Below are 56,134 nucleotides of genomic sequence, written 5' to 3' on the forward strand. Positions count from 1 at the left end.
GATATGACCGTGCTCGCGGGCGTGGTCAAACAGAACCCCGGCAAGCTCAAATCGACCGGTGAGCTCGGCCCGTCGCAATGGATCGCGTGGGCGACTCGCCCCGACGATACGCGTCTGAACAAGGCGATCAGCGACGAAATCATCGCAATGAAGAAATCAGGCGAACTCACACGCCTGCAAAAGGCCAATCTCGGGGTGAGCTTCGATACGCCGACGTCCGACTTCATTCCCAAGCAGTAAGCGCGAGCAGGCCGAATCAAATGACAGATCCAGTTCAGACTCTCACCGTCAAGGCGGGACATGGCCGTACCTTCGAAGTGAAGGCCGGCCAACGATTGACGATCATAGATGTGGAAGGCCAGCAGGCCGCCGATTTCGTCGCGGTCGTCGCCTCGAACCATACCGAGAAGCTGTCGCCGACCCACACGCGTCGTCAGCTTCGCACGCTGTTTTTCAATGTCGGCGACGCGCTGTATTCGTCGTTGGGACGGCCTCTGCTGCGGGTCGTCGAGGACACGGTCGGTGTTCACGATGCCAATGTGCCCGCGTGCGACGACACGCGTTTCACGGTCGATTTCAACGTGATCGGGCATCGCAACTGTCTCGACAACATGCACGCGGGTCTCGCGCTGTACGGTCTGTCGCCGTTCGACGTGCCCGAGCCGTTCAATCTGTTTCAGAACGGCCCGGTTACCGCCGACTGCCGGATGCAGGTCACCGATCCGACCAGCAAGCCGGGCGACCACATCACCTTCGATGTACTCGAAGACCTGGTGTGCGCGGTGTCGTCGTGTCCGCAGGACATTATCCCCGGCAATGGCCTTAAGGTCACCGACATTGCCATTTCCATCCTGCCCGCGGCGCCCGTCGCCGCCTGAACGGACTCAACCATGCTGCTTCTCAAAGAACCGCCCGCACGCCCCGCGCTGCCGCCGCAAACCATCGCCGTGCCCGCCGGCGAAAGCCGCGCCATCGAAGTCAAGGCCGGCCAGATTCTGCGCATCGAGGCGAAAGAACCCGGTGCGGTTGCATCGATGTTCGGCTTCAGCCGCATCAACGACGACGTCTACATGTCGGTCCATCACACGCGTGTCTTCAGCAATTCGTACGTGTTGCAGGCGGGCATGCGAATCGTCAGCAACCGTCGTCGCGCGATGATGGTGCTCGGCAAGGATTCGAGCGGCAAGCACGACTTGTTGCTGCCCGCATCCACGAGCGCGTATCTCGCCGAACAAGGCTACGTCGGACAGACCGGTTGCGTCGAATCGGTCGGCGCGGTGATCGGCACGCTCGGCCTCAAGCCGCCGAAGATGCCTGATCCGGTCAACCTGTTCATGCACGTCGCACTGCATCGAGACGGCCGCATCGAACCGCTGCCGAACACCACGCGCGCGGGAGATTTCATCGCATGTCGGGTCGTCACGGATATGACGTTCATCGTGTCGGCGTGTTGCACCGGAATTGCGGGGAACGACACGCCTGGTGCGCTCGAACTCTCGAGCGCAGAAGAACTCGACGAACTCTGATTCCGGGAAAACGCCGCAATGGGCTTCGACCCGCAAGTGATCCATAGCCTGCCGACGTTGATCGACGGCTGGTTGCTGACCGTGGAACTGACGCTCCTTGGCGCGACTGGCAGCGTCGTATTCGGCCATCTCGCACTGGCGATGCAACTGACGCGTATCGCGCCACTACGCTGGGTCGCGCGCCTCTACATCAGCTTCATGCGGGGCACGCCGGCGCTCGTGCAACTGTTCATGCTGTTCTTCGCGCTACCGCTGATCGGACTGGGCGGTCGACCGATGCTGGCCGCCGCGCTGACGCTCGGCCTGAACAGTGGGGCGTACACGGCCGAAATCCTGCGCGGCAATCTCCGGGTCGTCACGGCCGGTCAGTATGAAGCGGCGATTGCGCTCGGCATGGCGCCGTGGCGCATCGCGTTGCGGATTACGTTGCCGCAGATGCTGAAAGCGAGCTTGCCTGCGTTCGTCAACGAATTCACGATCCTGCTGAAGACCACGCCATTGGCGTCGGTCGTGGCTGTCACCGAACTCACGTATGCGGGACAAATGGTGATCGCGCGCACCTACACGTCGACGCAGGTGATGTTGTTCGTCAGCGTCGGCTATCTGGCGGTCGCGCTTCCCGTCATCTACGCCGCGCGACGCATCCAGCGTAAGCCGCGCGTACCGCGCGCCGCAGGCATCGCAACCGGAGTCGCACGATGAGGTTCGACCTCGGCGTTCTGTCAGGTTATTGGCCCGAACTCGTGCAGGGACTCGGCGGCACGATCTGGCTCTGTGCGGCCGGCGCGGCGATGTCGGGCGTACTCGGTGTGTTGCTGACGATCGGTCAGCGTCGCGGCGCGCCGTGGCTCGTCGCGCTGATTCGCAGCTATACGGCGTTGACGCTTGGTTTGCCCTTGCTCGTATTACTTTACGTGACGTTCTTCGTCTTGCCGGATTTTGGCGTGCTGTTGCCTGCGCCGCTCGTCGGCACCATAACGCTCGCGATCTATTACGGCCCGTACGTCGCGGAAGTGATTCAGGCCGCCATCGCCGCCGTGCCCGCGGGCACCGTCGAAGCCGGTGTCGCCATCGGCATGTCGCCGGCGAAAATCGCGCAACGCATCATCACGCCGCAGGCGCTGCCGCTGTTACTGCCCACGTTGACCGGCCTGTTGATCGGTCTGGTCAAGGATTCCGCGTTGCTGTCCGTGATCTCGGTTCATGAGTTCATGTTCGCCGCGAAAGCCGTCGTGTCCGACACCTACGCACCACTCGAAGTCTATTTCATCGTCGCGATGGTCTACTGGGCCGCGACATCCGTCATCCATCTCTCGACCCGTCATTGGGAACGCCGCCTCGGGCGCCCCCAACGGGTCGCCTTGCCCCGGTGATCAGCATGAACCTATCCGGCAACACGACGCGCGTGGCGTTGAAGGCGAGCGGCATCGTCAAGTCGTTTGGTCCGAATCGCATCCTGGACGGCGTCGACCTGACAGTCGCGCGCGGCGAAACGATCTGCGTACTCGGCCCGTCCGGTTCCGGCAAATCGACCTTGCTGCGCTGCCTGAACTGGCTTTCTCCGCCCGACGAAGGCGCGGTCTGGATCGGCGACGAGCGGATCGGTTTGCGTGAAAACGCGAACGGCTCGACCGGACCACGTCCTGACCGCGAGATCCGCGCGCAGCGCAGCCGGATCGGCATGGTGTTTCAGAGCTTCAATCTGTGGCCGCACATGACGGTGCTCGAAAACGTGGCGGAAGGCCTGCTGTCGGTCAAGCGGATGAGCCGCCTTGCCGCCAGCGACCTCGCGGTCGAAGCGCTGCGGCAAGTAGGGTTGAGTGGCAAGCGCACAGCGATGCCCGCGGACCTGTCGGGCGGACAGCAGCAACGCGTGGGCATCGCGCGCACTCTGGCGATGGCGCCGGAAGTGATCCTTTTCGACGAGCCGACCAGCGCGCTCGACCCGGAACTTGTCGGCGAAGTACTCGCGGTGATGCGCGGTCTCGCCGCGAATGACACGACGATGATCGTCGTCACGCATGAGATCGGCTTCGCGCGCGATGTCGCCGACCGCGTGATCTTTATGGACGGCGGACGCATCGTCGAACAGGGGCCGCCGGCCGAGGTGCTCGACGCACCGTCGTCGCCCCGTCTCCAGCAATTTCTCTACCGCTTCAACTCGGAATCTAAAAGCTCATGAGCTACACGAATCAACCCACATCGACCGTTCCCGCCGGCCACGGCAAAGCCGTTCGACTCAAAGCAGGCCAGGCCGTGCGCGTCATCAATACGCATGGCACCCAGGTGGTGGATTGCTGGGCCTGGAATGCGTACGACCTGAACGAATACATGTGCATGGAAACCACGCGCGTGTGGAACCAGCGGCTGAACCCGATCGTCGGCGACAGCTTCGTGACGAATCAACGTCATCCGGTGCTGACCGTAGTCGAGGATACGACGCCTGGCGTTCACGACACCTTCATGGCGGCCTGCGATCGCAAACGCTATGAACTGCTCGGCGTGCGCGGCTATCACCGCAACTGTTGCGACAACATGTTCGAAGGTATGTTCGAACTCGGCGTCACGCCGCCGCGCCAGAACCTCGCGTCCTTCAACATCTTCATGAATATTCGCGTGCAGCCCGACGGCATCACGCTCCATACCTTGCCCACCGTGACGAAGCCCGGCGAGTACATCACGTTGCGCGCGGAAATGGATTGTTTCGTCGCGTTTTCCGCCTGTCCGCAAGACATCGTGAAAATTCAGGGGCAAGGCGACAACACGCCAAAGCCCGTAGAAATTGCGGTGCTCGACAACTTCGAGTCGGATTTGCAAGGCACGCAATCGTGGGTGCCGGCCGCCTGAGCGTCCCAGTCCCTTAACCGATCACTTCGCGTACAGACACATGGCACTTCCCACTTTCGATCCCGACGCACCCGCCTTCACACGCACGGGCATCAACCTCGCGGACCCGCGACTCGGCGCGCAGGCTGTATTCACCAGTGACGATTTCTTTGCACCGATGGCACGCATGCTTGACCCGGAACCGGCCGTCTTCATTCCTGGCAAATACGACGAAAACGGCAAATGGATGGACGGTTGGGAATCGCGCCGCAAGCGTGAGACTGGCCACGATTTCTGCATCGTCAAACTGGGGGTGGCGGGCGAATTGATGGGCGTCGATATCGACACGAGTCATTTCACCGGCAACTTTCCGCCGGCTGCGTCGATCGACGCATGCCGTTGCGACGACGATATTCCGCCCGCCGAGGCACAATGGACTGAAGTGCTGCCCGCGACCGCGCTCAACGGCAACGCACATCATTATCACGCGATCGATTCGGCCACTCGCGGAATCTATACGCACGTGCGCCTCAATATCTATCCTGACGGCGGCGTAGCCCGTTTTCGCGTGTATGGCCGGCCGCGCCGGGAACTCGCGCCACGCGCGGAACTTGATCTCGCGTCCGCGATGAACGGTGCGCGAATCGTCGCCGCGAACAACCAACATTACGGTTCAGCGTCGAACCTGCTGCTGCCGATGCGCGCGGCCAACATGGGCGAAGGCTGGGAAACCCGGCGACGCCGCGAACCAGGCTGCGACTGGTGCATCATCGAATTGGCGACACCCGGTGAAATCAGTCAGGTCAGCGTTGACACCGCGCATTTCAAGGGAAATTTTGCGGACCGATGCTCGCTACAAGGCGCGTTCGTCAGCGCGGGAACGGACGAGTCCCTGATTACGCAATCGATGTTCTGGCCGGTATTGCTCGACGAGCAGAAGCTGGAGATGGACAGGGTACATACCTTTGCGCCAACCCGAAACATGTCTGTTACACATGTGCGTTTCAACATATTGCCGGATGGTGGCGTCTCGCGGCTGAGTCTGATGGGGCGCACCTCGACTTGATCGCGGGCAAGGCTTCGCCTGCATTAATCCGCAGTCTGCTCACGCCGGTTGCCCGACTCGCTCGTAAGCAGCCGCCCGTTGGCCGGCCGCGGGCGATTCCAGGCTCGCGCACAGCCGCGTTGCAGGGATCATCTGGCGATTTTGCTAAGGTAGTGCTGGGCGGCGCGCAGGACGTGCCGCTCTGCGAGCATGGCGGCCAGTGCCGCATCGCCCGACTGGACGGCGCGCAGAATGGCTGCGTGCTCTGCCCAGGTTATGCGGATTTCCTCGTCGTTGGTGTTGACGAACAGCATGCGTGTGCGATCGCGCAGCGAGCGCATCAGGTCGGTAAGCATGGAGTTTGCACCGGCCGAGTAGAGCAGATCGTGAAACCGCGCATTGAGGTCGAGCAGCCCGGCGGTTTCGCCCTTGCTCACCCGCGCATTGCCCTCGGCGAGCACTTCCTCGATTTCCGCGACCAGTTGCTGCGTGCAGTGCTCGGCAGCGAGACGGGCGTTCAAGCCTTCCAGGGTGGCGCGGATCTGCACCATCTCGCGTGCGGACGACGGTTCGAGCGAAGCGACCACCGCGCCATGACGCGGCCGCACTTCAACGAGTCCTTCCGCCGCCAGCGCCCGCAGCGCTTCGCGCACCGGCACGCGCGACACATTCAGATCTTCGGCAATGCGTCCTTCAACCAGACGGTCGCCTGGTGCGTAAGCGCCTGTCATGATGGATTCGCGGATGCGAACGAGGACAAGTTCAGACAGTTGCTTGTGCCGAATCGGGGCGGATCGCTCCTGCTTGCCTGTGGAGGCCGGCGAATCGGGGTGGGTGCTCATTAAGTCTCCATACGCTGGACGTCGCCGGCGGCGCCGGCATATCGAATATTCTAACTCAGTGACGGAGCGTTGTAGACAGTACACGGCATACCACATTCGGCTGATTCGAAGGCCGCCGCCCTGATGCCGCGATCGTTTGCGAACCGCATGCATACGGAATCGCGTGCGGTCAACCGCGCGGCACGCTGGCTAAAAAGGCAAGAATTTCGCTGCCCAGATAGGTTTCCCCAGAGTTGAAGTGCGCCACGATCGACGTGTGATTGTGGCCGCGCAGTTGCACGAACCTGGGCGGCACGCCGCGATGGCGCAGCACGTCGACGAACATCTGCGCGCCGTATTCATCCAGATACGGGTTCTCGTATTCCGCCACGGCGATCATCAGCGGTACAGACGAGCGCGTGACGTGGGTGAGCGGCGAGCGTGCGGCATACAGCGACTCGTCCGCGCCGAAATAGGTGCGCACCGGTTGCGCGTTGGGATTGCCAGGCCGCACATCGGCGACGACACGGGCGCTGATGAGTACCAGTCCCGCGACATCGGTTTCGCCGACCCGGCCGGCTAGTGCTGGATCGAACAGATACGCTGCGGCATGCGCGCCGCCTGCCGAATGACCGATGACGAAGATCCGGCGCGGATCGAATCTCGTGTGCGAAGCCAGTCCGCGGACAAAGACAAGTGCGTCCGCAACGTCTTGCGCGCCACCCGGGTAAGGTGCCTCGTCGGCCAGCCGGTATTCGATATTGAACGCGACGACGCCCTGGTTGGCGAACCAGTGGCACACGTTGTCGTAGATTTCGCCATTCACGCTCTTGTTGCCGCGGACGAAGGCTCCGCCGTGTACAAACACCACGGCGTCGCGCAACGCGCCGTCGCCATGTTCGTGAACGGATGCGGGCGGCAAAAAGATGTCGAGCGTATGCCGCGCGTGCGGACCGTAACGCACGTCGCGCTCGACGGCCGCGAGCTTGGGCGCCGCGGCCGCTATCGGCGTATAGGCGTCCACCACCATTTTGCGATTTCTCACGATATCCTCGCCCCAACGAGGACCGAGCGCATGCATGGCGCGGCGGTCTGTTTCGGCAAGCGCGCTGAACGGTTCCATGGCGGGATCGGGCTTCACCATGACACGCTCACGTCGCCTTTGACGAACGTCTGGCAGGCCATGCGATAGCCCGCCGCGAGTTCCTCCGCACTGAGGTGGCGTTTCTCCTTGGCCTTCACGGTGTCCGTATTTTCCATTCCCTGCTCGACCTTGCATTTGCAGGTGCCGCAGAGTCCACCGCCACATTTGAAGGGAATGCCGCCCTGCTCGCGCAACGACACGCGCAGCAGGTTGCTATCGGGCGGCGCTTGCACGGTTTTGCCGCCGTTCGTGATGAAAGTGACCTGAATCATGAGATAAACCTGTTCAAGAAGCGCCGGCCGGCTTGTCGAGCGGCACGATCTCCGCATCGGCGTGACTCGCACCTGCGAGATGGGACAGTGATTGAAAAGCCGCTTCGAGCGTGTCGAAGTGGTCGAAGAACTTGGTCGGCACGAAATTGACATTGGCGGGTGTGGCTTCATCGAAGATCCTCACGCGCGTTTCGCGCTGCAACTCGGCAATTGTGAAGGTGGCGACGTGTCGACTGTCGTAGCGGTACACGTACGACTGCAAGGGTTGCAGGCCGTCGGTGACTTCGCTGCGGTATTGTCCCGGCTTGCTGGTCAGAATGATGTACATGGCGCGATGGCTGAAGTCATGCAGGTAGTGTGTCGTCAGGGGGCGTGTCGTTCTGTGCCAGTTCGATGTCGTGATCAATCCATAGCTGGCAGGCGAGGCGATAGCCTCGTGCGAGACGCTCGCCGAGCTGCTTGCGCTCCTTCCAGTTCGGTTCGGGCAGATGCTCGGCCCCGCTGATAACCACGCATGCGCATTGCGCGCATTTCCCCATGCCGCACCCATAACGCAGGTGCGGATATGGAAACTGCCGGATGCCGGCGCGCACCACGAGATTGGTGTTGTCCTTGACCGAGTCACGGTACGACTCGCCGTTTCTGTGAAAGACCACGTTTGGCATTGCTTTCTCCTGGCTCTAGCCGCGATTAAGTAAGGCGGCACGCCGAGTGACATTAAGAATGTACATCGTATACAATAGCGGCGATCGGCGTTCTCAATTTTTGCTCTGCATCACGTCGATCCACCCAACAGTCCTTTTGGGCGGCGCGGTAAAGGCAACTCACCAATGCCCAAGCTCTATTTGCAGTATACCGTATACTTTAATTTGATCGTCAAGTTGTCAATTTGTCGGGCGCACGCATCTGGCGACCCGTCCGGCGTTTTTTCACCCTTCAAGGAGTGGCATCCGATGATTCATCTGACCGACCAGCAGATCGACGAACTGATCGGCTTTGACGACGCAATTCCCGCGCTCGACATTGCCTTTCGCACCTTCGCGCGCGGCGACGCCGCCGTGCAGCGGCGCGTGCGCACCGAGGCCGGCGGCGTGAAGCTGTCGACGCTCGGCGCAGTCGTTCCGGAGTTGGGCGTAGCCGGCGCCAAGGTGTACTCGACCATCGCTGGGCGATTCAACTTTTCGATCATCCTTTTTTCAACCGACGACGGCCGGCCGCTCGCCACGCTCGAAGCAAACGCAATCACCCGCTTGCGCACCGCGGCGACGACGGTGCTCGCGCTGCGGGCGCTGGCCAAACCCGGCGCACGCACCGTCGCCCTGTTCGGCACCGGCGTACAGGGACGTGCCCACGCGCACGCGCTTGCGGCGTTCACGTCGCTCAGAGAGTTTCGAATCGTTGGACTGGAAGGAACGGCTGAGCTTGCCGACGACCTCAATCGCACGTATGCGGAGCGCGGCGTCCAGGCGTGTCCGGCGTGCGCCGGGGACGCGGTTGAAGGCGCGGACGTCGTCGTGACGGCGACCCGTGCGACTGGTGCACTGTTCGACGGCAATCTGCTGTCTCCGGGCGCCACGATCGCCGCGATCGGATCGAGCCTGCCGTACACGCGCGAACTCGACGATACGACGGTGTCGCGTGCATCGCGAATCGTGGTGGAGTTGCGCGAACAGGCGCGAGAGGAAGCGGGCGATCTGATACAGACTGCGCCGGGCACGTTCGCCTGGGACGACGTGGTCGAACTGGGCGCGGTGCTCGAAGACCCCGCCACGGCACGCCGCGACGACAGCGACATCGTGTTGTACAAGGCTGTTGGGATCGGCTTGCAGGATGTCGCGCTGGCCGCCCGCGCCTATGCGCGCGCGACCGGCCACGCTGCCGCGCCGGGCGTCGCACCGACTTTGGCGTGACTGCCATGAAGGTCTCCCGTGAGCCGGCCGTGTGGGTGTTGCGCGCTTGCCGCTGATTGAACGCGTTGCGAGAGAGAAGGGCACGCACGGGAAGCGCGCCGGTCCAACCGGGTGAATGGCCGCCGGCGCGTTTGGTCGAACGCCGGCGGCGCGTCAGAGATAGCGCCAGCAGTTGGGCACGCCGCCCGCGCTGCCAGGTCTCAGCCTTGCACCTGTCGCCGCATGAGCATGTGACCGACAAGCGGGACTAAGATGGCGATCGCCACGCTGACCAGAAATCCCGCATCGATGCCAAACGGTGAGCCGGACATGCCGCCACCAATCTGCTGTAACGCGCTATCGACATGGCGGTCGGCTTGCAGTATGTCGCCCGCAATCCAGCCGAGCAGCGCCGCACCAACATAGGTCAGCGCAGGCAGACGTTTCAGAACCGCGATCATCGCGTTACTGCCAAAGGCAATGACCGGCGCGCCCACTGCGAGACCCATGAACACGTAAAACAGCCGAGAGGCTTCCGGCAGCGTTTGCGCGATGGCCGCCGTGGCAACCGCATTGTCCAGACTCATGGCGAAGTCGGCGCAGACGATCGTAAGGACCGCGCGCCACAATGCCGAGGCGGCGTGCGTGGTTTCCTCGTCGTTCTGATGCTGGAGCATTTGCACGCCGATCCACACCAGCAGCGCAGCGGCGATCACGTGCATGTATGGCACGGCGAACACCGCGCCAATCACGCCGATCAGCAGTAACCGGAGCACGATGCCGAGGACCGTGCCGAGCATGATGCCGATACGTCGCTGACGCGGCGCGAGGGAGCGGCAGGCCATCGCGATGGCGATCGCGTTGTCTCCGCCCAACAGCACATTGAAGAACACGATCTGCAGTACGGCCCAGCCGTCATGAGCGAGCGGGGCCGGCAAGCCTGGAAACGTCATTGGAAATGTGTTCCTTCAACTGATTGCAATTGCGACGACGGTAGCCGCGATCAGCCCGCAAATGACCGGCAGGAACAGCGCGCGCACCGCTTCGAGTACGGGAACACGGGCGAAGCCAGTCACCGCGATCAGCGAGGACCACGCGATCAGCGTGCCACCGCCCGTCCACACCGCGCCCATCTGTCCGATCGCGGCAAGCGTGGCCGCGGGCATGTGCGCCATCGGTGCAAGTGCGCCGGAGAGCGAACCCGTGAGCGGCAGCCCCGCGAAACCGGAGCCGTCAATACCGGTCACCATGCCCGTCAGCAGCACGCCGAATGACACGAAGACCGGGCTTTGCGGAATGAACTGGCTACACGCCTGGACCAGTTCGAACAGCAGCGAAGGCACATGCTGGCCCGGCGCAATGCCGAGAATCGTGCCCGCCGTGCTGCTGTCGCCGACGAAGAAGAAGCCGGCAATCGGCAACACCGCGCCCATCGCCTTGAATGCGAACACGAGGCCGTCGATGATGTGTTCCGCCGTGCGATCGAGAAAGCCGCGGCGACCGCTCGACAGCGTCGTCAACATCATGAGGATCGCGGCCACCCCGCCGATCAGCGCGGCTGCGTCGCCGCCACGGATCGTGTCAGCGCCGATGATCTGCGGGCGCGTCATGACAATCACGACGGCAAGAAACGCGAGCGGCGTAACGACCGAGAAGGTCTTGGACCACATTTCATGGCGCGACATCGCGGCGCCGCCGATCATGCCCGGCATGGTCAGCGCTGCGCCGCCGCCCGCCGAGGCGAGCGCCGGCTGCGGTTCGTTCAGGTGTCCACCGCTCGTGCTGCGGGCCAGTTCAGCCTTGGCGAAGCTGCCCTGGTGCAACTGCGGCGCGGGTTCCGCCGTGCCAGATTCGCCTTGCGCTTCCCACGAGATCAGATTTGCCGCGCCGGGTTTGCGCACGCTGCGCCGCACGGTCATGAACCAGGTCATGCCGAGCGCGACCGCGCCTGCCACGATCGAAAGCAGAAAGGCCGTGTTGGCGACAGTCAGCATGTCGGCGCCGGCAGCCTTCGCACTGATTCCGGGCGCGACCTTGATCACGTAATCCGACGAGAGCGCCATGCCCTGGCCGGCGATCGCGATGGCGGCCGCAGCGCCCAGCGGCGAGAGGCCAGCGTAGATCGCAGCGGGAATCAGAATGGCGCCTACCAGCGGCACCGCCGGCGTCGGCCAGAAGAACAGCGAGATCAGGTACGTGATCAACGCGAGGATGAAAAACGCCACGTGTCCATTGACCATGATCCGTTTGAACGGCCGGACCATGCGCACGTCGGCGCCGATTTCGCGCAGGCCGTTGAGCAGCGCCGTCATCAGCGCGATCACGAGGAAAATGTTGAAGAGTTCGTGCGCGGCGGTGAGGCTGCCCATGAAAATGGCCTGCAGGCCAGTCAACAGTTTGCCCGACGAGGCGACGGCCACCGCAAAGGTAGCGAGAATCGCGGGTACGACCACATTGGCCCGGAAGATCATTGTCGCGATGATGGCAACCACGCCTATCAAATAACAGTAATGGGCCGGTGTAAGTGACGAGAGGAGGTGCATGGGGGGAACCTCTGTTTGTAAGAGAGATAAGAGCGGTTGATCGGTATGCTATGTGCAGCTTGATGCGTGTCAAAAATGCGGGCTTTTTTTCTTTCTGTGGAATTGGCTGTCAGTCCGCCTCAGTTGCAAATTATTACGGATGACTAACAAAATACGACGTCGCCCGCCGCGAGTTGGTCTCTGTTTTGCTTTGCCGACGCTGATCCGTAGCGCGACGCGGTCCGCCAGGCCCGTCGGACCATCGACGCTCAGGCCTGCGCGTCTGACTCGGCCTGCTGGAACGTGAATCCGTCGGCGTAAAAATAACGGGCGCTCACGCCAAGTTCGGCGAACGCGCGTTTGGCCGAGGCGATCATGTCTGGCGAACCGCACGCGTAGACCGCATGCTCGGACAGGTCGGGAAACTGCGTGGCGACTGCCTGCTGCACATATCCTCGCGCGCCGGTCCATGTCTCATCCGCTCGCGACAGCACCGGCGTGTAGTCGAAGTCGTCGTGCTGTGCGGCGAGCGCCACGAGCGTATCGTGCAGATACAGATCTTGCGGCGTGCGTCCGCCCCAGAACAGCGCGATGGGCGGACGGTCCGGATCGGCGAGCAGTTCGCCGAGCATCGCGTAGAGCGGGGCGATGCCTGTGCCGGTCGCGATCATCACGATCGGGCGGTAGTCCTCTGCGTGATAGCCAAAGCCGCCGAGCGGCAACTCCACGTCGAGGGTGTCGCCGACCGCGAGCGTTGCCAGGCGCTCGCCCGTGAAATAGCCGCCTTCGATCCTGCGAATGTGAAAGGCAACGGTCGCCCCGTTTGGAGACGAGGCCATCGAAAAGCTGCGCACGCCGACTTCGCCGAGATGCACGTGCATGTATTGTCCTGGCCTGAACGCGATGCGCTCCTGTCCATCGATGGCAAGCGTGAGCGTGACCACATGGGTGGCGGCGTCCTCCAATGCAACCACCGACGCGCGATGCCGGGCGGCCGGCACCGGCGATGCAAGCGGACGGTCCGTACTGACGACAAGCGAAGACGTGGCGCGGGCCTGGCAAGCGAGCGCATAGCCTTCAGCCGCCTCCTGTTCGGAGAGTCCCGGCGGCATCTCGTCGTAGCGCACCGAGCCGCTCAGCAGCTTGACGCGGCAGGTGCCGCACGCGCCGAAACAGCATTCGGAGGGCAGCATCACACCGGCGCGAACGGCCGCGTCGAGCACGGTCTCGCCATCCGCGGCATCGAACGTGCATGCTTCCTCGATCCAGGTAACCTGATGATTCACGGCGCTACCTCTGCGTCAGTTACAGCTTGATATCGCTTTGAACGAGAACCTCGCGGCCCGAGTCGCGCAGCAGGTCGCGCAGCGCGGCAAGGCCGGCGAGCCCCGCGGCGGTGTCCTGCTCGCCGTTGCCGCCGCTCAGACCGATGCCGCCCACCACCTGCTTGTCGACAACGATCGGGAAACCGCCGACGAACACCGCGAATTTGCCCTCAAAGCTCCATTGAATGCCGAAGGCTTCGTTGCCGGGCAGCGCAGGGCCGTTCGGCGCAGTGTTGAACAGGTGCGTCGAGCGCTTGTGGCCCGCCGCGGTAAATGCCTTATTCCAGGCGATTTGCGGACCGGTGACGCGGCCGCCGTCCATGCGTTCCATGGCGAGCGGAAAACCGCCTTCGTCCGTGATGCAGATGGTTTCGAGCACGCCGATTTCCTGCGAGCGGGCAATGGCCGCGGCAATCATGTGACGGGCTTCAGCCAGTTCGAGTTTGAAGAAAGGTTTCATGAGAGACGAATACGAATAGGTGGACCGGGTGGCGTCAGACGCCGCGATAGACGGTTTTGGTCTGCAGATAGAACTCGAGGCCGTCGCGTCCCGACTCGCGGAACGTAGCCGTGCTCGAACGTTTGAGTCCGCCGAAAGGCGCATTGACGAGGTTGCCGGTGGTGGTGCGGTTGATCTTCACCGTGCCGGCCTCGATGTCGCCGGCGAAGCGGTCCATCAGCGCGGCGTCACGCGTGACGAGCGCGGCCGAGAGGCCATATTCGGTGTCGTTGGCTACGGCGATTGCGTCGGCGTAGTCGGCTACGTCGATCACCGCGATAACCGGGCCGAAGATCTCCTCACGGGCGATACGTGCATTGCGCGGCACGTCGATGAACACCGTCGGCTGGACAAAGTAGCCGTGCGCAAGTTCGCCGTCGATCAACTGCTCGCCGCCGGCGGCAAGCGTCGCTTCGCGCTTGCCGGCTTTGATGTACTCGAGCACCGTGTGCAACTGACTGGCGGTGGCCAGCGGACCGATCTGGGCGTCCGCTTCCATGCCATTGCCGATTTTTAGCGCGGCAGTCTTCTCGACGAGTTGCGCGACGAACGCCGCCTTGGCTTGGGGTGTGACGAGTACGCGGCTCGTGCCGGTGCATGCCTGGCCGGTCAGTGAAAAGCCGCCTTTGATCGTCAGATCGACCGCGAGCGGCACGTCGCTTTCTTCCAGCACGATCAGCGGATTCTTGCCGCCCAACTCCATCTGCGTACGCGTGGATAGCGACGCGGCGCGATGGATCTGCTCGCCCGCGGCGGTCGAACCGGTGAACGAAATGGCGCGGATTTGCGGCGCCTCGATGATCGCGGGACCGACCTCGCCGGCCTTGCCGGTGACGAAGTTCAACACGCCGCGCGGCAGGCCGGCTTCAATCAATGCTTCGGTCAGGCGCAATCCGGCAAGCGGCGCATCGGACGACGGCTTGAACACCACCGTGTTGCCGCACACCAGCGCGGGCGCGATTTTGCGCGCGGGGATCGAGACGGGGAAATTCCACGGACTGATCACCGTGACGACGCCGAGTGGTTCGCGTAGCGTGTAGACGCTCATCTTCGGATCGTCGTTCGGAAAGGTTTCGCCGCCGAACGATTGCGCTTCGATCGCGTAATAGCGCAGCGTCTGCGCGGAGCGCATGAATTCGTCGCGTGCAAGCGTGCGCGGCTTGCCTTCCTCGCGGGTGAGTTCGTCGCCGAAACGCTCGGCGTGCTGTTCGAGGTAATCGGCCGCTTTCAGCAGATACTTCGCGCGTGTTGCCACCGACAGCTTTTTCCAGCCCGCGAACGCAGCCGATGCCGCCTTGACGGCCGCCATCGCGTCCGCAGCGTTCGACGCCTGGAACCGGCCGACGAGGTCGCGCGTATCGGCGGGATTAAGGTTGTCGAAGGTGAGACCGGACAGGCTGGCGCACCATTCGCCGTCAATATGGTTGAAATAGGTGGGAGCGTTCATCATGATTGTTGCGTCCTGCAAATGGGGAAACCAGCTCATCTGAAGCGGCGAGACCATCATTGCGGCCCGGCGAACGGACTCCTCCGCGGGTTGCCGGCGGCCCGCAGCCCATGAGAATCGGCCTGACGCGACATGCGTCGGGCCGATCGAACCGTCAGGCCGCGAGACCCAGTTCCGGCAGCGAGATTTCCTTTTCCACGTAGTCGTGATAGAGCGCGGTCGTGTAAAGCAGCCGCATCTGCGCGCCCACTTCGCAAATCTTCAGGCAGCGCTGCTGCAGCTCCGGGGTCGTCGCGTGTTCGAGGACGATCTGGTAGCCGCGCTCGCCGTGAATTTCGTCGGACACGATGTGCAGGTCGAAGAACTCCACCTCCTCGTCCGTGAACTTGTACTTCTCGCGCAGCGTCGGCGTCTGCTTGCGATAGATGGACGGCACCTGCGATTCGAGACCCACCACCAACGCGGCGACCGCAACGATCGGGTCTTCTCGCATCGCCACCGAGTAGCACCAGCCTTGCAGGCCGCGCGTGGTGGGCGACATGTTGTCCGGATCGGTGACGCGTTCGCGCGTCGTGCCGCATGCTTTCGCGAAACGGATCAGCAGATCCGTGTGACGGTCGCCGCCGATCTCTTCCTCGTACATGTTGGCGAGCAGGAAGTCTTTCGCCTCGGTCATGTGTTCCGGCATGCGGGCATACAGGTAGCCCAGGTAATCCGCGAATGGGCCGACGTAGTGGTAGTGGTTCTCCGCCCAGCGCGCGAGGTGCGCGCGGCTCAGCTTGCCACTTGCCCACGCGATGCTGAACGGTGCCTGATTCGCACTCTTGCCCTTGATCGCTTGTTCCAGTGCGACGCGGAACGCGTCGCGGCTCATCAGTTCAGCCATAAAAAACTCCTTGTTCGTGAAGAGGAGGTGTTGATCCAAGTGGATCCGTCGTGCATTTCAGTACACTGTATACTGTCCGCTTCGCGGTGCCAACACTTTCTGATCGTTTTGCGGCTAGAACGCGTGACGCAGGCCGATGCCGGCCGCAGCCTGATTTTGCGTGCTCGACGCCGAGACGAACTGCGTGACCTGGGCGACCAGGCCGGCGGTCATCGCGTGCTGATAAGTGGCGAATGCGTAGACCTGCGTGCTCTTGGACAACGCGTATTGCGCGATCGCGTTGTACTGAAGGTAGCGGGGATCGCTGTCGTTCGCCTCGACGGTGCCGTCCGTGTAGGTCACGCCAAGGCCGGCGGAAAGCGCGGGCGTAAAGGAGTACAGCCCGTTCACCTCGTAGTTCATGAAGTGCACGTTCTGCCCTTCGAAGCCCTGCTTGTAGCTCGTGCTGGTGATGTTGGCACTGGCCTTGAGTGCGCCGAATTTGTACGATGCGCCGCCGCCGGCCGTCAGGAACGAGTGCGCAGCAAGCGCGTAGGCACCCACGGCGGAGTTCGTGTCCTTCCAGAACGTGCCTGGCGACAGATTGCCCGGCTGTCGCGCGTAGGTGGCGCCGAAGCCGACATACAGCGGTCCTTGCGCGTAGCTGCCGCCCACGCTCCACATGCTGTTTTCGCCGAAACTGCCGGCCACGCCGCCGAAGCTGTACATCGCGCTGCCCGTGAAACCGCCGTAGCTGTTCTGGTAACGCACGGCGTTATTGACGCGCACGCCGCGGTTGGTCAGATCCATGTCGCCGGGATGTTCCATGTACACAGACCAGTCGGCGGCGGTGAGTTGCGCCACGTAATCGACCATCGACTCGTACTGGCGGCCCATAGTCAACTGGCCCCAGCGGTCGTTGGCAAGACCCACGTACGCTTGACGCCCGAACAGCAAGCCACCTTGGCCGAGCGAGCCGTCGGTCACGTCAAAACCGTTTTCCAGCCGGAAGATGGCCGTGGTGCCGCCGCCGAGGTCTTCGGAGCCGAGAAAGCCGACCCGGCTGCCGCGCGTCGTGCCGCTGGAGGCGCCCCATGTGCTGCCGCCGCCCTGGTTGTTGACGTAGCCGAGCGAAGTATCGATCAGGCCGTACAGAGTGACGCTGCCTTGCGCGTAGGCCGCACCGGCCGAACCGAGGCAGCCGATCGCGGCGGCTGTAGACAGGAATTTCTTCATCGTAAACCTTGTGTAATGGCCGGCGGCGGGCGCGGCGCGGGGGATGGAAACAACTAAACGCTGAATTCGGTAGGAAGTATGCGGTATACAAAAAAGACGCAATTGTTTTTTGGTACGAGACAGGAGCGTGTGGAGCTCTCGCGGCCAGGCAACGAATTTAAGAGTGAATTGTTCTTCCAGAAGGCACGCGGAAAGGACTTGACGTCACGATCGGAAAACGCTGGCCGAGGGAAGTATCGGTGTGTCGCACCCGGAAGCAGCGGTCGTCACCGTCATGGGATTGCTGCCCGGCAGGTGAACATGTTCGTTCATCCGGCGACGCAGGAAGAGGTGCCAGGTGCGCGGCTCCATGGGAGCTCTATCGGGCACGGCAAGGCGGATGAAGCATGGCTTGCTGCCCTTCATGAACGGACGTCACCGCATGGCCACCCGAGCAGACCGTCGGTTTCATGTTCGAGCGTCTCGACGCCGGCGACTTCGACATGCTGTGTCCCGACGACGATGTGCCGCGTTCGATCGACGAACTGCGCATTCCAAGGGCGGCAGGCGATATCGTAGAGAATCGCTCCGCGTTAGCGCGCTGGCATCCGGACTACGCCAGGGCATTCGAAGCCTTCATCAAGCAGCTGCGTCGACTCAAAGCTGCGTCGACTCAACGGGCGGCGCAGCGCACAACCGGCTGTTCATGGCCTGCGGGCAGTAGCTGTACGCGCTATACGTCGATGCAACCGCAGCGGTCTCAACCTGAGCGCGTCGGCGGGTTGCGCCCGCGCCCGGTCGGCCGCGGCGCCACCGCATACAGGCCGGTCACGATGCGAACTCATACGACCTCAAGACGTGCGCTGGCGCTCGCTGAACGGAACGCCACCTCTTGATTTGGAATCTGGTGAAGACTCGACGATCTGCACGACAACCTGTTCGGCGGCGACACCGAAGCTGTCAACCACAGCTTTGGTAATCCCCGTCATCAGCGCTTTCTTTTGCTCGGCCGAGCGGCCCGCAACTGCGTAAACAACGACTTCCGGCATAACGTACTCCAATGGGGTGGTAAGGAACTGCAGTTGGAATCCTGGCGGCACTGCACGTCTTGATCTTCGCCTCGGGATCGGCCCGGGCCGCGCTACGGGCGGAAGTCTACCTGCGTAAGCTCTTCGCACACCTGCCATAGTCGGCCGGCAATCGACGCGTCCTTTGCCGGCCTGGCGACGTTCGCTTCTCCAATCCTGCTTCCCCGTGCCTCCAGAAAGCCTTGCGGGCCATAGTAGCCACCGTCGCTGACGTCAGGCGAAGTGGCGGCGTAAAGGGTCGGCAGGGCGCCGGCATGATCCGTATTCAGCAGGCTACCGATGACATGACCAAGAAGCTCGCGAGCAACTGCTGAAATCGCGGAGCGATCCCCAGCCCGAAACAGATTCGTGTTGGCGACGCCAGGGTGAGCGGCAACCGACATGACACGCGAATTCGCAGCGCGCAAACGCCGGTCGAGCTCGAACGCAAACATCAGATCCGCGAGCTTCGATTGCCGATAGGACTGCATTGGCGAATAGGTCTTTCTGGATTGGAGGTCGTCAAAATCGATGCGTCCGTGTTTGTGCGCGATGGAAGCGATCGTGACGATGCGCGGTCGATCAGGCGAATCGGCCGCCGCCAGTCTGAGAGCGGGCATCAGGAGCGCGGTCAACGCGAAATGGCCGAGTACGTTGGTGCCGAACTGGAGCTCGAAGCCGTCGGCAGTCTCAAGCCGTTTTGGCGGCGCCATGACGCCAGCGTTGTTGACCAGAATGTGAATGTGGCGTTGGCTGGCCAGCTCCTTACGTGCGAACTGGCGTACGGACTCGAGGGATGCGAGATCGAGAATCGCGAGTTCGGCGCGAGCGTCGGGCACGGCAGCGTTCAGCCTGGCTAAGGCGTCTTTACCGCGCTGTTCATCGCGGCACGCGAGTATGACTTGCGCACCTTTGCGCATCAACACCAATGCGGCATGGTAGCCAATGCCGCTGTTCGCTCCGGTGATGAGCACTCGCTTGCCGGTCTGCGGCGGAATATCGGTGATGGTCCACTGGTTGTTCATAGTGCTTCGGCTCGGCATAGTGATAGTCGCCTTCGAGACTACCATTAGCGAGTCGCGGGCGTCGCTATCGGCCAGGTCGCGTACTGCATGCGGAGGATGCCGGTTCGCGCTCCGGGAGGGGTGGTGCGTTCCGAAGTCACGGCGCGTGCTGGTGAGGCGCTTCTGTACGTGATCGCCGGTCAGCTATCACGAACGCCGATGACCTGGACGGAGATGAATAGTCGAAGGCCATCGCGTCACTCCGCTGCCAGCCGTCCTGCACCGTGCACGACACTCCGTGGATCGGGCCGGGCGCGCGAACGCGCCGGCGGTCAACCCGTTCGGCCAGCCGGCAACCCGGTGCTCGACTGTGCGCCTGACCCGCAGCCGCACCCCGCTCCATGCTGGTGCGTGTAAACCGCGCGTTCGTTGATTTGACGTTCGGCGCTCCCGGCCGACGACATAAAGGCCAGCGCAGGCATGGCCAGCATCCGCTGCGCAATAGCGCTACACGTGGGGCAAGTACAGATCGCGTCGCGTTCGGCGACGGCACGCATGACGGAGAACGCGCCACAGGTTTCACAACGATAGGGATAAATCGGCATGGCCTTTCTTTCCTCTTTCCTCGAAATAAGAAGTTCTGCAACAGACTGGCGCATGCCAGTTACGCGGGCCGTAACCGTTCGGGAATCGATGGTGTTCACGGCACGATCGTCCGCGCCAGGCCGGCCATGCCCGCGCGCGGCGACGCTGACGCAACCGGGTGCGCAAGCGTCGCGAGCCGGGGAAGCCGCCCGATACGACGGGGCGGACAGGAACACCGACTCGAGATTAGTGGGTGACCCGATGTCATTTCCTCAACGCTTGGGCAAGTACTTTTTGTCGACCTTACAGATATAGGTGTATTTCGGATTCACCATCTGCGTACAGCGCGCTTCCGCGATCTGGCCGAGCAGCATGTAGGCTTCGGCACCCGGAATGCCGTAGCCCTCCTCCAGCCAATAGACCATTTCCTCGAACGCGATACGCAGCGCGTCGTCGAGCGGCCGCGCGCAGCCGACCGTACAGATGTGCGTCGGTGTCTCGATGCGCGGCCAGGTCATGCGGCTCGGTGCGCGCACGAGATCGACCTTGAGCTTCAGGTGGCCACGAATTTCGATTGCGCCCATGCCGTTACACTCGGCATCGCCCTGCAACGCGTGCACGTCGCCGAAATACAGATACGCGCCTTCATGGAACACCGGAAACATGATGCGATTGCCGTTCGTGACTTCCTGGATGTCCAGGTTGCCACCGTGGGTGCCGTTGTCGACGGTGAGCGTGCCGCCCGCCACCGGGGCCACACCGATCACGCCGATCATGGGCTTGGCTTCCAGCTTGAGCGAGTCGCTCCAGTGAACAATGCCATTTTCGACGACGACGTTGCGATTCTGGATGCCGAATTCTTTCTTGCGGACCCAATCGGGAAAAATGCCGATACCCGGCCACAGGGCGGTATAACCAAGACCGTGCACGCCAACTTCGAGGACGTCGATCACGACCATGTCGCCGGGCTTCGCGCCGCGCAGGCGCACGGGCCCGGTGGCTGGATTGACGAACGGAAGCTTCACTTTCGACTCGTCCAGCTTTTCGTCGAGCTGCGTGATCAGGTGGCCGCCAATGTTCAATTCGGTTTCGACCTCGAAGGTTTCGCCAGGCGAGACTTCGGCGATGAAACCGTCGGTAGCCGACAGTGCGTACTTCAGGTCATCCTTGCGGATGATCTGGTGATGGCTGGATAGCGTGCTCATAGGATGCTGCGTACTCCTTCAGGGGTTGCTGAATGCCGGCCGCCGGCAACGTCGCCGCGGATGGCTTAACTCAATCAAACTTGTGCCAGGGCATGAGGAATCGCTCGAGCCGACCGACGAGAAACGATAGGAAGAGCGCGAGTGCGATGGTTACCACCACGCCGGCAAACACTTTGGGGATGATGTAGAGGCTGCCCGCCTTGAAGATGGCATGGCCGAGCCCGTCGTCTGAAGACATGAATTCGCCGACGATGGCACCAATCAACGCAAAGCCGACCGTCAGCCTGAGGCCCGCGAAGATGTCGCGCAGCGAGGCGGGGATCACCAGCTTGCGGAAAGTCTGCCGCTTGGTCGCGCCGAGCGTGCGCATCTGATTGATCTGGTCGTCATCGACGCTGGTCGCCCCCTTGTACGCGGTGACCAGCGCGACCACCACGACGGATAGCGTCGACATGGCGAGCTTCGAGCCGAGTCCGGTACCGAACCAGATGATGACGATGGGCGCGAGTGCGACGATCGGAATCGAGCCCAGCGCAACGATGAACGGCTGCATGACCTTCGAGACGAAGCGCGAATACCAGAGCGACAAGCCGAGCACGGTGCCGATGACATTGCCGAACAGAAAGCCGAGCAGCGTTTCCATGCCAGTCACGCCGGCGTCGTGCACGAGACTGCCGTCCTGCTGCATCTTGACCAGGTAGCCCCAGATCTGGCTGGGCGAACCGAACAGGAAGGCGAGCGCCTGACTCGAGGTCGCAACTTGCCACAGGGCGAGCAGGGCAGCGAGTAGGGCGATCTGACAGGCGGCCACGACGAGCTTGCCGCGGCAGCGGCGCACCAGCCTGCGCCATTTGACGGATGCCGGCGCATACGGGGGGGCCGGGGAGCGGTGTTCTTGCACGCGGGTTCCTTCTCAACGGTCGCCCATGCGCACGTCGAGCTGGGACCAGATCTCGCGCACGTGGGCGGTGAAGCCCGCAGCATCGCGGGCGGCCATCATGTCGTTGCGGTCGCAATCCAGGTTGATTTCGTGGATCGCCTTAATGCGGGACGGACGATGGGTGAGGACGATCACACGGTCCGACAATGAGACCGCCTCCTCGACGTCGTGTGTGATCAGCAGGACGGACCGACCTTGGCCCCTGACCAGCCGGGCCATGTCGCTCTCCAGCACCAGTTTCGTCTGGAAGTCGAGCGCGGCGAACGGCTCGTCGAGCAGCATCACCTCGGGGTCGGTCACCAGCGTGCGCGCGAGCGCAACGCGCGCACGCATGCCGCCCGATAGAGCCGAAGGGTAGTAGTTGTAGTACGGTCCGAGTCCGACCTTGCCGAGCATCGCATGCGCTTTTTTCTCGCGATGCGCGCGCGGCATTCCGGTCAGTTCGAGGCCAAGTGTGACGTTGGCCAACACGTTGCGCCACGGCATCAGCATGTCCTTCTGCAACATGTAGCCGATGCCCTTGGGGACGTCTTCCAGCGCCTGGCCGTGCCACAGCACCGCGCCACGCGTCGGTTGTGTAAGACCGCTCATCAGGTTCAGCAGCGTGGTCTTGCCGCAACCGGAGGGGCCCACCAGGCTGACAATTTCCCCGGCGCGCAGGCTGAAGGAAATATCACCGATGACCTGATTCAACTCGCCGTCGTCTTCGCCATATGCTTTACCGACCCCGCGCGCAACCAGCGGCGCAGGCGGGCGGGACGGCCCGCCCGCCTGCGCTGGAGGCGCTTCCGCACCCGCTACCTTCATTTGGACCCCGCCACCGTGACGCCTGCACCTGCCACGGCGGTTTTAACCGCTTTGCTGGAAAAGGTGTTGTCGATCACGTCGTTGTAGGACAGCGTCCCTTGTACATTGCCCAGGTACTTCTGCATCGATATCAGCTTGTCCCACTGCTGCCGATCGACCGGCAGCGTCTGCGCCGGGATCTTGTACTGCAACTCCATGTCGATTGCCTTGTTCACTACCTCGGGCGGCAGGTCCGGGAACTCCGCGCGGGCAACTTCCTTCGCGTAGTCGGGCTTGGCATACGTAAGACGCGCGGCTTCTTCGAGTGCGTTCACGAGAGACTGCACGATCTCGGGATGGGCTTTGGCATACTCGGGCAGAACCATGATGCCCGTATTGCAGAACGGACCCATGTAGCTCGAGAAGTCGAATACCACTTTCGCCCCTTGCGCCATCGCCGCCGCCACCATTGGCTGCTGCGCGAACGCGATGTCGGCGCGGCCCGCGAGCATGGCGCCGATCTCCGTGCCGGGGGTGACTTCGACGATCTTCGCGTCCGTACCGACTTTCAGGTGATTGTCCTGCAGCAGTTTCTTCGTGACGCTGTACTCGGTATTCGGATCCGGCGACGTGACCAGGGTCAGGCCTTTGAAAGCCTTGGGATCGGTGATAGGCGCCACGGTCTTCGATACGCCAAAGTAATGTGCTCGCTGCACCAGCGTCCCGACGACCATGCCCGGTCCGCCGCGCTCGCGAGACATCTCCACCATGGTCGGATCGCCCACGGCGAACTGCGCGGTCTTGCCGAGTACCGCGGCAAAAGCCTGCGTGTCCCCACCGGCTGCGGTGAGGTGCACCGTCAGCCCGTACTTCTCGAACAGCTTCGCGTGCTGTGCAACGTAAAGGTCGATGTAACCAAGGTTATGCACGGCTTCGGAAAATTCGATGGGTTGCAGCGGTGCCGCGTAAGCGGGGTGAGCGAACCCAATAGCGCAGGCGCTGAGCGTAGCGAGCAGAACACGCCCGAGCGGGGGCACAGCACCGGTAGCAGAGCCCAGACCATCTGTTGAAAACGCACGTCTTTTCATTGCTTCGACTCCGACAATAATGAGAGCGCAAAACAAAAAAGGTCCGGCATCAGACGCGCTGATGTCGGACCTTTTTGGCCGGTGTCATCCAGGACGCCTTTGTCCAGGACAACGGAAGTGTTGTTTGACGCTCGCCGTGCACAGCGAACCTCGGCGAAGCTTTAAGCAACGGCTATGCCAATCGGCGCGATGCCGTGCGTATGGAGTTCGTCGATCCTTGCGAACCTCCGACGGAAGTGGGATTGCTCACATTTCACGCGAAGCAAACAAGGCCACGCGAACGACCTGCGCAAGCGCCGGGGGTGCACCACTTCGCGCGTACATTCGCGTTACAGCACGCCAATGGTGCGACGATGCACGGGAAACCGGCATTCGATAATGTCGCGAGGCTCACGGCGATACTTTCGGCTGGCGCTGTCAAATTAGCGGAGAGTTCGGCGAGCCGTCACGCGAGACCGAACAACTCGCGATGAAGTGGACTGCTCGCCGAATGAAGCGTAAGACGCACTACTGCAACCCGCCGATCAGCCGCGCGAGAAATGCATCGCACGCGTCGAGCTGCGCGAGCGCGACGTATTCGTCCCGCTTGTGCGCGACGTCGAGGAGACGCTCGGTGCGCGGCTGTGCGCGCTCCATATCTATCGCGCCCGCAAGCGCACCATCAACCGGGCAGCTTCGCTGTATGAGGTTGCCAGTCGGCTTGCAGCAGCTGGGCGCGCGCGTAGACTTTCTCCATCTCCGCACGCAGCGGCGCGACGGATTCATCCGCGAGGTCGAACTCCGCGCCCAGCGCATGGTAAGCGGCGTTGATCTCCCGCAGCAGCGCGCCTTCATCGACACACGTGAGTCGTCCGTTGCGCATGACTGCCTCGCCCGCAACAAACACGCTGTCGATAGCGGCGCCGCGCTCGGCATACACCAGTTGCCGCACCGGATCGGTGAGCGGCGTGAAGCTGATCGCGTCAGTCCGGTAAGCGACCAGGTCGGCGCTATAACCCGGCTTGATTACACCGAGCTTGCTGCCTAGTCCGAGCGCCGTCGCGCCGCCAATTGTCCCCGCATGCAGCGCTTCAGCCGCGGACAACCAGCGCGAATAATCGTCGCCGCGTATCTTCGACACCGCTGCGGCGCTGCCAAGCACGTTGAGCATATTGGTGGTGACCGTCGACGCGCAGCCGTCGGAGCCGAGACTCACGTTGACACCCGCATCGAGCAGCGCTCGCACTGGTTGAATGCCCGAGCCGAGCATGAGATTGCTCCATGGATTGTGCTGAACGCTCGCACCCGATTGAGCCAGACTGGCGATCTCAGCATCCGACAACCAGACCGCGTGGATCAGCGACGTGCCTGGCCGCAGAAATTCCAGTTCGGCAAGGCGCATCACCATGGACTTGCCGTAGAAGGCTTGCGCCGTTGCCACCTGCAAGCGCGTTTCCTGAACGTGGATGATGACCGGCAGATCATGCGTGTCGGCGAATTCGCGGCAACGCGCGAGAAATTCTGGCGTGCAGCGCTGCGGTGCGGAAGGGGCGATCAGCATGCCCACCCGATCATGCTGGGGATGGCGATGCGCCAACTCGCTTTCCAGCAGCGCGAAGAACGCATCGGGAGAGGGCCGCGGCTGCGCACGTAGTTGCGCAAGCAGCGCGGGCGGGAAAATGCTGTCGACCTCCGGGAAGTTATCAACGATCGCGCGATCCATCATCGAGAACCCCACGAGCGCGCGAATCCCCGCGTCCTCGTATGCCTGGAAGATGGCGTCGACGGCGGCGGGGTCAATGGCCTGACCGAGGCTCACGTCGTCGACCAGTGTGGTTGCGCCGCTGCGCAGCGATTCGAGCGCGCCGATCAACGTTCGCAAATAGATTTGGCGCGGCGTCAGCTTCACGGGGCGCGGCGCGCGCACGTAGTGCATCCACAACTCGAGCGGCAGGTTTTCGAGCCGTCCCTTGTGAAAATGCTCGTGCGAATGTTGATGGCCGTTGATGAGCCCCGGCACCAGCAGGCAGTCGTCGAGCGGTATGCATTCGCCGTCGGTCGCGCTGCCGCCCGGCACGATAGCGGCGATGCGCTCGCCTTCGATCACGACGTCGACGCGTCGCGGCTCATAACGCTGTTCGGTGCCGTGTAGTGCCCTGACGTTGGAGAGTATCTTGCGCACGGTTTCTGAGTGATCAAAGGAAGGGGTTGACTGCGACGGCTAGCGAAACTGCCGCGACAAGCCGGCGAGCCGCTCCATCAGCAGCATGGAAATCAAGGTGGCGATGATCAGCACACCCGAGGCCGCGGCCGCCCGCACGTCGAGGCTGTCCTCGATGATATGCCACAGGTGGATGGGCAACACTTCAGATCGCGCGTCCGACAGGAACAGCGACAGCGCGACGTTATCGAACGAGTTCATGAACGCAATGAACGCCCCCGACGCAATGCCTGGCACCAACGCCGGCAGTACGACGCGGCGGAACGTGAACCAGCCGCCAGCGCCGAGGCATGTCGAGCTGTCGAGCAGCGCGGGATCGAGCTGCGCATAACTGGCCGACGTCGTGTAAAGCACATACGGTGCGCACAGCACGATATGTCCGGCGAGCAGACTGTAGAACGAGAGCCCCGCGCTTTCGAGGTTGAACAGGATCAGGATACCCAACCCCAGCGCCAGCGACGGAATGGTCAGCGGCGCCATGAAAAACGAATCGAGCAGTCGCGCAGAGAACGTGCGGCGGCGCGCGAGCGTCACCGCGGCGGCGACCGCCAGCACGGTCGCGCAGGCGGTCGCGGCGGCAGCGAGCCTCAGGCTCAACAGCAGGTCGTCGATGATCTCCGGCGAATCGAAGATCAGCGCCTGATACCAGCGCAATGACAGTCCCGGCGGGGGAAACTTCAGCGAGTAGCCCGACGTGAGCGACGTCACCAGTACGATCAGCGTGGGCCCGATCAGCATCAACAGCCCGATGCCGCCCATCAGGCCCATCACCGCATTGAAAGACAGGCGACCCGGCTGAGTGCGGCGCGCCGGCATGACGCCGGGCGCGGCAAGCGTGGAATTAGCCATGGACAAACCCTCTGGTCTTGCGGCCGAAATAGTTGAGCAAGGTCACCATGAGCAGCACGCTCACCAGCAGAATCACGGCAAGCGTCGCCGCAAACGGATAGTTCTGCGTCTGGATGGCCTGTTCGTAGATGTAGAACGGCATGTACATCAGCTGGCCGCCGCCCACCAGGGTTTGAACCACGAACGCACTGACCGCGCCGGTAAACACCAGCAAGGTTCCACTGAGCAGACCCGGCATCGCAAGCGGCACGGTGATCTTCCACCAGGTGCGCCAGCTGCTGCCGCCCAGCGCATGCGACGCCTCGGGCAGGCGCGTGTCGAGCGAAGTGAGCGAGGTGACGAGCGGCAACACCATCAACGGCAATTCGATCTGCGCAAGCGAGAGGATCACCGCCAGCGGCGTGTACAGGAGCTTGACCGGTTGGCCCGTATATCCGAGCGCCACCAGCAGCGCGTTGACCAGTCCTTCATTGCCGAGAATGACGACCCACGCAAACGTGCGCACCACCGAACTGGTCAGAAGCGGCAGCAGGATCAGCACGATCAGCACACGCCGCCAGCGCGGCGGGCTCACCACGTACAGATGCGCGACCGGATAGCCGAGCACGATCGTCACCAGCGTGGTCGCGACCCCAAGCCAGAGTGTTTGCCAGAGGATGCCGCGGTTATAGCTGTCGCCAAAGAAGACCATGTATTGGCGAAAGCCGAAATGCGTCATGGCGGTGTCGTTGTGCAGGCTGATCAGCGCGACGAGCAACAGCGGCACGCCCACAAACGCAATGAAGAACAGGCCCAGTGGCAGCACGAGCAGCCAGTCGCGCGGCATCCGGTGATTCGCGTTCATGATGCGTCAGGCCTTGACCAGACGGTTGAACCGGTCGATATATTCAGCGCGGCGCGGATTGATGCGTGCCCAGTCGACCTGCACGAACGACGTCATCTCATTGGCGTTATGAGCGACAGCGGCGAGCGCCGCACCAAACGGCACCTTCGTGTTGGTCGGCGCGACGTAGTAGGGCGCGCTCGTCATCTGCTGCTGCACTTCGACGCTCAACGCGGTGTTGATATACGCCGCGGCGAGATCCGCCGCCTGGGTGTTCTTCACGATATTCATCGTGCTGCGCACCATGCCCCAGTTGCTTTCGGGGCGCGCGAGCGCCACCGGCACGCCCTTGGCCTTCAGCGATTCCACATTGTTGATGTAGTGGCAGGCAATATCCACCTGACCTTGCTGGAACAGCGTGCCGAGTGCGCCCGGATTGGCGGCAACCGCGCCGACGTTCGGCATCAGCCGCTTGATGTAATCGAAGGCCGGGTCCATATGATCCTCGTCGCCGCCCAGCATCTGGGCGAGCGCCACCATCCATACCGTGCCCAAGGTGGAGTCGAGACTCACGAGGCCGACGCGGCCCTTGAATTCCGGCTTGAGCAGATCATTCCAGGATTTCGGCGCGGTCTTCACGCGCTCCGTGTTGTACGCGATGCCATAGACCTGCGCGGACACATAGACGCCCAGACCCTTCGGGTCGACGAAGCGCGCGGGCAGATTCGCCAGGTTCGGCACCCGGGCTGCCGGAATGGGTTCGAACACGCCCTGCGCGACGCCCTGCAGGTAGGGTCCCTCGTCCATCATGACCACGTCGAACGGCGGGTTGTTGCGCGCGGCCACCAGCTTGGTCAGCGTATCGACCGCTTGCGATGCGGTCAGCACGGCGCTCACGCCCGCAGCCTTGCGAAACGCGGGCAACAGGATCTTGCGTTGCGACTCTTCCCATGCACCGGGAAACGTGGTGGCGGCGAGGGATTGGGACGCCGCCATGGCAAGCGGGCTGCCTGGCGACAGGCCGACAGCCCCCGCTGCGCCCATCAGTTGCAGGAGCTTGCGACGTTGGTGATCGATCAGCGACATAGAACCTCTGGATGGATAGTTAAACAGGATGATCCGGCGATAACGAAGCGGGCGGCAGGTTGGACCAGGACGATCGTGACCGTGCGCTAAACACCTGCGGTATGGGGTTGCGCCGCCTTGAACGTGCGCACTCGCGCACCCGGCTTGAAATCGAGCGCGACGCGCATGCCAGGGCGCAACTCGGCGCCCTCTGCGCGCGGCACGGAAATCTTCACGGTCTGTCCGGCATCGGTCTGCAGATCGACCACCAGCGTGGGACCGATAGGCATCGCCAATTGCACCGTTGCCAGCAGCTGACGCGCGCTGGCGCCGGGCTGCGGCAACTGCCACGCCCATTGCTCGGGGCGAACCGCCAGTAGCGCCGCGCCGGCGTCGCGCCACGGGCCGGGCTGGGCAACGGTCAGCACGGCGCCGTCGTCGAAGGTTGCCAGGCACTGGTTGCCGTGCACGCGCAAGGTGACCGGCAGCAGATTCGCCGTGCCGACGAAGGTGGCGACGAAGGGGGTTGCGGGCCGATCGTAGATCGCGACCGCCGGGTCGTATTGTTCGAGCCGCCCGCGATTGAGCACCGCGACCCGGTCGGCCATGCTCATGGCCTCTTCCTGATCGTGCGTCACCATCACGGTCGTGATGTTCAGTTCGCGCTGCAGACGGCGGATTTCGATCTGCATATCGAGCCGCAGGTTTTTGTCCAGCGCCGCAAAAGGTTCGTCGAGCAGCAGGATGCGCGGCTCGACGGCAAGCGTACGCGCCAGCGCGACGCGTTGCTGTTGACCGCCCGACAACTCGCGCGGATAGCGTTTCGCCAATGCTTCCATGCGCACCATCTCCAGCATCTGCATGGCCTTCTGAGCAGCATCCCGACGCGCGACGCCATTGGCTTCGAGACCGTAGGCGACGTTGGCGGCGACCGTCATGTGCGGAAACAGCGCGTAGTTCTGGAAGACAATGCCCACGCCGCGCTGGCGTGGCGCGAGGCCGTCCACGCGTTGCCCGCCGATATGCACTTCGCCCTCGGACTGCACCTGCAGACCGGCAAGGATGCGCAACAGGGTGCTCTTGCCGCAGCCCGATGGGCCGAGCAACGCAACCAGTTCGCCTGCGGCAATTTCAAGCGTCACGTCTTCGATCACCGGCACGGCGGCGAAACGATGCCGGATGCCACGCATCTGCACGGCGGCGCCGGCTTGCGAGGTGCGTGCTGGCGAAGCTGCAAGATGGGCGCCCGCTGCGCCTTGCTTCGGCTGTGAAACGACAGTGTGCGGGGTGCTCATGCGCTGGCCCTTTTCCATAGTTGCGTGGCGGCGTGCTTTCCAGCCGCGATGACGGCATCGGCGTCGCAACGCGTGGGGGCGCCGCCGTCCACCACGATCTCCCCGTCCACGACGACCATCTCGACATCACGCCCAAGTCCCGTGTGCACCAGCGTGCCCAACGGATTGGGGTGCGGAGTCAGATGCGCGCGCTGGAAATCGAATACGGCGAGGTCGGCGAGCCAGCCTGACTTGAGGCAGCCGAGTTCGTCGCCAAGCCCCATGGCGTGCGCGCCGTTGTGCGTCGCCATGGTGAGCGCATCGGCGGGTTGCCAGTCCGCGGCGACTTCGCCCAACTGGATGCGCGCGATGGCCAGCGCCCAGCGCATGACCTCGGTCATATCCGCGTGCATGTTGTCGGTGCCCAATGCAATGCGCGCGCCGGCCGCGCGCAGACGCGGCGTGGGCGCCATCGTGCCGCCCGTCGCGTTGCCCTTGGGGATGTGCGCCACCGTGATGCCGGCCCGTCCGACGCGTGCGATGTCGTCGTCGTCCAGATACAGACAGTGCGCAGCCACGAGCCTTTCATTGAGCAGCCCGACCTCGTCTAGCAACTGCGCGGGGCTCTTGCCCGAACGCTTCTTCACGACGTCGACTTCGGTGCCGCTTTGCGCAAGGTGAGTCGTCACGCCGAGGTCATGCGTACGTGCCGCCTCGGCGATCAGCCGCAGAAAGTCGTCGGAGCAGGTGTCGGGCGCATGAACGGCGAGTTGGACGCCTGTGCGCCCGTTGCGCTTGCGATGCCAGCGCCCGGCCAGCGCCAGTGCGTCGTTGAGCGTGCGCTCGCCGGTCGCGGCATGGTATTCCCAGCGTCCGTCCGCGACGCCGGAGAAATCGACGTCGTGCAGGCGGCCGCATGAATACACCCGCAGGCCGAGGTCGGCCATGGCATCCATGGTCAGATCGGCGTGGACGTAGCTGTCGTTGATCAGCGTCGAGCCGAACAGCATCGCTTCGAGTGCGCCGAGACGCGCCAGCGCGATCGCTTCGTCTGGGCGCACGTCATGGCCGTGGGGAATCCCTGGCGTGTAGGCGGGCGCGAAGCCCAGGTCTTCGGCGACGCCGCGCACCATTGTCAGAATGGCGTGGGTATGGACGTTCACGTAGCCGGGCACGATGACGCGTCCGGCAAGCCGGCGCGTGGTCCGCGTGCGTGTCCGCACCGGCAGATCCTGCGCGTAGCCGACAAAGGCGAGCCGGTTGCCGCGAATGCCGATGGCCGCGTCGTGCAACAGCGGTTGAGCCGGGTCCATCGTCACGACGGTGGCGCCCAGTAGCAACAGGTCAAGGTCAAGCTCGATAGGTGGGGCAGTCATCAGCCAGGTGGTCCGGTTCAGTTCAGGTGTGCAGGTGCTGCAGGAAACGCCGCGTGCGCTCTTCGCGCGGACGGCCGAAGACGTCGCCGGGCGTGCCTTGTTCGACGATGGCGCCGGCGTCCATGAAGACCACCCGATGCGCGACGTTGCGCGCGAAGCTCATTTCGTGCGTCACGACCATCATCGTCATACGGGCCGCGACGAGATCGCGCATCACGTCGAGCACTTCGTTGACGAGTTCCGGGTCGAGCGCCGAGGTCGGCTCGTCGAACAGGATCACCTGCGGCTCCATCGCGAGTGCGCGGGCAATCGCCACGCGTTGCTGCTGGCCGCCCGAGAGTTGCGCGGGCCGCTTGTCGGCATGCTGCGCGAGGTGGACTTTTTCCAGGGCAACTTGCGCGCGAGCGCGGGCCGCGTCACGCGAGAGTCCCAGCACGCGCTGCGGGCCGGCGGCGACGTTATCCAGTGCACTCAGATGCGCGAACAGGTTGAAGCGCTGAAACACGAAGCCGAAGCGGCTGCGCTGCCGCGCCAGTTCGGCTTCGGGCAGCGCGCGGCCTTGCTCCGACAAGCCGATACGCTGGCCGCCAAGGCGGATCGTGCCGCCGTCCGGTCTTTCCAGGAAGTTGAGACAGCGCAGGAGCGTGGTCTTGCCCGAACCCGACGGCCCGATCAGCACCACGGTTTCGCCGTGCCCGACCTCCAGTGAGACGCAGGGCAGGATGACCTTGTCGCCGAAGCGCTTGTGCAGCCCTTCTATGGACAGCAGCGTTGCAGCCCCGCCTTCATGCGCGCGCGCGGTGGCGTCCATAGCGGACGCCGCGGGCCGGTCAGAGACGGTAACGATGGAAGACATGCGGGAACCCGAGCTCATGAAGTCAGTATTGCGGCAGTCGCCGCTCGAGGTAGCGCGACAGCCACGCCAGCGCCGAGATCAATGCGTAGTAGTAGAGGGCGATCAGCAGGAAAATCTCGAACGGCGAAAAATACGTTGCGATGATTTCCTGACCGGCGTGCGTGAGCTCATACACGGAGATCGCGGACAGCAGCGCCGAACCCTTGATCAGCGAGATCAGTTCGTTGGTGAGCGGCGGCAGGATGCGCCGCCACGCTTGCGGAAAGAGCACGTGCAGAACGATCTGGCCGTGACGCATTCCGATCGATTGCGCGGCTTCAGTCTGGCCGCGATCGATCGACTGCATGCTGGCGCGCACGATCTCGCAGATGAAGCCGCCCGCGTTCAGACTGAGCGCGATGACGCCGGCCCAGTACTCGTCGAAGTTGATGCCGATGACGGGCAGCGCGAAATAGACGAGAAAGATCTGCACGAGCAGCGGTGTGCCGCGCACGAAATCTACATACGCCAGTACGGCGATGCGAACCGCCCTGAAGCGGCTGAGCGCACCGAAACCCAGCGCGAAGCCGAGCACGATGCCAATCGCGATGGCCGCGAGGCAAACCTTCAGCGTGGCGAGCAGGCCGACCGCGAGGATCGGCAACGCCATGACGATAATGCTCCAGTCCATGGACGCCGCGCTCTCAGGACAGCACCGGAATCGCATCCGGCAAGTTCATGTCGAAACCAAACCATTTCTGCTGCAGCGTACGCAACGTGCCGTCTGTTCTGAACTTGCGCAATTGCTGGTCAATAAAGCCGATCAGCGCGGTGTCATCCGTACGTGCTGCGATGCCCGCCCAGTTATCCGCGCCGATGCCCTTGACGATCGCGTATCTGCCCGGCGCATTCTTCAGAACGAGCGAAAGCGTCGGCAATGTGTTGAGCACGCCGTCCACTTTGCCTTCTGCCAGCGCGATATAGGCGGCTGGATGGTCGTCGAAGGTTTTCACTCCCTTGAAACCCGCCCCGCCCGCTGCTTTCAATTGCGCATCGAGCTTCGGTTCGAGTATCTGACCCGGCGAGCCGAGCTTGAGTCCGAGCACCTTGCCGTTCATGCTGTTGAGGCTCGCGACGCTCTTCAGATCCGCCGCGCGAATCAGCAGCGCCTGCGAGGCCTCGACGTAAGGCACGGAGAAGTCCACGTGTTTCTCGCGTTCGGCCGTGTAGCTCAGACTGCTCATCACCAGATCGAACTTCTTCGTGTAGAGCGACGGAATCACGCCCGACCAGACCGTGTCGATGAACTGCGCCTTGACGCCGAGATTGCGGCAAAACGCGTTGGCGAGATCCACGTCGTAGCCGATCATCGCGCCGCTCGCGTCGCGATACGTCAGCGGCGGATAGGTCGCTTCGCAGCCGATGCGCAGCACGCCGGCCTTCTTGATGTCGTCAAGCGTGAGCCCGGTGGCCATCGCAAAGCGGGGCAGGCCAATCGACACCATGGTTGCAGCCGCGCCAGCACGCCGGAGGAATTGGCGACGCGAAAATCGTTCGAACATCAGGCTCTCCAGAGAAAATCACAGTACGCAGGTTATAAAGACAGCGTGTAAAGCGGCGCGGAAGGTGCCGAATGCGCTGCACGTTCCGCGCGAGCCCGCCAAGCCATTCCTGCTTGCGATAGACGGCTGGCAAGGCAAAGCGAGGTAGCTCCCGGTGCGCGTCAATGCGTGGGTTCAACGGCCGAAGCGGTTGCGCCAGTTGCGGGCGCAAGAATTTCCTCGTCGTCGAACTGGGCCAGCGCCTGTTCGGACAGTGCGATCCGGGTCACCCGGAAGCGGCCGAAATGCGCACTGACGTCGGGCAGGCCCGCGAGCATCGTCGAAGTGACCGGCTCGAGAACCGTGTTGGAAGACGAGGTCAACATGCCAATCAGAGTGCGTTGCGTCATGATTTTCCATATCAAGGGGAGCTTCTGGCGGACCACGCCGGAAAAGGCTGCCTGCGGGATTCTCCTGATGCAAACTTTGTGCCAACATAAATCTGCGTATTTGTACGCAATACAAACGAGATTGTATACAATGTTGGATGCGCGTTCGATAGCGGAGGCGCCTGCTTCCTGAGCACCTTCTCTGGAACGAACCTCAATGAATCGTGGCGGAAAATACGATAAGTATGCGGGCAGGAAGATGGTGCGAGCGCGCACCAAAATTGAATCATTGGCACCAAATGAGGGTTGTTGCGGGGGCCAAAATGCTCCGCAAAAAGAGGTCTCAAAGTTGTCAGACCCGACAAGCACCATTGAATGGTTGCATACAAAAAATTGCGACTTCCTCCGGTGTAAAATGGTTTCGATGCGCACGCTCAATCGAATTTTTGTGTACAAAAACGCGCGTGATTGGTCTATCATCGATTCATTTCCCCAGTTGCGAGAAACCCTTTGAGCCGAGCCTCCTCCATGCCTGCCAGTAAGGTTGCCGCGCCCAGGGCGCCGTTTACGAACGAGGAAATCTACGGCCGCATCCAGAAGGCGGTGCTTGAACATCGCCTTGCACCCGGGACAAAATTGATTGAGGAGCGGCTCGCGGAAGTCTCGGGCGTGAGCCGGACCAAGATTCGCGAAGTGCTCAACAAGCTTGCCCATGAGGGGCTGGTCGAGCTGGTGCCGAATCGCGGAGCCTTTATCGCCAGCCCGAGCGTCCAGCAGGCACGAGACGTATTTGTCACGCGGCGCATGATCGAGCCGGAAATGGCCAGACTGTTGAGCCGTACCGCAACGTCGGCGCAAGTGCGTGCGTTACGCAAGCACGTGCGGCAGGAAGGCGACGCGCGCAAGCAGAATGACCGGCCCGCCATCATCCGGCTGTCAGGCGAGTTTCATGTGCTTATCGCGGAGATGATCGGCAACGAAATCCTCTTGCGGATGATGCGAGAACTCGCGCCGTTGACGTGCCTCGTCATCACGCTTTACGACAAGCCCAACGCGCCGGCGTGCCCGCATCACGAGCACAGCGATCTGATCGATGCAATCGAAGCGCATGACGAAGCAAAGGCTGCGGCGAGCATGCTGGAACACCTGCAACATATCGAAGCGACACTGAACTTCGACGTGGTGAAAGACGCGTCGCCGGATATTGAAGCGATCTTCTCCTGAGATAGCCCGGCCTCACTCTGTTGTTTTTGCCTGGCGCAGTGCATCTGCCACCGCCGTATTGCGCTGTGCGATAGCCATTTGCAGCGCGGTGCCGCCGCGCGCATCCAGATGGTTCGTGTTGGCGCCGTGCGCCGCCTGGCGCCCATTCGACGTGAATAGCCTACGGCCGGGTGTTCGGTTTGGCTGCGCTTAGCTTGTCGAAGTCTTGAGCGGAAATGCCGCGTCCTTTGTAGAGGAACGCCGTCAAGTCCCAGATCGTCTGCTCGTCTTGCGTTTTGCCGAACGCGGGCATCGCGGTCATTTTCACGCCGTTTTTGATCACCCAAAACATCATCTGAGGATTGTTGCGGCGTGTTGCGCTTAGCAATTCCGGCGCCATCGGAAGGATGCCCTGGCCAATTGGGCTCAGCGTTTGCCCCGGTGCGCCGTGACACGCCGCGCAGGTGCTCCGATAGAGACGGGCGCCGGCTTCGACGTTGGCGACGGTCATCAGGTCGGTCGGCACATGGATACCGGCCGCATGGCGGTGCAGAGACTGAATGTAGGTCTTGTGCAGCGCCCAGGCGACAAATGGGTTGTGTCCGGATGCCGCCGACACATCGTACAGGCCCGAATACATAACGCCGAATCCGGCCGCCGCGGCCGCGACAATGACTGCAACGAAAGCGCTGAGCGTGGGATGACGGACAAGAAAAGAGGAGCCTTTAGCTATGCTCATGTTTGATCACCTGTTGGAAGCGATATAACTGTCGGTTTGAATCTTGAAGGAGATGCACGCAAACAAGGTGGCCATCAATTCTCGAACAACGGATATGCCGTGAAACAAGCAGCAGTTTCAGGCCGGGCAGTTCGCCTGCACGTGCAGGGACTGGCATGCGACGGGCGTCCAGGACGACGTTCGCACGCCTGTTCGAGGTGTCCCTGTTCCGGATTCAGTCGGGCGAGTACTCGCACAACCGCCGGTGGAAAGCGCGACGAGAACGATCGCAAGGCAAAGCGGGCATTCATGAGAATCCAGATATTCGGCGAGAGTCGTCGTCTGCGACAAGGAGGCCCGGCGATACCGGATGCCTCTTTAAGCGGGACGTAAACGTTCGTGCGATCAAGGTGCACACGCGCGCTCCGTCCGCGATTGCGATCGACTCGGGCGACTGAACCTGAACGCGCCTTGCTGGCGTTGAGACAGTGCGGTCATTATGGGATCCGGTAAATGACGGCACTCTTGCTCGCTGATTACAGATTCGTCATTGACCGGTAACGAGCAGACCTTCGGCAGCGCTCGTTATTGGACAAAACGCGCCGTGGCCCGGTATTGCATGACGTTGGCGCACGTCAAGGCCGCTGTTACCCGTCCTGTGATTGCGTCGAACCGTATCAATACGCCCGATGGAGCTGAAAGGATTCTTGCAGCGGGCTCGGCCGATCTCGTATCCATGGCGCGACCACTGCTAGCCGATCCAGACTTCGCACAGAAGTCGCGCCTTGGTCGGCCGGGAGAGATTAATACCTGTATCGCTTGCAACCAGGCGTGCCTCGACGGGATCTTCACTGATCGTTCCGCTACTTGTCTTGTCAATCCGCGAGCCGGACGCGAGATCGAGTTTGTCCCGAGTCCGATTACGAGAAGGAAGAAGCTTGCCGTTATCGGCGGCGGTCCAGCCGGAATGGCGTTTGCAATCAATGCGAGCGGGCGGGGGCACTATGTTTCACTATTCGAATCGGCGGCGTCGCTTGGCGGACAGCTGAACCTCGCACGTGCGGTTCCGGGAAGGAGCGAATTCAACGAGATGCTCAGATATTTTCGTACGCGTCTGGCAACGTTTGGTGTCGACGTTCGCCTTGGCGCGGATGTGATGCCATCCGACTTCAGAGGCGGAGGGTTTGACGAGATTGTGGTTGCAACTGGCGTGCGACCGCGCACACCGGACATTGAAGGTGCGGACCATCCGAAGGTGCTGTCTTACATCGATGTGCTCGGTGGTAGCAGTTCGGTCGGCAATAGCGTAGCGATCATTGGCGCAGGTGGAGTCGGGTTCGATGTCGCTGAGTTTCTCGTCGGCAATGCACACGGGTCCTCACAGACCCGGACGAGCCTGAGAAGATTCTGCGTAAGATTCGCCTTCGTACCAGACCTTCTTGTTCGTCATGCCTGTCTCCTCTTCAGATTCGGCGTTCGCAAGTCGCCCTGTTTCTCTAGTCTGCCGGCCATTCTCGGCATTGATCTTGGCGGCACCGTCGAAGCGGTGGGTTCCGGAGTGACGGATTTCGTGCCCGGCGACGAGGTGTACGGCATGGCCGGCGGCGTCGGCGGACTGCAGGGCACGCTCGCGGAATATGCGGCAGTCGACGCAGACCTTCTGGCGGCAAAACCGGCGAACCTTTCGATGCGGGAGGCGGCTGCGCTCCCATCCGTGGTCATCACCGCGTGGGAGGGTCTGGTTGATCGTATGGCCGTTGGTGCAGGAGATACTGTTCTGGTCCAGGGTGGTGCCGGCGGCGTCGGCCATGTTGCGATCCAGTTCGCGCGCGCTTTCGGTGCAGAGGTTTTCGCGACCGGATCGGCGCATAGCCGCGCGGTCATCGAGCGCTTGGGCGCGACCTTCATCGAGCGGACTGAACCTGTTCTCGATTACGTGAAGCGCCTCACGGGCGGGCGCGGTTTCCATCACGTCTACGATACCGTCGGAGGCGCCGCGCTCGATGCGTCTTTCCAGGCGGTCCGACGCTTCGGTCATGTGGTCAGTTGTCTGGGGTGGGGCACTTATGCGCTGGCCCCGCTGTCCTTCAAGGAAGCGACCTATTCCGGCGTGTTCATCCTGCCGCCGTTGCTGTCCGGCGAGGGACGCAAGCATCATCGCGAGATTCTCGATCAGGCGCGGCGATTGATCGAATCTGGACGGCTGCTACCCGTTCTGGACGAGCGGCGCTTCACACTCGACAACCTGTGCGATGCTTACCGTACCATCAGGGCAGGCGCGGCAAGGGGCAAGCTGGTGGTGGACATCGCGAGCTGAACCCGCTAGCGGGCGCCCCGGTGAGAATTCGCTTCTGATTGGCGCCCGCAACGCATCTGAAGACACGTTGCAGATGGCGTCATCATTCATTCAACGAGCGGCGCTGCAAGAAGCGTCTGGACACCCGCACCGAATTTGGTCGGTTCGAATTCGATGATCTGATAGCTCGCGACCTGTTCACGATAGAAGGGATCCCCGGTGAGCACGTCGTCGAGTTCCTTTCGACTCGCGGCTTTGGCAAGAATGACGCCGCCCGTTCGTGGTATCTGCGGACCGGAAGCCAGAAAACGGCCCGTTGCATAGTGGTGGTCGAGAAAAAGCCGATGCGCTTCGAGGTGAACCTCAATGGCAGAAAGAGGTTGTATGTACTGCAGGAGAACAATGAACATGAGCGCCCCAACGAAATTTCGAAGACACGTAATTGAATCCGGCCTGCGTGAGCCCGCGACTCCGCCGCCGAACGGCGATCCAGAAAACGAAGTCGCAGTGCACGCGCTCACTCGGGAAAGTCGGTGCTCAGGCTAAGCGATTCCCAACCGTCGATTTCCTTCGTCAACGTTGCGATCTTCTCGCGCACGAATTTCACCGCGTCGGTACCGAGCAGAAGATGTACGGGCGGATGCTCCGATTCCACGACCTTGATCATCGCGAGGGCGGCTCGCGCGGGGTCGCCCGGCTGCTTTCCCGAGCGCGCGGCGCGGGATGCCGAGATCGGTTCGAGGAGCGACGCATAGTCGGAGATCGTGCGGCTTGCGCGCGTCATCGAACGTCCTGCCCAATCGGTGCGGAATGCACCGGGCTCGATGGCCGTGACCTTGATGCCGAATTGCCTGACCTCGGAGGCGAGTGCCTCGTTGATGCCTTCCAGTGCGAACTTGCTGGCGTTGTAGACGCCCACGCCCGGAAACGTCATCAGGCCGCCCATCGAGGTCACATTCAGAATATGGCCTGCGCGACGGCTGCGCATGAACGGAAGTACCGCTTGCAACACGCTGACCGCGCCGAACAGGTTTACATCGAATTGGGCGCGCATGGCCTCCGGCGTGGCTTCTTCGACGCTTCCTTCGTATCCATACCCGGCATTGTTGACGAGGACGTCGATGGCGCCGACTTCTTCTTCGATTCGCGCGACCACGCGACGCACCGCCTCGTGGTCGCGGACGTCGAGGAGGTAGCCGAACGACTTGCCGGGCGACAAGGCATCGAATTGCGTACGCTGACCCTCATTGCGCAACGTGCCGACGACACGCTCGCCGCGAGACACGAGCGTCTCGGCCAAAGTGCGACCGAAACCCGAGCTGACGCCAGTGATGAACCACGTTTTCATTATTGAACTCTCCTTGATCCCAATGGACGATTGCAGGATGGCGACGCCGCCTGGCGGCCATGTGCGTCACAGTATCGGCCGCATGCCGTTACAAAAAAAAGAGGCATAATGCAAATGGTCCATGCAATGAATTTGCATAATGAACGGTTCCGATCTTTCTCACTTGTCCTTGTTTGTGCTCGTCGCCCAGGAGCAGAGTTTCACCGCCGCTGCGCAAGCGCTGGGCATGTCCAATTCCGCGGCCAGCTACGTCATCCGCCAGCTGGAAAAGCAGGTCGGCACAAAGCTCTTCAATCGGACGACGCGCAGCGTCAGCCTCACGGAAGCCGGTCACGCATTTCTCATTCGTGTCCAGCCGTTGCTGGAGCAACTGAATCTTGCCTTTAGCGAAATTGGCCGCGCATCGAGCGACACGGCGGGCACACTGCGGCTGAACGTGCCGCCCTCGGCGATTTCACTGGTGATCAGCCCGATCCTGCGGGATTTCCTCGCCGCATACCCCGATATCAATATCGACGTCATAGCTGAAAACAGTCTCGTCGATATTGCCAGCAAAGGCTACGACGCGGGCATTCGATACGACAATGTGCTCACGCAGGATATGGTGGCGATACCGCTTGTCACTAACATGCGGTTCTGCATTGTGGCGTCGCCCGCGTATCTCGAAGGAAGAGCCATTCCCGCGCATCCGAGGGAGTTGCTCGGACACGAGTGCACCAATTACCGGAGTGCCGACACGAACGCGCTTTATCGCTGGGAATTCGAGAAGGGCGACGAGAGGATTCGCATCGCGGTGGCAGGACGCATCGCGACCAACGACAACGACCTGCTGTTGCAGTCCGCGCTCGACGGGTTTGGCTTTAGCTACCTTCAACATCGCACGGCGGCACCGCATATTCAGGCCGGCCGGCTGGTGAGCGCGCTCGACGACTGGGTTCCGAGGACCGCGCTCTACCTCTATTACTACAATCCTGGCGGCATGCCACGCAAGCTGCGTGCTTTTATCGACTTCGCACGTGCGCATCTGAAATGACGCACGGGCCATTCATTGTGCGGTTCGAAAAGCGCTCTTCATAAAACGAAGTCGCGCTGTGACACCGTCACCAAGCGCGGCTTCGACGAGGGGGAGAAAGAATCGGTGGGACGTTTGATTGCACGATGCGTCAAGGCCCTGTGTAGTCGTTGCCGGCGTCGAGCGCTTCTTGTCGGTGGCCGAAGATGAAGACGAAGGCGCCCTCTTCGATGAAGTGCTGTGCCGCGACGCGGCCGCGCGTGAAACACCGGTAATTGCGCGATACCGATTCCGTTAATCGTCGCATCCGTCATTGCCTCGCCGTTATTGAATGCCGCCACTGCATGGACGCGCGCACGCAGTGAACGCCCAATCCGTTCATTCAGAACGCCGTCGGCGCGCCCGGGATGGCATCTCACCGCGCGCGTATCGCACGACGCTACAGTGATCTTTACTCACAATACGCTGCATTAATATCCATTGAGCGTCCCCTGTACGTCTCCGATAATGGGATCGTGCCTGAGCCGTGAGCCATAGGCGGCAGCCTAGAGGCGCCGGCACTGGCGGCGAATCCGGCAAACTCGGGTTCTGACCCAAAAAATCTGGAGACAACGTGGAGAAGACGATCGAAGTCGGCGCGACCGGCCGCGTCGCAGTCGTGACCGGCGGCGCGATGGGCATTGGCGCGGAAGCGGCGGAGCGACTGGGCAAACGCGGTTATCACGTCGTGCTGGCCGACCTCAACAAAGAAAGCGCCGATGACACGGCCGCACGCCTGTCCGCGCAGGAACTGTCGGTATCCGCGGTGCAGATGGACGTGGGCAAGCCGGAATCGATCGCGGCCGCGTTCTCGACGATCGCGAAGGAACACGGCCGTTGCGACGTGCTCGTCAACGGCGCGGGCATCGCCAAGCTGGTGCCGTTCATCGACTATCCGCTCGATACCTTTCTCACCACGATGAATGTCAATGTCACCGGCACGCTGCTGTGCGCGCAATACGCCGCGCGCATGATGATGGAGCGCCGCTGGGGACGCATCGTCAATATCGCGTCGGTGGCGGGCATGCGCGCGGTCGGCCGGGGCCGCACTGCTTACGGCACGTCGAAAGGCGCGGTGATCGCGCTGACGCGTCAGATGGCCGTCGAACTGTGCGATTACGGCATCACCGCCAACGCGGTCGCGCCGGGTCCCGTCGATACGCCGATGACCAAGGTCCTGCACAGCGACAAATTCCGCGAGGAATATTCGCGCGCCATTCCGATGAGGCGCTACGGTACGACATCGGAAATCGCCGCCGCGATCTGCTATCTCGCCTCCGACGAAGCGGCCTACACGAACGGCGTGGTGCTACCGGTCGATGGCGGCTTCCTGTCGTGGGGCGCGGGCGCAGTCTGACACGCGCCGACACCCGAGTAGAGATGCAATGAAAAAGCCGTCCGGAACCACGAAATTCCAGACGGCGTTCTGCTCAGCGACGGTCCGCCGCGCCGAGCATAAGAATGCGCTGAGCCATACGCAGATTCGCGTAGTCGATCATCTTTCCATCGACGGCCACGGCGCCGCGTCCTTCGCTTTCCGCCTGCCGCATCGCCTCGACGACGCGGGTCGCGAAAGCAAGGTCTTGCGCCGAAGGCGTGAACGCATCGCGTGTTGCTTCAATCTGCGAGGGGTGAATCACTTGCTTGCCGTCGAAACCGAGAGCCGCCGCCTTTTCCGCCCATGCGCGCGTGAGCGTCGCATCGCGGTATGCACCGCACGGTCCATCGATCGCGCGCAGACCGAACGCGCGCGCCGCGACCAGTACACGCATCATCGGATAGGCGAACAGATCGAGCGGCGTTTCGAAGTAACGGCCTTCAGCCCCGGGCACGGTCTGGCGATAGCCGTCCGGCGAGCCGCCGATTTCCGCGCTGCGTGCGCCGATCGATCCGGCGAAATCGCCGACGCCCAGATGCAGAGCCGTGATGCGCGCGCTGCTCTGCGCGAGACGATCGACCATGACGAGGCCGAGCGCGGTTTCGATCAGCAGATCCAGCGTGAGGGGCGCGCGGCGCGCGGTGCCTTCTGCGGCGTCGATCATGCGCGTGATGTCTTCGATATGCGTGGGACGCTCGGCCTTCGGCACGATGAGCGAATCGAGCCGCGCAAGCGGGCTGAGCGTCCTGATCTCGTCCTCGACGGTGCGGCTGCCATAAGCATTCACGCGCACCAGTACAGTCTTGTTGCCCCAGTCCAGCTCTTGCAGCGCGCTGACCGCGCCGTGCAGCGCGTCGGCTTTTTCGGATTCGGGTACGGCGTCCTCAAGATCGAGGAACACCGCGTCTGCGGTGGAGCGGGCCGCCGATTCGACGTGGCGCCGGCGGTTGGCCGGCACCGCGAGTACGGTGCGCGTCAGGCGATAGTCGTCGGCCCGGCTCATGCAGCGCTCCGCTTCTTCAGGCTCAGTTCGTCGAGCACGCGTTGCGTGTGCTCGCCAACGGCGGGAATCGGCATCATCACCGGCTCGACGCCCGGAATGGTGATGGCCGGCACGAACATGGTCAGCGGACCGGTCGGCGAATCGACTTCACGCGTGCGCTGGCGGGCATGGACTTGCGGATGATCAACGAACTCTTCGACCGAATTCATGCGCGCGTTGGCGATCGCGGCGCTGTCGAGGCGCGCGAGTACGTCGTCGCTGGTCCAGTCGGCGAAGCGCGCTTCGATGAGCGCTTCGAGCGCGTCGCGATGGGCGAGACGCTGCGGATTGCTGCTGAAGCGCGGATCGACGGCGATACTCCTGTCACCGAGCACGACATGGCAGAACGACACCCATTCGCGCTCGTTCTGGATGCCGAAGAAGATGCTGCGGCCGTCGCCGGTTCGGAACGGTCCGTACGGCGCGATGGTCGCGTGGCGCATGCCGTTGCGCTTGAGTGGCTTGCCGCTGCCGCTCACGTAGTACGCGGGGTAGCTCATCCATTCGGTCATCGAATCGAACAGCGAGACCTCGAATGCGGTGCCGCGGCCGGTGCGCTCGCGGCTGTACAGCGCCATAAGGATGCCGTTCAGCGCGTACATGCCGGTGGCAATGTCGGCAATCGCGAGGCCGCATTTGGCCGGCTCGGCTTCGCTGCCGTTGATGTCGAGAAAGCCAGATTCGCACTGCACGAGCAGGTCGTAGGCCTTCTTCTTGCTGTACGGTCCGCCGCTGCCGTAGCCGGAAATATCGACGGCAATCAGGCGCGGGAAGCGCTCGACGAGCGCCTTGGCGTCCAGGCCGAGCCTGGCGGCGGCGCCGGGCGCGAGGTTCTGCAGGAATACGTCGGTGGTCTCGAGTAGCGCGAAGAGCGCTTCCGCGCCTTCGGGACTTTTGATGTCGAGCGTGACGCTTTCCTTTGAACGGTTGGTCCAGACGAACTGGCTCGACATGCCGTTCATGACGGTGTCGTAGTCGCGGCAGAAATCGCCCTTGTCGGGACGTTCGATCTTGATGATGCGTGCGCCCCAGTCGGCCAGATGACGGGACGCGAGTGGCGCGGCGATGGCTTGTTCGAGCGATACGACGGTGATGCCCGAAAGCGGAAGCGACATGCTTTGTCTCCTGATTGTGCGGGTCACGATAACGGCGTGTTGAGCTGCTTCGCGAAAAATCGTAGCGCCGACCGCGCGTCAGGAGGAAATACTGTTTGGAACTATGGGATATAGGCGTGACTAATAGAGTCTCCGTTCACGTGATGAATGCGGCCTCACGCCGGCGACGAGCCGAGCGTCGGTGCCATCTCGGCGACGAGTTCGCGCATGCAGTCCTGCACCGCTCGGGACGCCGCGGTCTGCGGCACGGCGTTGAGACGGCACAGTGCGACCGAGCGCTCCAGCGTCGGGCTGACGATGTAGCGCGCCAGTGTGTCCTTCGATTTGCCGCGGCCGGGAAAGCCGGAGAGGATCGTGGCCGCTTCGCCGCGGCGCGCGATTTCGAGCATGGTCGGCAGCGAGTCGATATCGGCGACGACGTTGAGGCTCAGTCCCGCGCTTTCGAACGCGCGCTCGACCAGCAGACGCAGGCCGTGCGACTTGCCGGGCAGCACCAGTGGCACGTCGGAGAGCATTTCCAGAGGTACGGTTTTCCCGCGTGGTTTGCCGACCCACGCCGCGCCGTGCACGGCGAGGCGCTCGTTGAAGAGTGGAATGACCGTGACGCCGCGCGTTTCCGTTTCGCGGAACAGCACGGCGATGTCGAGCCGTCCGTTGGCGAGCAGTTCGTTGAGATAGCCGCTCATGCTCTCGAAGATCTGCAACTGTATGCCGGGATATCGCGAGCGTATGCGCTCGAACAAGGGTACCGCGAGCATCGAGGACACGCTCGTCGGCAAACCGATCGCGACCTGCCCGGAGAGCGTGTGCTCGCCGCGTTTGACGTCCGCGCGCATCTGCGCGAACTGCTTGATGATGGATTGGGCGTGCCGGTAGAAGGTGGTGCCCGCTTCGGTCGGCGCGACGCCGGAGTAACTGCGCAGAAGCAGCGGCACGCCGAGATTGCCTTCCATTTCGGAAATCTGCTGCGACAGCGAAGGCTGCGAGATGGACAGCGCGAGCGCCGCTTTGGACAGGCTGCCCGCATCGACGCAGGCCACGAAATAGCGCATCTGGCGGATGTCCATGCGTTTTATCTCCTATATGTGCGACTATGAGCAGAACCGCAGGCCATAGGAAGGGATTATACCCAATATTGCCAATTCGTATTTGTAGCGGCGCTGGCGATGTCCATATACTTTTTTTCACCTAAGCGGAATTGACCGATAACCGCTACATCGAACAGGAGACAGGCATGCCTACGGAGGCTAAAACCATTTTCATCGCCGGCGAGTGGAGCGGCGCGCAATCGCAGGCATCGCTGGAAGTTCGCTCGCCGATCGACGGCGAAGTATTCGCAGCGATCTCGCGGGGCGGCAAGGCCGAAGTCGAGCGTGCCGTTGCTGCCGCGCGCGCCGCGCTGAGCGGTCCGTGGAGCACGATGGCCGGCTTCGAGCGCGGCCGCATCATGAGCAAGCTATCCGCGCTGATCCTCGACAACGTCGAGGAACTCGCGCAACTCGAGGCACGCGACACCGGGAAGCCGATCACGCAGGCGCGCACGGACATCAAGGCGACCGCGCGCTATTTCGAGTTCTACGCCGGCGCCGCCGACAAGGTGCTTGGCGATGTGTTGCCGTTCCTCGACGGCTATCAGGTCACCGTGCAGCGCGAAGCGCGCGGCGTGTGTGGTCTGATCATCCCCTGGAACTATCCGGCGTCGATGTTCGGCCGCACCATCGGTCCGGCGCTTGCAACCGGCAACACCGTCGTGCTGAAGCCCGCCGAGGACGCCAGCATGAGCTGTGCCCGCCTTACCGCGCTCGCGCACGAAGCGGGCTTGCCGGCCGGCGTCATCAACCTCGTCACCGGTCTGGGTGAGGAAGCGGGCGCGGCGCTGTCGCAGCATACGGATGTCGATTTCCTGTCGTTCACCGGTTCGCCCGAAGTCGGCACGCTGATCCAGACGGCGGCCGCGAAGAACCACGTGCCGTGCGTGCTGGAACTCGGCGGCAAGTCGCCACAGATCGTGTTCGAGGACGCCGATTTCGAAGCTGCCGCCAGGACCATCGTCGGCGTCATCACGCAGAACGCGGGGCAGACGTGCTCGGCGGGCAGCCGCGTGCTGATCCAGCGCTCGATCTATGACCGCTTCGTCACCGTGCTCAGGGAGAAGATGACCGACGTGCGCGTCGGCGCGCCTGCGGCGGACCTCCAGTGCGGGCCGGTGATCAACAGCACGCAGCAGGTCAAGGTGAAGGGCTTCATCGAGCGCGCGACCAACGACGGCATCAACGTGATCGCCCAGGGCAGGCTCGACGAGAGCGCGGTCGCGACCGGTTACTTCGTCACACCGACGCTGTTCGGACCGGTGCCGGTGGAGCACGAACTGGCGCAGGACGAAGTGTTCGGCCCGGTACTCGCCGCCATCCCGTTCGAAGATGAAGCCGAAGCCATTGCGATCGCCAACGGTACCGCGTATGGCCTCGTCGCCGGCCTATGGACGGAGAACGGCGCGCGCCAGATGCGCGTCGCCAAGAAGCTTCGCGTGGGCCAGGTGTTCGTCAACAACTATGGCGCGGGCGGCGGCATCGAACTGCCGTTCGGTGGCGTGAAGCGTAGCGGTCACGGTCGCGAAAAGGGTCTTGAGGCGCTCAAGGAATACACCGTCGCGAAGACAGTCGTGTTGAAGCACGGCTAAAGGAGAGAGGGCCCGCGTCACACGCGGGCTCCGCGCTATCGATTACAAGCCAGAGGAGACAACATCGCATGACCGCCGTTCCCGAGTTTTCCCGCGCAGCCGTGCTGCGTGAATTCAAGGCGCCGCTCGCCATCGAGGAAGTGCCGATTCCGCACGACATCGAACCTTCCGCCGCGCTCGTCAAGCTTGAAATGTCGTCGATCTGCGGCACGGACGTCCATCTGTGGCAAGGCTCGCTGTCGCTGAAAGTGAATCTGCCGGTGATCGTCGGTCACGAGATGGTGGGCCGAGTGGTGCGCGCGGGCGCGGGCGTCACGACCGACTCCGTCGGCACGCCGCTCAAGGTGGGCGACCGCGTCGTGTACACGCACACATCGTGCGGCGGCTGCTTCTTCTGCACGACCGCGCGCAAGCCGACGCTCTGCACGAACCGCCGTGCGTACATGTACGAGAACATCGAGGAAGCGCCGTATCTGCTCGGCGGTTTCTCGCAATACGGCTATATCCTGCCGCAGGCAGGCCGTCTGCGCGTGCCGGATTCGGTGCCGAACGAACTCGCGAGCCTCTCCAGTTGCGCACTGCGCTCGGTAATGAACGCGTTCTCGCAAATCGGCGAAATCGAGCCGACTGAAACCGTGCTGATTCAGGGTGCCGGTCCGCTCGGCCTGCTCGCGACCGCGAACGCGCGCGTGCGCGGTGCCAGGAAGATCATCGTGATCGGATCGCCGTCGGCGCGACTGCAGATGGCCGAGCGTTTCGGCGCTGACGTCTGCATTCCGGTCGAAAGCACGACCGCGACGGAGCGTCTGGATGCGGTGCTCGCACAGACCGAAGGCCGTGGCGCGGACATCGTGATGGAATTTACCGGCGTGCCGGCGGCGTTCGCGGAAGGTCTCGCGCTCGCGCGCAAGGGCGGCCGCTATCTGGTGGTCGGTCAACTGGGCGAAGCCTCTACGACGATCGCGCCTTCGATGATCGTCAAGAAGAACCTGCAGGTGTTCGGCTCGTTCTCGGGCGATGCGCGCAGCTACTCGCTCGCGCTCCAGTTCCTCGAGAGGCATCAGCACGACTTCCCGTTCGACGCGATGATCACGGGCCGCTACACACTCGATCAGGTCAATATCGCGATGCAGCGCATGAAGAACCTGGAGGAAGTGAAGCCCGTCATCACAATCGACTAAGGAGCAGGCCAGTCTCTCGCAGCGGCACCGTTGCACGTCCGCCGGCTCGCTCCGGCGACCTTTAAAAAAGAAGCCCTTTTCCGCGCACCCTTCGCCGGAACGATGCATGGCAGACCAAATAGTCAGGAGACAAAGCATGAAAATCGATCGTCGAAGCTTCCTCATTACGGGCGCTGGGACTGTGGCGGCCGCCGCCTCGGGCATGATGGGCGCGCCGTGGATCAGACGCGCGCAGGCGGCGGAATTCAGCTACAAGGTCGGTACCGACCTGCCGGCGTCGCATCCTCTGAACGTGCGGATCCAGCAAGCCGCCGATGCCATCAAGAAGGAGACCGATGGCCGCATGGAAATTCGCGTGTTCGCGAACAACCAGCTCGGCGGCGACCCCGACATGTTCGCGCAACTGCGCGCCGGTGCGCTGGAGTTCTTCACGTTGTCTGGCGCGAACGCCCTCTCATCGCTTGTTCCCAAGACGGCGATCACCGGCGTGGGCTTCGCGTTCAAGGACTACAGTCAGGTGTTCGGCGCGCTCGACGGCGAACTCGGCGCGCATCTACGCGGCCTCATTACCAAGGCCGGTCTCGTGGTGCAGGACAAGGTGTGGGACAACGGCTTTCGCCAGATCACGACCAGCTCCAGGCCGATCAAGACGCCCGGCGACCTGCAGGGCATGAAGATCCGCGTCCCGCCGGGCCGTCTGTGGATCGCGCTGTTCCGTGCGCTGTCGGCCGCGCCGGCTTCGATCAGCTTCAACGAAGTGTATTCGTCGCTGCAGACCAAGGTTGTGGAAGGTCAGGAAAACGCGCTTGCGGTGGTCGACACGGCCAAGCTTTATGAAGTGCAGAAGTACTGCTCGATGACTAGCCACATGTGGGACGGTTTCTGGTTCCTCGGCAATCGCTCGGCGTGGGAGAAGCTGCCGGCGAACGTCCGCGACGTCGTCTCGAAGCATTTGAACGCCTACGCGATGCTGCAACGCCAGGACGTGGCGAAGCTCAACGCGTCGCTGCAGCAGTCGCTGGAAAGCAAGAGCCTGCAGTTCAATATGCCCGACATGAGCGGCTTCCGCGAAGTGCTGCAGAAAGGGGGCTTCTACGCCGAACAGAAGCAGTTTTTCGGCGAAGAGGAATGGGCGCTGCTCGAGAAGTTCACCGGGAAACTGGCATGAGAACGCAGATCGCTGAGGATTTCCCGCAAGGGGCGCACGACGGCAACGCCGTGCCGGGCGCCTCTTCCAGTCCGTCGCGGCTTGCGCTCGCCGACCGCGTGCTCGGGCTGATCGTGTCCGTGCCCGCGGCCATGCTCGTGCTGGCTGAGATCGTGCTGCTCTTCAGCGGCGTCATGGCCCGCTACGTGTTTCACCGCCCGCTGGTGTGGGGTGATGAACTCGCGGGCATCCTGTTCCTGTGGCTCGCGATGACGGGCGCCGCGACGGCGCTGCATCGCGGCACGCACATGCGGATGACGGCGATCGTCAATCGTGCGGGCAAGGAGTGGAGGGCGATCTGGGACACCGTCTCGCTGGTCGCCAGCCTGCTCTTTCTCGGGCTGATCGCGGCGCCGGTATACGCGTACATCAACCAACAATGGGGGATCGTCACGCCGGCGCTGGAGATCAACGACGCGCTGCGTGTCGCGGCGATCGTCTACGGCGTGGCGGTCATGCTGCTGATGTCGGTCGTCAAACTTCTGGCGCTGGGCTGGAGGCAGGCGATCATTGGCATCGTGGTGGTCGCGGCGGTCGTCGCCGGCCTCCACACGGCCGGTCCGGCGCTTAAATCGCTTGGTAACCTCAATCTGCTGATCTTCTTCGTCGGCGTGGTCGGCTTCACCGTGCTGTCCGGCATGCCGATCGCGTTCTCGTTCGGGCTGGCGGTGTTTTCGTATCTGTCGTTGTCCACGTCGATGCCACTGGAAATCGTCGTGAGCCGGATGGACGAAGGCATGTCGCAGCTTATGCTGCTCGCCGTGCCGATGTTCATTTTCCTGGGCCTGCTGATCGAAATGACGGGCATGGCGCGCGCGATGATCAACTTCCTGGCGTCGCTGCTCGGTCACGTGCGCGGCGGTTTGTCGTACGTGCTGGTCGGCGCGATGTATCTGATCTCGGGCATTTCCGGCTCGAAGGCCGCCGACATGGCCGCCGTCGCGCCAATCCTGTTTCCCGAGATGAAGAAGCGCGGCGAGAAGCCGGGCGAACTCGTCGCGCTGCTGTCGGCGACGGGCGCGCAGACGGAAACCGTGCCGCCTTCCATCGTGCTGATCACGATCGGCTCGGTGACCGGCGTGTCGATCTCGGCGCTCTTCACGGGCGGTCTGCTGCCGGGTCTCGTGCTCGCGCTGGCGCTGTGCGTGCTGGTATGGTGGCGCGCGCGCGGCACCGACCCGGTGTCGGCCAAACGTGCGCCGGGGTCGGAAATCGCGAAGCTGCTGGTGATCTCGATTCCCGCGCTGGCGTTGCCGGTGGTGATCCGCTTCGCAGTGGTCGAAGGCGTGGCGACAGCGACGGAAGTGTCGACGGTCGGCATCGTCTATTCGCTGATCGCGGGCTTGCTCATCTATCGCAAGTTCGACTGGAAGCGCATTTCGCCGATGCTGGTCGAGACGGCGGCACTGTCGGGCGCGATTTTGATCATCATCGGCACGGCGACGTCGATGGCCTGGGCGCTCACGCAATCGGGCTTCTCGCATAGCCTGGCGTCGTTCATGGAACATCTGCCGGGCGGCGCGGTGAGCTTCATGGCCGTGTCGGTGATGATGTTCGTACTGCTGGGCAGCGTGCTGGAAGGCATTCCGGCGATCGTGCTGTTCGGGCCGCTGCTGTTTCCGATCGCGCGCGACGTGGGCATCCACGAAGTGCAGTACGCGATGGTCGTGATTCTGTCGATGGGTATGGGCCTGTTCTCGCCGCCGTTCGGCGTCGGCTATTACGGCGCCTGCGCGGTCAGCAAGATCCATCCGGACGAAGGCATCCGGCCGATCATCGGCTATATGATCGCGTTGTTCTTCGGCATCATCGTGATTGCGGCGGTGCCGTGGATTTCTATCGGATTCCTGAAGTCATGAGGCTCGAGCTTTTCGACGGGTTGAATCAAGGTTAAGCGGTAGACCTGGGCACCTGGGGGCGGCGATGCTTGGGGCATCGCAGTTTTTTTCTTACGCGGGTTCGCGAGCTCGTGTCGAACCTTCCGTTCGCTTGCCGCCCGCGAACGTCTGCGTCAATCAGCGAGCATCACGCGACATTCCCGCCCCGCGCATTGACGAAGAATCCCGCATCGCCCATCTGCCCGCCCTTCAGTGCCACCTGGAGTTCACGCAGATGCGGCTTGTCGGAGATCACGCGACACAGCGGCGCCCCCGGCGTCAGGCGCGTGTCGATTTCGAGCGCATCCGGGCCGAGCACCTGCGTGACCTGACTCGACGTATCGCCGCCCGACAGAATCAGACGACGCAACGGCTGGGCCTTCAGCACGGCATCCGCGATCGCGCCGAGCTGCTGCCCGAGCGCGCGGCCACCACGATGACGCGCATCGTCGCGGGTCATGCCTTGCGCCACGAGTGCTTCCAGCATCTCGCCGATGCGCGGATCGCGCGGCCCGCGCGCCGTGTGCATGATCACGCTGCGGCCATCGCGAAACGCGTCGAGCGCGCGATTCACGATGTGGTCGAATGCGCGTGCGCCCTCGCGGTTGTCGATCAGCGCGCGGGCATCGATCGCGATGTCCGCGAAACCCGCTGCGATCGCCGCATCGATCTGCGCCGCCGACAACGGCGATGCGCTGCCCGATATCGCGAGAATCGGCGCGGCCGGCTCGATGCGGTCGAACGAACGCTTGATCGCGGGCAGCGTGCCTTGCTCGGCCCACCATTGCGTCATCGCGTATTCCAGTCCGGACGAGCCGACCGCGAACACCGGACCGAGGGCCTTCGCATAGCCTTCAAGCAGCCGCCCGACTTCGGTCAGATGCGCGCGCGTCGCGGTATCCAGCAGCAGACCGGCGGGCGCGGCGTCGAGCGCCGCCTGCCACGCGCGATCGAGCGCCTCGCGGCCATCATCGAAATTCGGCAGGAAGAAGCCATCCAGCGGCAAGTCCGTCTGCCGCGCGAAGTGGCGCAGGAGATCGCCTTCGTCCATCGGCGTGACCGGATGCACGCTCATGATCGGATGACGATCGATGCGATAGATCTTGCCGTCCGTGGCCGAGCGCGCGAACAGGTTGCCGAACGTGCAATAGCGTTTCAGCGCCGGCGTGCCCGCGACGATCGGAATGGGGCGTGGGCCAAAGCCTTTGCGCGCGATTTCCATCACGCGCCCAATGCTGCCGATATGCGGCGCGCTATCGAACGTTGAGCAGACCTTATAGTGGATGATGGGCGCGTTGAGCGCACACAGCGCCGCAAACACCGGCGGCAGCGCCGGCTCCATTTCGGCGGGCGTCATTGCGCGGCTGTCGCCCGCCACGCCGATCGCGTCGAATCCACCGAGCGCCGCGAGCTGTTCGCGCGTCGGTGGTTTCAGAAACAGAGCGCAGCGCAGTCCCGCGAAGGCCAGCACTTCGAGTGCGTCGGTGGAACCGGTGAAATCGTCGCCATAGAAGGCAAGTCGCAACGTCGGATGATTGGCTTCGCTCATCGTCGCTCAGATCGCCTTGAAGTGGGACAGCGCGGCGCGGAGCGCGGGGTGCGTCTGCGCGTACGTGTTGAGGTCGATGTCTTCCGTCGCCGCTTCCCAGCCTTCGCGCATGCTCGCGACGCCCGCCGGAATGCCCTGCGGATGTCCGATGATGCCGCCGCCCGCGAGATGCATCAGATCGACCGAGCCGAGCGAGTTGTACAGATCTGGCGCCTGCGATGCCCATTGTCCCGACGAGAACACCGGCATCAGCGGCTGCACGCCCGCAAACGGCGCGAGACACGAACGCGCGGAATCGATCACCGATGCATCCGGCTCCCAGAACTTGCCGCGCACGCCGTTCACATGCAGATGGTCGATGCCCGCGAGCCGCCAAAGCTTCTGATACGCGGAGAACGAAAAGCCGAGCTGCGGGCAGCGCGTGAGTGCGCCCCAGCCGTTGCGGTGGCCGTGCAGCGGCAATTCCGAATGACGGCGCATATGCTCGACGCCCGCGAAGCCGACCCAGTTCACGCACACCATGATGCAGGTGCCGCCGGCAGCGAGCACCTGGTCGTGACGGCGCCGCATCTCGTCGATGGTGCCCGAAATGTTGATTGCGTACATCGGCATGCGGCCCATGCGATCGGCGTGGCGATGCAGCACCGGCATCACGGCTGCGAGACGCGCGTCGAAGCTCGCATATGACGGATCGCCGAGCAGTTCGTCATCCTTGATGAAGTCGATGTCGGCGGCGCAGAGATCATCGACGATCTGCGCGGTCTGCTCCGGCAACAGTCCAATACTTGGCTTGACGATCGTGCCGATCAGTGGACGGCCGTGCACGCCGGTCACGCGCCGCGTGCCTTCGATGCCGAACGCGGGGCCCGGAAAACGCGCCGCGTAGTCGTCGGGCAGGTCGATATCGAGCAGCCTGAGGCCGGTGATTTCGCCCAACTCGAACAGATTGCCCGCGATGGTCGAGAGCAACTGGGGCAGGTTCGCGCCCACGTTGTCGACCGGAAAGGCGATTTCGATTTCACCACGATAGTAGAGCGGCGCAGGTTCGCGGCGCTCGACGAACGCGCTTCGCAGCGAAGGCTCCAGCACCGGCGGGAATGAATCGACCCGCACCACGCGGGCGCGGGCGCGTTCCTTCAGTTCGTCGGTTTCGCCGGGCAGCGCGAGAAACGTGCCGCTCGACTGTTCACCGGCGATGACTTCGGCCGCTTTGGCAAGCGGCACCGAGCTTTCCACGAAGTAACGCGCTGTGAAATCCGCGCGGGGACGAATGTTCCTGGACATGTTATAGGTTTCACCTTGCGGCCGGCGCGAACGGAATGGAGTGCGCCGTTTGTCTCCGTACGTCTACTTTTTGGGCGCGCACGCGAATGCGACGAGAGCGCTTCTGCATGATTGTTTCCGAGCGACTATAAGATTGACGCTCAAAAGCTACAAACGATATGATTTCCGCGCGCGATGCGAAAAACTCACAATAGTCGTCGCGCCTTTTGGCCTGAAATCCCGATTTGGCAATCCTGCCGCGCCGGCGCGTACCAGCTGGCGCGAGCGCTCCCTCTGCGAGGAAATCTGCGCGTGCCCCGTCCTTCACTCAATGCGCTGCGCGCGTTCGAAGCCACCGCGCGGCTGCGCAGTTTCGGCGAAGCGGCGTCCGAACTGTCCGTCACGCACGGCGCGATCAGCCGTCACATCCGCTCGCTCGAAGACAATTTTGGCGTGCTGCTGCTGTTGCGCAATGCTCACGCCACCGAGCCGACACCGGAAGGCGCGCGACTCGCCGAAGGCCTGTCCCGCGCGTTCAACCTGATTCAGGCGAGCATCGATCAGGTGCGGCCCGGGCCGCTCACGCTGTCGTGCTCGGCGTCCATCATGATGTACTGGCTTTTGCCTCGCCTGTCGAGGCTGCATCGCAAGGAGCCGCAACTGGAGATCGGCTTTCACACGGGCTATGGCGAAATCGACTTCGCGCGCGACAACATCAGCGTGGCGATCCGGCTGTCCACCATCAAGCCGCCGAAGGATGTCGAGCCGAAGCCGCTCGTCGACGAGTGGATCGGCGTGGTCTGCTCGCCCGAGTACATGCGCACGACGCGCATCACTACTGCCGACGATCTCGAACGCGCGCGCTTGCTCGCCACCGCCACACGCCCCGCCGCGTGGGACAACTGGTACGAGGCGAGCCGCCTGTCACCCGCGTGCCGTCCGGCCGTCGCGGAGTCGTTCGAGCATTTCTATCTGCTGATCCAGGCCGCGAAATGTGGTCTCGGCGTGGCGGCGGTGCCGCGCATCCTGGTGCGCGACGAACTGGATTCCGGCGCGCTGGTCGCTCCGTTTGGCTTCGTGAAGGGGCCACGCAAGCTCGTGCTGTGGGTGGCGCCGCATCTGGAAGCGCGCCCGCAGTCTGTTGCGCTCGTCGGCTGGCTCAGCGAAGAACTGTTGCGCACCGAAGGCAGGGCCGCATGACGCGGCAGCTGCGGCCTCGCCATGAGACTTACATTGCCGTGCCGCCGTCCGCGTTATAGACACCGCCCGTCACGAACGATGCCTGCGGCGACGCGAGGAACGCCACTACTTCAGCGATTTCCTCCGGTTGCGCGCCACGGCCCATGGGCGTGACGGCGTAGATCGAATCGATGAATCCTTCCGGCTTGGTCGCCAGCTGGCGGCGCACGAAATCGGTCAGCGTGAACGCCGGCGCGACCGCGTTCACGCGAATGCCCGACTTGGCGAATTCGCGCGCGAGCGATTTGGTCATCGCGAGGATGGCACCCTTCGACGTCGCGTATGCAGCGGTGCCGAGCATGCCGCCGCCCTTGATGCCCGCGATCGAACTGAGATTGACGATCGAGCCGCTTTTTTGCGTCAGCATCTGACGAATCGCTTCCTGGCAGCACAGCCACGTGCCCGTCGTGTTCACCTCGACCACGCGGCGGAACTCTTCCGGCGTGATGTCGAGAAAGGGCTTCGCGCTTTCGAGTCCCGCGCTGTTGACCAGGACGTCTAGCCGTCCCCATCGCTTGACGACCGCTTCGACCATAGCTTTCACACTGGTTTCGTCAGCGACGT

The 56,134-nt window shown here is 62.9% G+C and carries 57 protein-coding genes and 1 pseudogene (2 of these 58 running past the window's edge); 19 read left to right on the forward strand and 39 right to left on the reverse strand.

Translation table 11 applies throughout. The features are described 5' to 3' along the window. The 8 genes in view from PQQ53_RS04935 to alc are tightly spaced (at most 40 nt apart) and all read left to right on the forward strand, a layout consistent with a single transcriptional unit that may run on beyond the window. Nucleotides 1-240 carry the 3' end of a transporter substrate-binding domain-containing protein gene (locus PQQ53_RS04935; RefSeq protein ID WP_408147269.1) on the forward strand. 609 nt of this gene lie to the left of the window's left edge, so 240 of the gene's 849 nt are visible here — the last part of the coding sequence; its start codon lies off the left edge, out of view; the stop codon is at nt 238-240. Nucleotides 241-260: 20 nt separating this feature from the next. Next, nucleotides 261-878, forward strand: a complete 618-nt coding sequence (locus tag PQQ53_RS04940; RefSeq protein ID WP_408147270.1) for a DUF1989 domain-containing protein — start codon at nt 261-263, stop codon at nt 876-878. A gap of 12 nt (nt 879-890) precedes the next feature. Further along, complete coding sequence (locus tag PQQ53_RS04945) at nt 891-1,526, forward strand: urea carboxylase-associated family protein (protein ID WP_408152309.1); 636 nt, start codon at nt 891-893, stop codon at nt 1,524-1,526. A gap of 18 nt (nt 1,527-1,544) precedes the next feature. Then, the gene (locus PQQ53_RS04950) at nt 1,545-2,228 is read left to right on the forward strand and encodes an amino acid ABC transporter permease (RefSeq protein WP_408152310.1); all 684 of its coding nucleotides are present in this window, start codon (nt 1,545-1,547) and stop codon (nt 2,226-2,228) included. Further along, nucleotides 2,225-2,899: an amino acid ABC transporter permease gene (locus PQQ53_RS04955; RefSeq protein ID WP_408152311.1), complete on the forward strand. Its 675-nt coding sequence runs from the start codon at nt 2,225-2,227 to the stop codon at nt 2,897-2,899. Before PQQ53_RS04950 ends, PQQ53_RS04955 begins: the two co-directional genes overlap by 4 nt. Before the next feature lie 5 nt (nt 2,900-2,904). After that, nucleotides 2,905-3,708: an amino acid ABC transporter ATP-binding protein gene (locus PQQ53_RS04960; RefSeq protein ID WP_408323340.1), complete on the forward strand. Its 804-nt coding sequence runs from the start codon at nt 2,905-2,907 to the stop codon at nt 3,706-3,708. Beyond that, on the forward strand, nt 3,705-4,373 hold the full coding sequence (locus PQQ53_RS04965) for a DUF1989 domain-containing protein (RefSeq protein ID WP_408147280.1): 669 nt from the start codon (nt 3,705-3,707) through the stop codon (nt 4,371-4,373). The genes PQQ53_RS04960 and PQQ53_RS04965 overlap by 4 nt, the downstream gene beginning before the upstream one ends. 40 nt (nt 4,374-4,413) lie before the next feature. Next, nucleotides 4,414-5,418, forward strand: a complete 1,005-nt coding sequence (gene alc / locus PQQ53_RS04970; protein ID WP_408152313.1) for an allantoicase — start codon at nt 4,414-4,416, stop codon at nt 5,416-5,418. Between the two features lie 128 nt (nt 5,419-5,546). Here the strand turns inward: alc and PQQ53_RS04975 are convergent, their stop codons facing one another. The 5 genes from PQQ53_RS04975 to PQQ53_RS04995 all read right to left on the reverse strand — a co-directional run bounded on the left by PQQ53_RS04975 (nt 5,547) and on the right by PQQ53_RS04995 (nt 8,299). Next, nucleotides 5,547-6,239 (reverse strand): GntR family transcriptional regulator, encoded by a 693-nt coding sequence (locus PQQ53_RS04975; RefSeq protein ID WP_408147284.1) that lies wholly within the window; start codon nt 6,237-6,239, stop codon nt 5,547-5,549. Nucleotides 6,240-6,408: 169 nt separating this feature from the next. Next, nucleotides 6,409-7,263, reverse strand: coding sequence for an alpha/beta hydrolase (locus PQQ53_RS04980; protein WP_408323341.1), 855 nt, complete (start codon nt 7,261-7,263; stop codon nt 6,409-6,411). A gap of 92 nt (nt 7,264-7,355) precedes the next feature. Further along, nucleotides 7,356-7,634 (reverse strand): 2Fe-2S iron-sulfur cluster-binding protein, encoded by a 279-nt coding sequence (locus PQQ53_RS04985; RefSeq protein WP_408147288.1) that lies wholly within the window; start codon nt 7,632-7,634, stop codon nt 7,356-7,358. 13 nt (nt 7,635-7,647) lie between these two features. Beyond that, complete coding sequence (locus PQQ53_RS04990; protein WP_408147290.1) at nt 7,648-7,962, reverse strand: hypothetical protein; 315 nt, start codon at nt 7,960-7,962, stop codon at nt 7,648-7,650. 16 nt (nt 7,963-7,978) lie between these two features. Continuing rightward, on the reverse strand, nt 7,979-8,299 hold the full coding sequence (locus tag PQQ53_RS04995; protein WP_408147291.1) for a 2Fe-2S iron-sulfur cluster-binding protein: 321 nt from the start codon (nt 8,297-8,299) through the stop codon (nt 7,979-7,981). Nucleotides 8,300-8,587: 288 nt separating this feature from the next. Between PQQ53_RS04995 and PQQ53_RS05000 the strand changes: the two genes are divergently transcribed. Continuing rightward, nucleotides 8,588-9,544 (forward strand): ornithine cyclodeaminase family protein, encoded by a 957-nt coding sequence (locus tag PQQ53_RS05000; RefSeq protein ID WP_408323342.1) that lies wholly within the window; start codon nt 8,588-8,590, stop codon nt 9,542-9,544. A gap of 200 nt (nt 9,545-9,744) precedes the next feature. Here PQQ53_RS05000 and PQQ53_RS05005 read toward each other — a convergent pair whose 3' ends face one another. From PQQ53_RS05005 to PQQ53_RS05035, 7 genes are all read right to left on the reverse strand, one after another. After that, on the reverse strand, nt 9,745-10,461 hold the full coding sequence (locus tag PQQ53_RS05005; protein ID WP_408323343.1) for a YjbE family putative metal transport protein: 717 nt from the start codon (nt 10,459-10,461) through the stop codon (nt 9,745-9,747). Between the two features lie 30 nt (nt 10,462-10,491). After that, nucleotides 10,492-12,066 (reverse strand): hypothetical protein, encoded by a 1,575-nt coding sequence (locus PQQ53_RS05010; protein WP_408147297.1) that lies wholly within the window; start codon nt 12,064-12,066, stop codon nt 10,492-10,494. Between the two features lie 248 nt (nt 12,067-12,314). Further along, on the reverse strand, nt 12,315-13,331 hold the full coding sequence (locus PQQ53_RS05015) for a 2Fe-2S iron-sulfur cluster-binding protein (RefSeq protein ID WP_408152317.1): 1,017 nt from the start codon (nt 13,329-13,331) through the stop codon (nt 12,315-12,317). Nucleotides 13,332-13,350: 19 nt separating this feature from the next. After that, nucleotides 13,351-13,830, reverse strand: coding sequence for a GlcG/HbpS family heme-binding protein (locus PQQ53_RS05020; protein WP_408147300.1), 480 nt, complete (start codon nt 13,828-13,830; stop codon nt 13,351-13,353). 34 nt (nt 13,831-13,864) lie between these two features. Beyond that, complete coding sequence (locus PQQ53_RS05025) at nt 13,865-15,319, reverse strand: aldehyde dehydrogenase family protein (RefSeq protein WP_408152318.1); 1,455 nt, start codon at nt 15,317-15,319, stop codon at nt 13,865-13,867. A 151-nt stretch (nt 15,320-15,470) separates the two neighbouring features. Continuing rightward, nucleotides 15,471-16,202, reverse strand: coding sequence for an iron-containing redox enzyme family protein (locus PQQ53_RS05030; RefSeq protein WP_408147304.1), 732 nt, complete (start codon nt 16,200-16,202; stop codon nt 15,471-15,473). A gap of 114 nt (nt 16,203-16,316) precedes the next feature. Continuing rightward, nucleotides 16,317-17,417, reverse strand: coding sequence for a porin (locus PQQ53_RS05035; protein ID WP_408152319.1), 1,101 nt, complete (start codon nt 17,415-17,417; stop codon nt 16,317-16,319). A gap of 449 nt (nt 17,418-17,866) precedes the next feature. Here PQQ53_RS05035 and PQQ53_RS05040 point away from each other — a divergent pair, with 449 nt between their 5' ends. Continuing rightward, nucleotides 17,867-18,292, forward strand: coding sequence for a hypothetical protein (locus PQQ53_RS05040; RefSeq protein WP_408323344.1), 426 nt, complete (start codon nt 17,867-17,869; stop codon nt 18,290-18,292). On the opposite strand, the gene PQQ53_RS05045 is transcribed toward PQQ53_RS05040, so the two are convergent. From PQQ53_RS05045 to PQQ53_RS05130, 18 genes and pseudogenes are all read right to left on the reverse strand, one after another. After that, nucleotides 18,248-18,445, reverse strand: coding sequence for a tautomerase family protein (locus tag PQQ53_RS05045; RefSeq protein ID WP_408147309.1), 198 nt, complete (start codon nt 18,443-18,445; stop codon nt 18,248-18,250). The two genes, PQQ53_RS05040 and PQQ53_RS05045, sit on opposite strands and share 45 nt — an antisense overlap. A 92-nt stretch (nt 18,446-18,537) precedes the next feature. Next, a complete protein-coding gene (locus PQQ53_RS05050) occupies nt 18,538-19,488 on the reverse strand; it encodes an oxidoreductase (RefSeq protein WP_408152321.1) in 951 nt (316 codons plus the stop codon). A 311-nt stretch (nt 19,489-19,799) separates the two neighbouring features. Beyond that, nucleotides 19,800-20,171 (reverse strand): FmdB family zinc ribbon protein, encoded by a 372-nt coding sequence (locus PQQ53_RS05055; RefSeq protein ID WP_408152322.1) that lies wholly within the window; start codon nt 20,169-20,171, stop codon nt 19,800-19,802. A 153-nt stretch (nt 20,172-20,324) separates the two neighbouring features. Next, on the reverse strand, nt 20,325-21,257 hold the full coding sequence (locus tag PQQ53_RS05060) for an acetamidase/formamidase family protein (RefSeq protein WP_408147313.1): 933 nt from the start codon (nt 21,255-21,257) through the stop codon (nt 20,325-20,327). Nucleotides 21,258-21,327: 70 nt separating this feature from the next. Next, nucleotides 21,328-22,158, reverse strand: a complete 831-nt coding sequence (locus tag PQQ53_RS05065) for an ABC transporter permease (protein ID WP_408152323.1) — start codon at nt 22,156-22,158, stop codon at nt 21,328-21,330. A 12-nt stretch (nt 22,159-22,170) separates the two neighbouring features. Beyond that, the gene (locus tag PQQ53_RS05070) at nt 22,171-23,004 is read right to left on the reverse strand and encodes an ABC transporter ATP-binding protein (protein ID WP_408147317.1); all 834 of its coding nucleotides are present in this window, start codon (nt 23,002-23,004) and stop codon (nt 22,171-22,173) included. Continuing rightward, nucleotides 23,001-24,071 (reverse strand): ABC transporter substrate-binding protein, encoded by a 1,071-nt coding sequence (locus PQQ53_RS05075; protein ID WP_408323345.1) that lies wholly within the window; start codon nt 24,069-24,071, stop codon nt 23,001-23,003. The genes PQQ53_RS05070 and PQQ53_RS05075 overlap by 4 nt, the downstream gene beginning before the upstream one ends. Nucleotides 24,072-24,578: 507 nt before the next feature. Next, the gene (locus tag PQQ53_RS05080; RefSeq protein WP_408152324.1) at nt 24,579-24,707 is read right to left on the reverse strand and encodes a hypothetical protein; all 129 of its coding nucleotides are present in this window, start codon (nt 24,705-24,707) and stop codon (nt 24,579-24,581) included. A gap of 25 nt (nt 24,708-24,732) precedes the next feature. Next, nucleotides 24,733-26,232 (reverse strand): amidohydrolase family protein, encoded by a 1,500-nt coding sequence (locus tag PQQ53_RS05085; RefSeq protein ID WP_408152325.1) that lies wholly within the window; start codon nt 26,230-26,232, stop codon nt 24,733-24,735. A 39-nt stretch (nt 26,233-26,271) separates the two neighbouring features. Continuing rightward, the gene (locus PQQ53_RS05090) at nt 26,272-27,120 is read right to left on the reverse strand and encodes an ABC transporter permease (RefSeq protein WP_408323346.1); all 849 of its coding nucleotides are present in this window, start codon (nt 27,118-27,120) and stop codon (nt 26,272-26,274) included. After that, nucleotides 27,113-27,964, reverse strand: coding sequence for an ABC transporter permease (locus PQQ53_RS05095; RefSeq protein WP_408323347.1), 852 nt, complete (start codon nt 27,962-27,964; stop codon nt 27,113-27,115). The genes PQQ53_RS05090 and PQQ53_RS05095 overlap by 8 nt, the downstream gene beginning before the upstream one ends. A 6-nt stretch (nt 27,965-27,970) precedes the next feature. Next, the gene (locus PQQ53_RS05100; RefSeq protein ID WP_408152328.1) at nt 27,971-29,029 is read right to left on the reverse strand and encodes an ABC transporter substrate-binding protein; all 1,059 of its coding nucleotides are present in this window, start codon (nt 29,027-29,029) and stop codon (nt 27,971-27,973) included. Between the two features lie 86 nt (nt 29,030-29,115). After that, on the reverse strand, nt 29,116-30,303 hold the full coding sequence (locus tag PQQ53_RS05105) for an ABC transporter ATP-binding protein (RefSeq protein WP_408152329.1): 1,188 nt from the start codon (nt 30,301-30,303) through the stop codon (nt 29,116-29,118). Next, a complete protein-coding gene (locus tag PQQ53_RS05110) occupies nt 30,300-31,658 on the reverse strand; it encodes an amidohydrolase family protein (RefSeq protein ID WP_408152330.1) in 1,359 nt (452 codons plus the stop codon). The genes PQQ53_RS05105 and PQQ53_RS05110 overlap by 4 nt, the downstream gene beginning before the upstream one ends. A 22-nt stretch (nt 31,659-31,680) precedes the next feature. After that, entirely contained in the window at nt 31,681-32,514 is an 834-nt protein-coding gene (locus tag PQQ53_RS05115; RefSeq protein WP_408152331.1) for an amino acid ABC transporter ATP-binding protein, read from the reverse strand. A 22-nt stretch (nt 32,515-32,536) separates the two neighbouring features. Further along, a complete protein-coding gene (locus PQQ53_RS05120) occupies nt 32,537-33,184 on the reverse strand; it encodes an amino acid ABC transporter permease (RefSeq protein WP_408152332.1) in 648 nt (215 codons plus the stop codon). Between the two features lie 13 nt (nt 33,185-33,197). Continuing rightward, a complete protein-coding gene (locus PQQ53_RS05125; RefSeq protein WP_408152333.1) occupies nt 33,198-34,055 on the reverse strand; it encodes a transporter substrate-binding domain-containing protein in 858 nt (285 codons plus the stop codon). Nucleotides 34,056-34,255: 200 nt separating this feature from the next. Further along, nucleotides 34,256-34,444: pseudogene (locus tag PQQ53_RS05130) on the reverse strand (maleate cis-trans isomerase family protein); the annotation flags it as partial. A gap of 447 nt (nt 34,445-34,891) precedes the next feature. Here PQQ53_RS05130 and PQQ53_RS05135 point away from each other — a divergent pair. After that, nucleotides 34,892-35,647: a GntR family transcriptional regulator gene (locus PQQ53_RS05135; protein ID WP_408323348.1), complete on the forward strand. Its 756-nt coding sequence runs from the start codon at nt 34,892-34,894 to the stop codon at nt 35,645-35,647. Nucleotides 35,648-35,807: 160 nt separating this feature from the next. Here PQQ53_RS05135 and PQQ53_RS05140 read toward each other — a convergent pair whose 3' ends face one another. Continuing rightward, nucleotides 35,808-36,365, reverse strand: a complete 558-nt coding sequence (locus PQQ53_RS05140) for a c-type cytochrome (RefSeq protein WP_408147325.1) — start codon at nt 36,363-36,365, stop codon at nt 35,808-35,810. A 529-nt stretch (nt 36,366-36,894) separates the two neighbouring features. Between PQQ53_RS05140 and PQQ53_RS05145 the strand changes: the two genes are divergently transcribed. Then, nucleotides 36,895-38,661, forward strand: coding sequence for a zinc-binding dehydrogenase (locus PQQ53_RS05145; RefSeq protein ID WP_408152335.1), 1,767 nt, complete (start codon nt 36,895-36,897; stop codon nt 38,659-38,661). 86 nt (nt 38,662-38,747) lie between these two features. Here PQQ53_RS05145 and PQQ53_RS05150 read toward each other — a convergent pair whose 3' ends face one another. Both PQQ53_RS05150 and PQQ53_RS05155 read right to left on the reverse strand, forming a co-directional pair. Next, a complete protein-coding gene (locus tag PQQ53_RS05150; protein WP_408323349.1) occupies nt 38,748-39,050 on the reverse strand; it encodes a YciI family protein in 303 nt (100 codons plus the stop codon). Nucleotides 39,051-39,157: 107 nt separating this feature from the next. Continuing rightward, nucleotides 39,158-39,988: an oxidoreductase gene (locus tag PQQ53_RS05155; protein WP_408147329.1), complete on the reverse strand. Its 831-nt coding sequence runs from the start codon at nt 39,986-39,988 to the stop codon at nt 39,158-39,160. 139 nt (nt 39,989-40,127) lie between these two features. Between PQQ53_RS05155 and PQQ53_RS05160 the strand changes: the two genes are divergently transcribed. Next, a complete protein-coding gene (locus PQQ53_RS05160; protein ID WP_408323350.1) occupies nt 40,128-41,021 on the forward strand; it encodes a LysR family transcriptional regulator in 894 nt (297 codons plus the stop codon). A gap of 652 nt (nt 41,022-41,673) precedes the next feature. Beyond that, nucleotides 41,674-42,396, forward strand: coding sequence for an SDR family NAD(P)-dependent oxidoreductase (locus PQQ53_RS05165; RefSeq protein ID WP_408323364.1), 723 nt, complete (start codon nt 41,674-41,676; stop codon nt 42,394-42,396). A 73-nt stretch (nt 42,397-42,469) separates the two neighbouring features. Here the strand turns inward: PQQ53_RS05165 and PQQ53_RS05170 are convergent, their stop codons facing one another. From PQQ53_RS05170 to PQQ53_RS05180, 3 genes are all read right to left on the reverse strand, one after another. Continuing rightward, a complete protein-coding gene (locus PQQ53_RS05170) occupies nt 42,470-43,420 on the reverse strand; it encodes an HpcH/HpaI aldolase/citrate lyase family protein (RefSeq protein WP_408147333.1) in 951 nt (316 codons plus the stop codon). Beyond that, on the reverse strand, nt 43,417-44,574 hold the full coding sequence (locus PQQ53_RS05175) for a CaiB/BaiF CoA transferase family protein (RefSeq protein WP_408147334.1): 1,158 nt from the start codon (nt 44,572-44,574) through the stop codon (nt 43,417-43,419). The genes PQQ53_RS05170 and PQQ53_RS05175 overlap by 4 nt, the downstream gene beginning before the upstream one ends. A gap of 155 nt (nt 44,575-44,729) precedes the next feature. Beyond that, nucleotides 44,730-45,641, reverse strand: coding sequence for a LysR substrate-binding domain-containing protein (locus PQQ53_RS05180; protein WP_408323351.1), 912 nt, complete (start codon nt 45,639-45,641; stop codon nt 44,730-44,732). A 167-nt stretch (nt 45,642-45,808) separates the two neighbouring features. Between PQQ53_RS05180 and PQQ53_RS05185 the strand changes: the two genes are divergently transcribed. The 4 genes from PQQ53_RS05185 (at nt 45,809) to PQQ53_RS05200 (ending at nt 51,501) form a co-directional block, all read left to right on the forward strand. Next, a complete protein-coding gene (locus PQQ53_RS05185) occupies nt 45,809-47,254 on the forward strand; it encodes an aldehyde dehydrogenase family protein (protein ID WP_408323352.1) in 1,446 nt (481 codons plus the stop codon). Nucleotides 47,255-47,322: 68 nt separating this feature from the next. After that, nucleotides 47,323-48,435, forward strand: coding sequence for a zinc-binding dehydrogenase (locus PQQ53_RS05190; protein ID WP_408323353.1), 1,113 nt, complete (start codon nt 47,323-47,325; stop codon nt 48,433-48,435). Nucleotides 48,436-48,571: 136 nt separating this feature from the next. Further along, the gene (locus PQQ53_RS05195; protein ID WP_408323354.1) at nt 48,572-49,603 is read left to right on the forward strand and encodes a TRAP transporter substrate-binding protein; all 1,032 of its coding nucleotides are present in this window, start codon (nt 48,572-48,574) and stop codon (nt 49,601-49,603) included. Next, nucleotides 49,600-51,501, forward strand: a complete 1,902-nt coding sequence (locus PQQ53_RS05200; protein WP_408158039.1) for a TRAP transporter large permease — start codon at nt 49,600-49,602, stop codon at nt 51,499-51,501. Before PQQ53_RS05195 ends, PQQ53_RS05200 begins: the two co-directional genes overlap by 4 nt. A 166-nt stretch (nt 51,502-51,667) precedes the next feature. On the opposite strand, the gene PQQ53_RS05205 is transcribed toward PQQ53_RS05200, so the two are convergent. Beyond that, entirely contained in the window at nt 51,668-53,068 is a 1,401-nt protein-coding gene (locus PQQ53_RS05205; RefSeq protein ID WP_408323355.1) for a four-carbon acid sugar kinase family protein, read from the reverse strand. Between the two features lie 6 nt (nt 53,069-53,074). Next, nucleotides 53,075-54,352 carry a ribulose-bisphosphate carboxylase large subunit family protein gene (locus tag PQQ53_RS05210; RefSeq protein ID WP_408147348.1) on the reverse strand — a complete coding sequence of 426 codons (1,278 nt, stop codon included), beginning with the start codon at nt 54,350-54,352 and terminating at the stop codon, nt 53,075-53,077. Nucleotides 54,353-54,643: 291 nt separating this feature from the next. Here PQQ53_RS05210 and PQQ53_RS05215 point away from each other — a divergent pair, with 291 nt between their 5' ends. Further along, nucleotides 54,644-55,531: a LysR substrate-binding domain-containing protein gene (locus PQQ53_RS05215; RefSeq protein ID WP_408147350.1), complete on the forward strand. Its 888-nt coding sequence runs from the start codon at nt 54,644-54,646 to the stop codon at nt 55,529-55,531. A 28-nt stretch (nt 55,532-55,559) separates the two neighbouring features. Here PQQ53_RS05215 and PQQ53_RS05220 read toward each other — a convergent pair whose 3' ends face one another. Next, nucleotides 55,560-56,134, reverse strand: the 3' portion of a protein-coding gene (locus PQQ53_RS05220; RefSeq protein WP_408323356.1) for an SDR family NAD(P)-dependent oxidoreductase. The gene runs 184 nt beyond the window's last position; only the last 575 of its 759 coding nucleotides appear in the window; its start codon lies beyond the right edge, outside the window — the gene reads right to left on this strand; its stop codon occupies nt 55,560-55,562.

The sequence above is a fragment of the Paraburkholderia strydomiana genome, from assembly GCF_046030495.1.
Taxonomy (GTDB): domain Bacteria; phylum Pseudomonadota; class Gammaproteobacteria; order Burkholderiales; family Burkholderiaceae; genus Paraburkholderia; species Paraburkholderia strydomiana_A.

Excerpts from the sequence above, each read along its gene's own strand:
- PQQ53_RS04940 (WP_408147270.1), top strand. The coding sequence starts at position 261 with ATGACAGATCCAGTTCAGACTCTCACCGTCAAGGCGGGACATGGCCGT.
- PQQ53_RS04945 (WP_408152309.1), top strand. The coding sequence starts at position 891 with ATGCTGCTTCTCAAAGAACCGCCCGCACGCCCCGCGCTGCCGCCGCAA.
- PQQ53_RS04950 (WP_408152310.1), top strand. The coding sequence starts at position 1,545 with ATGGGCTTCGACCCGCAAGTGATCCATAGCCTGCCGACGTTGATCGAC.
- PQQ53_RS04955 (WP_408152311.1), top strand. The coding sequence starts at position 2,225 with ATGAGGTTCGACCTCGGCGTTCTGTCAGGTTATTGGCCCGAACTCGTG.
- PQQ53_RS04960 (WP_408323340.1), top strand. The coding sequence starts at position 2,905 with ATGAACCTATCCGGCAACACGACGCGCGTGGCGTTGAAGGCGAGCGGC.
- PQQ53_RS04965 (WP_408147280.1), top strand. The coding sequence starts at position 3,705 with ATGAGCTACACGAATCAACCCACATCGACCGTTCCCGCCGGCCACGGC.
- alc (WP_408152313.1), top strand. The coding sequence starts at position 4,414 with ATGGCACTTCCCACTTTCGATCCCGACGCACCCGCCTTCACACGCACG.
- PQQ53_RS04975 (WP_408147284.1), bottom strand. The coding sequence starts at position 6,239 with ATGAGCACCCACCCCGATTCGCCGGCCTCCACAGGCAAGCAGGAGCGA.
- PQQ53_RS04985 (WP_408147288.1), bottom strand. The coding sequence starts at position 7,634 with ATGATTCAGGTCACTTTCATCACGAACGGCGGCAAAACCGTGCAAGCG.
- PQQ53_RS04990 (WP_408147290.1), bottom strand. The coding sequence starts at position 7,962 with ATGTACATCATTCTGACCAGCAAGCCGGGACAATACCGCAGCGAAGTC.
- PQQ53_RS04995 (WP_408147291.1), bottom strand. The coding sequence starts at position 8,299 with ATGCCAAACGTGGTCTTTCACAGAAACGGCGAGTCGTACCGTGACTCG.
- PQQ53_RS05000 (WP_408323342.1), top strand. The coding sequence starts at position 8,588 with ATGATTCATCTGACCGACCAGCAGATCGACGAACTGATCGGCTTTGAC.
- PQQ53_RS05010 (WP_408147297.1), bottom strand. The coding sequence starts at position 12,066 with ATGCACCTCCTCTCGTCACTTACACCGGCCCATTACTGTTATTTGATA.
- PQQ53_RS05020 (WP_408147300.1), bottom strand. The coding sequence starts at position 13,830 with ATGAAACCTTTCTTCAAACTCGAACTGGCTGAAGCCCGTCACATGATT.
- PQQ53_RS05025 (WP_408152318.1), bottom strand. The coding sequence starts at position 15,319 with ATGATGAACGCTCCCACCTATTTCAACCATATTGACGGCGAATGGTGC.
- PQQ53_RS05030 (WP_408147304.1), bottom strand. The coding sequence starts at position 16,202 with ATGGCTGAACTGATGAGCCGCGACGCGTTCCGCGTCGCACTGGAACAA.
- PQQ53_RS05035 (WP_408152319.1), bottom strand. The coding sequence starts at position 17,417 with ATGAAGAAATTCCTGTCTACAGCCGCCGCGATCGGCTGCCTCGGTTCG.
- PQQ53_RS05040 (WP_408323344.1), top strand. The coding sequence starts at position 17,867 with ATGTTCGAGCGTCTCGACGCCGGCGACTTCGACATGCTGTGTCCCGAC.
- PQQ53_RS05045 (WP_408147309.1), bottom strand. The coding sequence starts at position 18,445 with ATGCCGGAAGTCGTTGTTTACGCAGTTGCGGGCCGCTCGGCCGAGCAA.
- PQQ53_RS05050 (WP_408152321.1), bottom strand. The coding sequence starts at position 19,488 with ATGAACAACCAGTGGACCATCACCGATATTCCGCCGCAGACCGGCAAG.
- PQQ53_RS05060 (WP_408147313.1), bottom strand. The coding sequence starts at position 21,257 with ATGAGCACGCTATCCAGCCATCACCAGATCATCCGCAAGGATGACCTG.
- PQQ53_RS05070 (WP_408147317.1), bottom strand. The coding sequence starts at position 23,004 with ATGAAGGTAGCGGGTGCGGAAGCGCCTCCAGCGCAGGCGGGCGGGCCG.
- PQQ53_RS05075 (WP_408323345.1), bottom strand. The coding sequence starts at position 24,071 with ATGAAAAGACGTGCGTTTTCAACAGATGGTCTGGGCTCTGCTACCGGT.
- PQQ53_RS05080 (WP_408152324.1), bottom strand. The coding sequence starts at position 24,707 with ATGGAGCGCGCACAGCCGCGCACCGAGCGTCTCCTCGACGTCGCGCAC.
- PQQ53_RS05090 (WP_408323346.1), bottom strand. The coding sequence starts at position 27,120 with ATGGCTAATTCCACGCTTGCCGCGCCCGGCGTCATGCCGGCGCGCCGC.
- PQQ53_RS05095 (WP_408323347.1), bottom strand. The coding sequence starts at position 27,964 with ATGAACGCGAATCACCGGATGCCGCGCGACTGGCTGCTCGTGCTGCCA.
- PQQ53_RS05100 (WP_408152328.1), bottom strand. The coding sequence starts at position 29,029 with ATGTCGCTGATCGATCACCAACGTCGCAAGCTCCTGCAACTGATGGGC.
- PQQ53_RS05105 (WP_408152329.1), bottom strand. The coding sequence starts at position 30,303 with ATGAGCACCCCGCACACTGTCGTTTCACAGCCGAAGCAAGGCGCAGCG.
- PQQ53_RS05110 (WP_408152330.1), bottom strand. The coding sequence starts at position 31,658 with ATGACTGCCCCACCTATCGAGCTTGACCTTGACCTGTTGCTACTGGGC.
- PQQ53_RS05115 (WP_408152331.1), bottom strand. The coding sequence starts at position 32,514 with ATGTCTTCCATCGTTACCGTCTCTGACCGGCCCGCGGCGTCCGCTATG.
- PQQ53_RS05120 (WP_408152332.1), bottom strand. The coding sequence starts at position 33,184 with ATGGACTGGAGCATTATCGTCATGGCGTTGCCGATCCTCGCGGTCGGC.
- PQQ53_RS05125 (WP_408152333.1), bottom strand. The coding sequence starts at position 34,055 with ATGTTCGAACGATTTTCGCGTCGCCAATTCCTCCGGCGTGCTGGCGCG.
- PQQ53_RS05140 (WP_408147325.1), bottom strand. The coding sequence starts at position 36,365 with ATGAGCATAGCTAAAGGCTCCTCTTTTCTTGTCCGTCATCCCACGCTC.
- PQQ53_RS05150 (WP_408323349.1), bottom strand. The coding sequence starts at position 39,050 with ATGTTCATTGTTCTCCTGCAGTACATACAACCTCTTTCTGCCATTGAG.
- PQQ53_RS05155 (WP_408147329.1), bottom strand. The coding sequence starts at position 39,988 with ATGAAAACGTGGTTCATCACTGGCGTCAGCTCGGGTTTCGGTCGCACT.
- PQQ53_RS05160 (WP_408323350.1), top strand. The coding sequence starts at position 40,128 with ATGAACGGTTCCGATCTTTCTCACTTGTCCTTGTTTGTGCTCGTCGCC.
- PQQ53_RS05165 (WP_408323364.1), top strand. The coding sequence starts at position 41,674 with ATGGGCATTGGCGCGGAAGCGGCGGAGCGACTGGGCAAACGCGGTTAT.
- PQQ53_RS05170 (WP_408147333.1), bottom strand. The coding sequence starts at position 43,420 with ATGAGCCGGGCCGACGACTATCGCCTGACGCGCACCGTACTCGCGGTG.
- PQQ53_RS05175 (WP_408147334.1), bottom strand. The coding sequence starts at position 44,574 with ATGTCGCTTCCGCTTTCGGGCATCACCGTCGTATCGCTCGAACAAGCC.
- PQQ53_RS05180 (WP_408323351.1), bottom strand. The coding sequence starts at position 45,641 with ATGGACATCCGCCAGATGCGCTATTTCGTGGCCTGCGTCGATGCGGGC.
- PQQ53_RS05185 (WP_408323352.1), top strand. The coding sequence starts at position 45,809 with ATGCCTACGGAGGCTAAAACCATTTTCATCGCCGGCGAGTGGAGCGGC.
- PQQ53_RS05190 (WP_408323353.1), top strand. The coding sequence starts at position 47,323 with ATGACCGCCGTTCCCGAGTTTTCCCGCGCAGCCGTGCTGCGTGAATTC.
- PQQ53_RS05195 (WP_408323354.1), top strand. The coding sequence starts at position 48,572 with ATGAAAATCGATCGTCGAAGCTTCCTCATTACGGGCGCTGGGACTGTG.
- PQQ53_RS05200 (WP_408158039.1), top strand. The coding sequence starts at position 49,600 with ATGAGAACGCAGATCGCTGAGGATTTCCCGCAAGGGGCGCACGACGGC.
- PQQ53_RS05205 (WP_408323355.1), bottom strand. The coding sequence starts at position 53,068 with ATGAGCGAAGCCAATCATCCGACGTTGCGACTTGCCTTCTATGGCGAC.
- PQQ53_RS05210 (WP_408147348.1), bottom strand. The coding sequence starts at position 54,352 with ATGTCCAGGAACATTCGTCCCCGCGCGGATTTCACAGCGCGTTACTTC.